At 36.5% G+C, this 57,671-nt stretch carries 56 protein-coding genes and 1 other annotated feature (2 of these 57 running past the window's edge); of the genes, 7 read left to right on the top strand and 49 right to left on the bottom strand.

The window, feature by feature from the left end; genetic code table 11:
* From ileS to ACIGHG_RS04750, 26 genes are all read right to left on the bottom strand, one after another.
* On the bottom strand, positions 1-2,125 hold the 5' portion of the coding sequence (gene ileS, locus ACIGHG_RS04875) for an isoleucine--tRNA ligase (RefSeq protein ID WP_396547399.1). 641 nt of this gene lie to the left of the window's left edge; only the first 2,125 of its 2,766 coding nucleotides appear in the window; the start codon lies at positions 2,123-2,125; its stop codon lies off the left edge, out of view.
* A 79-nt stretch (positions 2,126-2,204) separates the two neighbouring features.
* Positions 2,205-2,424: a binding site (T-box leader), on the bottom strand.
* Positions 2,425-2,475: 51 nt separating this feature from the next.
* Complete coding sequence (divIVA, locus tag ACIGHG_RS04870) at positions 2,476-2,982, bottom strand: septum site-determining protein DivIVA (protein ID WP_090914414.1); 507 nt, start codon at positions 2,980-2,982, stop codon at positions 2,476-2,478.
* A gap of 92 nt (positions 2,983-3,074) precedes the next feature.
* Entirely contained in the window at positions 3,075-3,848 is a 774-nt protein-coding gene (locus ACIGHG_RS04865; RefSeq protein ID WP_336473464.1) for a YlmH family RNA-binding protein, read from the bottom strand.
* Positions 3,849-3,858: 10 nt separating this feature from the next.
* A complete protein-coding gene (locus tag ACIGHG_RS04860; protein ID WP_336473465.1) occupies positions 3,859-4,125 on the bottom strand; it encodes a YggT family protein in 267 nt (88 codons plus the stop codon).
* Between the two features lie 6 nt (positions 4,126-4,131).
* Positions 4,132-4,593: a cell division protein SepF gene (locus tag ACIGHG_RS04855; RefSeq protein ID WP_090914409.1), complete on the bottom strand. Its 462-nt coding sequence runs from the start codon at positions 4,591-4,593 to the stop codon at positions 4,132-4,134.
* A gap of 19 nt (positions 4,594-4,612) precedes the next feature.
* Complete coding sequence (locus tag ACIGHG_RS04850) at positions 4,613-5,287, bottom strand: YggS family pyridoxal phosphate-dependent enzyme (RefSeq protein WP_336473466.1); 675 nt, start codon at positions 5,285-5,287, stop codon at positions 4,613-4,615.
* Positions 5,284-6,102, bottom strand: a complete 819-nt coding sequence (gene pgeF / locus ACIGHG_RS04845) for a peptidoglycan editing factor PgeF (RefSeq protein ID WP_336473467.1) — start codon at positions 6,100-6,102, stop codon at positions 5,284-5,286. The genes ACIGHG_RS04850 and pgeF overlap by 4 nt, the downstream gene beginning before the upstream one ends.
* A gap of 116 nt (positions 6,103-6,218) precedes the next feature.
* On the bottom strand, positions 6,219-6,497 hold the full coding sequence (locus tag ACIGHG_RS04840; protein WP_090914404.1) for a YlmC/YmxH family sporulation protein: 279 nt from the start codon (positions 6,495-6,497) through the stop codon (positions 6,219-6,221).
* Between the two features lie 304 nt (positions 6,498-6,801).
* Positions 6,802-7,581, bottom strand: coding sequence for an RNA polymerase sporulation sigma factor SigG (gene sigG, locus ACIGHG_RS04835; protein ID WP_090914402.1), 780 nt, complete (start codon positions 7,579-7,581; stop codon positions 6,802-6,804).
* 141 nt (positions 7,582-7,722) lie between these two features.
* The gene (sigE, locus tag ACIGHG_RS04830) at positions 7,723-8,439 is read right to left on the bottom strand and encodes an RNA polymerase sporulation sigma factor SigE (protein WP_020059244.1); all 717 of its coding nucleotides are present in this window, start codon (positions 8,437-8,439) and stop codon (positions 7,723-7,725) included.
* A 21-nt stretch (positions 8,440-8,460) separates the two neighbouring features.
* Complete coding sequence (spoIIGA, locus tag ACIGHG_RS04825) at positions 8,461-9,378, bottom strand: sigma-E processing peptidase SpoIIGA (protein ID WP_336473468.1); 918 nt, start codon at positions 9,376-9,378, stop codon at positions 8,461-8,463.
* Between the two features lie 419 nt (positions 9,379-9,797).
* The gene (gene ftsZ / locus ACIGHG_RS04820; protein WP_336473469.1) at positions 9,798-10,949 is read right to left on the bottom strand and encodes a cell division protein FtsZ; all 1,152 of its coding nucleotides are present in this window, start codon (positions 10,947-10,949) and stop codon (positions 9,798-9,800) included.
* A gap of 39 nt (positions 10,950-10,988) precedes the next feature.
* On the bottom strand, positions 10,989-12,308 hold the full coding sequence (gene ftsA / locus ACIGHG_RS04815; protein ID WP_396547393.1) for a cell division protein FtsA: 1,320 nt from the start codon (positions 12,306-12,308) through the stop codon (positions 10,989-10,991).
* 409 nt (positions 12,309-12,717) lie between these two features.
* On the bottom strand, positions 12,718-13,464 hold the full coding sequence (locus ACIGHG_RS04810; RefSeq protein WP_336473471.1) for a cell division protein FtsQ/DivIB: 747 nt from the start codon (positions 13,462-13,464) through the stop codon (positions 12,718-12,720).
* Positions 13,465-13,560: 96 nt separating this feature from the next.
* Complete coding sequence (murB, locus tag ACIGHG_RS04805; protein ID WP_090914394.1) at positions 13,561-14,466, bottom strand: UDP-N-acetylmuramate dehydrogenase; 906 nt, start codon at positions 14,464-14,466, stop codon at positions 13,561-13,563.
* A 50-nt stretch (positions 14,467-14,516) separates the two neighbouring features.
* Entirely contained in the window at positions 14,517-15,620 is a 1,104-nt protein-coding gene (gene murG, locus ACIGHG_RS04800) for an undecaprenyldiphospho-muramoylpentapeptide beta-N-acetylglucosaminyltransferase (RefSeq protein WP_336473472.1), read from the bottom strand.
* 167 nt (positions 15,621-15,787) lie between these two features.
* Positions 15,788-16,885: a stage V sporulation protein E gene (spoVE, locus tag ACIGHG_RS04795; protein WP_090914390.1), complete on the bottom strand. Its 1,098-nt coding sequence runs from the start codon at positions 16,883-16,885 to the stop codon at positions 15,788-15,790.
* 263 nt (positions 16,886-17,148) lie between these two features.
* On the bottom strand, positions 17,149-18,453 hold the full coding sequence (gene murD, locus ACIGHG_RS04790) for a UDP-N-acetylmuramoyl-L-alanine--D-glutamate ligase (RefSeq protein WP_396547506.1): 1,305 nt from the start codon (positions 18,451-18,453) through the stop codon (positions 17,149-17,151).
* A 48-nt stretch (positions 18,454-18,501) separates the two neighbouring features.
* Positions 18,502-19,473 carry a phospho-N-acetylmuramoyl-pentapeptide-transferase gene (gene mraY / locus ACIGHG_RS04785; RefSeq protein ID WP_090914386.1) on the bottom strand — a complete coding sequence of 324 codons (972 nt, stop codon included), beginning with the start codon at positions 19,471-19,473 and terminating at the stop codon, positions 18,502-18,504.
* Positions 19,474-19,495: 22 nt separating this feature from the next.
* Complete coding sequence (locus tag ACIGHG_RS04780) at positions 19,496-20,971, bottom strand: UDP-N-acetylmuramoyl-L-alanyl-D-glutamate--2,6-diaminopimelate ligase (protein ID WP_336473474.1); 1,476 nt, start codon at positions 20,969-20,971, stop codon at positions 19,496-19,498.
* Between the two features lie 364 nt (positions 20,972-21,335).
* Positions 21,336-23,252 carry a stage V sporulation protein D gene (locus tag ACIGHG_RS04775; RefSeq protein WP_090914382.1) on the bottom strand — a complete coding sequence of 639 codons (1,917 nt, stop codon included), beginning with the start codon at positions 23,250-23,252 and terminating at the stop codon, positions 21,336-21,338.
* A gap of 85 nt (positions 23,253-23,337) precedes the next feature.
* Positions 23,338-25,509, bottom strand: coding sequence for a penicillin-binding transpeptidase domain-containing protein (locus ACIGHG_RS04770; RefSeq protein ID WP_336473475.1), 2,172 nt, complete (start codon positions 25,507-25,509; stop codon positions 23,338-23,340).
* 21 nt (positions 25,510-25,530) lie between these two features.
* Positions 25,531-25,896: a cell division protein FtsL gene (gene ftsL / locus ACIGHG_RS04765; protein ID WP_336473476.1), complete on the bottom strand. Its 366-nt coding sequence runs from the start codon at positions 25,894-25,896 to the stop codon at positions 25,531-25,533.
* Positions 25,897-25,911: 15 nt separating this feature from the next.
* Entirely contained in the window at positions 25,912-26,844 is a 933-nt protein-coding gene (gene rsmH / locus ACIGHG_RS04760; protein WP_090914377.1) for a 16S rRNA (cytosine(1402)-N(4))-methyltransferase RsmH, read from the bottom strand.
* Positions 26,845-27,227: 383 nt separating this feature from the next.
* A complete protein-coding gene (gene bshC / locus ACIGHG_RS04755) occupies positions 27,228-28,844 on the bottom strand; it encodes a bacillithiol biosynthesis cysteine-adding enzyme BshC (RefSeq protein ID WP_336473477.1) in 1,617 nt (538 codons plus the stop codon).
* A 78-nt stretch (positions 28,845-28,922) separates the two neighbouring features.
* Positions 28,923-29,804, bottom strand: coding sequence for a 2-dehydropantoate 2-reductase (locus tag ACIGHG_RS04750; protein ID WP_336473478.1), 882 nt, complete (start codon positions 29,802-29,804; stop codon positions 28,923-28,925).
* A 580-nt stretch (positions 29,805-30,384) separates the two neighbouring features.
* On the opposite strand from ACIGHG_RS04750, the gene ACIGHG_RS04745 reads away from it, so the two are divergent.
* Positions 30,385-30,855 (top strand): N-acetyltransferase, encoded by a 471-nt coding sequence (locus ACIGHG_RS04745; protein ID WP_336473479.1) that lies wholly within the window; start codon positions 30,385-30,387, stop codon positions 30,853-30,855.
* 29 nt (positions 30,856-30,884) lie between these two features.
* Here the strand turns inward: ACIGHG_RS04745 and ACIGHG_RS04740 are convergent, their stop codons facing one another.
* The 3 genes from ACIGHG_RS04740 to ACIGHG_RS04730 form a co-directional block, all read right to left on the bottom strand.
* A complete protein-coding gene (locus tag ACIGHG_RS04740; RefSeq protein WP_336473480.1) occupies positions 30,885-31,406 on the bottom strand; it encodes an RsfA family transcriptional regulator in 522 nt (173 codons plus the stop codon).
* A 127-nt stretch (positions 31,407-31,533) separates the two neighbouring features.
* Positions 31,534-31,707 carry a 50S ribosomal protein L32 gene (gene rpmF, locus ACIGHG_RS04735; RefSeq protein WP_001984764.1) on the bottom strand — a complete coding sequence of 58 codons (174 nt, stop codon included), beginning with the start codon at positions 31,705-31,707 and terminating at the stop codon, positions 31,534-31,536.
* A gap of 61 nt (positions 31,708-31,768) precedes the next feature.
* The gene (locus tag ACIGHG_RS04730) at positions 31,769-32,269 is read right to left on the bottom strand and encodes a YceD family protein (RefSeq protein WP_336473481.1); all 501 of its coding nucleotides are present in this window, start codon (positions 32,267-32,269) and stop codon (positions 31,769-31,771) included.
* A gap of 154 nt (positions 32,270-32,423) precedes the next feature.
* Here ACIGHG_RS04730 and ACIGHG_RS04725 point away from each other — a divergent pair, with 154 nt between their 5' ends.
* Positions 32,424-33,665 (top strand): nucleotidyltransferase, encoded by a 1,242-nt coding sequence (locus tag ACIGHG_RS04725; protein WP_396547504.1) that lies wholly within the window; start codon positions 32,424-32,426, stop codon positions 33,663-33,665.
* A 246-nt stretch (positions 33,666-33,911) separates the two neighbouring features.
* Here the strand turns inward: ACIGHG_RS04725 and ACIGHG_RS04720 are convergent, their stop codons facing one another.
* Together ACIGHG_RS04720 and ACIGHG_RS04715 are read right to left on the bottom strand one after the other, a co-directional pair.
* Positions 33,912-34,883, bottom strand: coding sequence for a SepM family pheromone-processing serine protease (locus tag ACIGHG_RS04720; protein WP_396547502.1), 972 nt, complete (start codon positions 34,881-34,883; stop codon positions 33,912-33,914).
* 46 nt (positions 34,884-34,929) lie between these two features.
* Positions 34,930-35,721, bottom strand: a complete 792-nt coding sequence (locus ACIGHG_RS04715) for a patatin-like phospholipase family protein (RefSeq protein WP_336473483.1) — start codon at positions 35,719-35,721, stop codon at positions 34,930-34,932.
* A gap of 107 nt (positions 35,722-35,828) precedes the next feature.
* Here ACIGHG_RS04715 and ylbJ point away from each other — a divergent pair, with 107 nt between their 5' ends.
* Complete coding sequence (gene ylbJ, locus ACIGHG_RS04710) at positions 35,829-37,061, top strand: sporulation integral membrane protein YlbJ (RefSeq protein ID WP_336473484.1); 1,233 nt, start codon at positions 35,829-35,831, stop codon at positions 37,059-37,061.
* Here ylbJ and coaD read toward each other — a convergent pair.
* Together coaD and rsmD are read right to left on the bottom strand one after the other, a co-directional pair.
* On the bottom strand, positions 37,056-37,544 hold the full coding sequence (coaD, locus tag ACIGHG_RS04705; protein ID WP_020059268.1) for a pantetheine-phosphate adenylyltransferase: 489 nt from the start codon (positions 37,542-37,544) through the stop codon (positions 37,056-37,058). The genes ylbJ and coaD overlap by 6 nt on opposite strands.
* Entirely contained in the window at positions 37,532-38,107 is a 576-nt protein-coding gene (gene rsmD, locus ACIGHG_RS04700; RefSeq protein WP_336473485.1) for a 16S rRNA (guanine(966)-N(2))-methyltransferase RsmD, read from the bottom strand. The genes coaD and rsmD overlap by 13 nt, the downstream gene beginning before the upstream one ends.
* 631 nt (positions 38,108-38,738) lie before the next feature.
* On the opposite strand from rsmD, the gene ACIGHG_RS04695 reads away from it, so the two are divergent.
* Positions 38,739-39,128 carry a DUF7147 family protein gene (locus ACIGHG_RS04695; protein WP_090914354.1) on the top strand — a complete coding sequence of 130 codons (390 nt, stop codon included), beginning with the start codon at positions 38,739-38,741 and terminating at the stop codon, positions 39,126-39,128.
* Positions 39,129-39,171: 43 nt separating this feature from the next.
* Here ACIGHG_RS04695 and ACIGHG_RS04690 read toward each other — a convergent pair whose 3' ends face one another.
* From ACIGHG_RS04690 to ACIGHG_RS04665, 6 genes are all read right to left on the bottom strand, one after another.
* Complete coding sequence (locus ACIGHG_RS04690; protein ID WP_090914352.1) at positions 39,172-39,447, bottom strand: YlbG family protein; 276 nt, start codon at positions 39,445-39,447, stop codon at positions 39,172-39,174.
* Between the two features lie 176 nt (positions 39,448-39,623).
* Entirely contained in the window at positions 39,624-40,076 is a 453-nt protein-coding gene (locus tag ACIGHG_RS04685) for a YlbF/YmcA family competence regulator (RefSeq protein WP_336473486.1), read from the bottom strand.
* A 76-nt stretch (positions 40,077-40,152) separates the two neighbouring features.
* Positions 40,153-40,725 (bottom strand): histidine phosphatase family protein, encoded by a 573-nt coding sequence (locus ACIGHG_RS04680; RefSeq protein ID WP_090914349.1) that lies wholly within the window; start codon positions 40,723-40,725, stop codon positions 40,153-40,155.
* A 76-nt stretch (positions 40,726-40,801) separates the two neighbouring features.
* Positions 40,802-41,047: a YlbE-like family protein gene (locus ACIGHG_RS04675; RefSeq protein WP_090914347.1), complete on the bottom strand. Its 246-nt coding sequence runs from the start codon at positions 41,045-41,047 to the stop codon at positions 40,802-40,804.
* 11 nt (positions 41,048-41,058) lie between these two features.
* Positions 41,059-41,472 (bottom strand): YlbD family protein, encoded by a 414-nt coding sequence (gene ylbD, locus ACIGHG_RS04670; RefSeq protein WP_336473487.1) that lies wholly within the window; start codon positions 41,470-41,472, stop codon positions 41,059-41,061.
* Between the two features lie 87 nt (positions 41,473-41,559).
* Complete coding sequence (locus tag ACIGHG_RS04665) at positions 41,560-42,597, bottom strand: CAP domain-containing protein (protein ID WP_336473488.1); 1,038 nt, start codon at positions 42,595-42,597, stop codon at positions 41,560-41,562.
* Positions 42,598-42,808: 211 nt separating this feature from the next.
* Here ACIGHG_RS04665 and ACIGHG_RS04660 point away from each other — a divergent pair, with 211 nt between their 5' ends.
* Positions 42,809-43,174, top strand: coding sequence for a YugN family protein (locus ACIGHG_RS04660; RefSeq protein ID WP_090914342.1), 366 nt, complete (start codon positions 42,809-42,811; stop codon positions 43,172-43,174).
* 537 nt (positions 43,175-43,711) lie between these two features.
* Here the strand turns inward: ACIGHG_RS04660 and ctaG are convergent.
* From ctaG to cyoE, 6 genes are all read right to left on the bottom strand, one after another.
* Positions 43,712-44,650 (bottom strand): cytochrome c oxidase assembly factor CtaG, encoded by a 939-nt coding sequence (gene ctaG, locus ACIGHG_RS04655; RefSeq protein WP_090914483.1) that lies wholly within the window; start codon positions 44,648-44,650, stop codon positions 43,712-43,714.
* A gap of 66 nt (positions 44,651-44,716) precedes the next feature.
* Positions 44,717-45,055, bottom strand: coding sequence for a cytochrome c oxidase subunit IVB (gene ctaF, locus ACIGHG_RS04650; protein ID WP_090914341.1), 339 nt, complete (start codon positions 45,053-45,055; stop codon positions 44,717-44,719).
* A gap of 3 nt (positions 45,056-45,058) precedes the next feature.
* The gene (locus ACIGHG_RS04645; RefSeq protein WP_090914340.1) at positions 45,059-45,682 is read right to left on the bottom strand and encodes a cytochrome (ubi)quinol oxidase subunit III; all 624 of its coding nucleotides are present in this window, start codon (positions 45,680-45,682) and stop codon (positions 45,059-45,061) included.
* Positions 45,682-47,544 (bottom strand): cytochrome c oxidase subunit I, encoded by a 1,863-nt coding sequence (gene ctaD / locus ACIGHG_RS04640; protein WP_336473489.1) that lies wholly within the window; start codon positions 47,542-47,544, stop codon positions 45,682-45,684. The genes ACIGHG_RS04645 and ctaD overlap by 1 nt, the downstream gene beginning before the upstream one ends.
* A gap of 33 nt (positions 47,545-47,577) precedes the next feature.
* On the bottom strand, positions 47,578-48,627 hold the full coding sequence (gene coxB, locus ACIGHG_RS04635; RefSeq protein WP_090914336.1) for a cytochrome c oxidase subunit II: 1,050 nt from the start codon (positions 48,625-48,627) through the stop codon (positions 47,578-47,580).
* A 92-nt stretch (positions 48,628-48,719) separates the two neighbouring features.
* Complete coding sequence (cyoE, locus tag ACIGHG_RS04630; protein ID WP_090914334.1) at positions 48,720-49,643, bottom strand: heme o synthase; 924 nt, start codon at positions 49,641-49,643, stop codon at positions 48,720-48,722.
* A gap of 627 nt (positions 49,644-50,270) precedes the next feature.
* Here cyoE and ACIGHG_RS04625 point away from each other — a divergent pair.
* The gene (locus ACIGHG_RS04625) at positions 50,271-51,218 is read left to right on the top strand and encodes a COX15/CtaA family protein (protein ID WP_336473491.1); all 948 of its coding nucleotides are present in this window, start codon (positions 50,271-50,273) and stop codon (positions 51,216-51,218) included.
* Positions 51,219-51,316: 98 nt separating this feature from the next.
* Here the strand turns inward: ACIGHG_RS04625 and pyc are convergent, their stop codons facing one another.
* From pyc to ACIGHG_RS04610, 3 genes are all read right to left on the bottom strand, one after another.
* Positions 51,317-54,763 carry a pyruvate carboxylase gene (pyc, locus tag ACIGHG_RS04620; protein WP_396547380.1) on the bottom strand — a complete coding sequence of 1,149 codons (3,447 nt, stop codon included), beginning with the start codon at positions 54,761-54,763 and terminating at the stop codon, positions 51,317-51,319.
* Between the two features lie 335 nt (positions 54,764-55,098).
* Positions 55,099-56,292, bottom strand: a complete 1,194-nt coding sequence (locus tag ACIGHG_RS04615; RefSeq protein WP_336473493.1) for an FtsW/RodA/SpoVE family cell cycle protein — start codon at positions 56,290-56,292, stop codon at positions 55,099-55,101.
* Positions 56,293-56,432: 140 nt separating this feature from the next.
* Complete coding sequence (locus ACIGHG_RS04610) at positions 56,433-56,717, bottom strand: Fpa/YlaN family protein (RefSeq protein ID WP_020059288.1); 285 nt, start codon at positions 56,715-56,717, stop codon at positions 56,433-56,435.
* A gap of 153 nt (positions 56,718-56,870) precedes the next feature.
* Between ACIGHG_RS04610 and ACIGHG_RS04605 the strand changes: the two genes are divergently transcribed.
* A complete protein-coding gene (locus ACIGHG_RS04605; RefSeq protein ID WP_090914326.1) occupies positions 56,871-57,368 on the top strand; it encodes a molybdopterin-binding protein in 498 nt (165 codons plus the stop codon).
* 81 nt (positions 57,369-57,449) lie between these two features.
* On the opposite strand, the gene ACIGHG_RS04600 is transcribed toward ACIGHG_RS04605, so the two are convergent.
* Positions 57,450-57,671, bottom strand: partial view of a PhoH family protein gene (locus ACIGHG_RS04600; RefSeq protein WP_090914323.1) — the 3' end only. Its footprint extends 1,107 nt past the window's final position; the window shows 222 of its 1,329 coding nt (coding positions 1,108-1,329); its start codon lies beyond the right edge, outside the window — the gene reads right to left on this strand; the stop codon is at positions 57,450-57,452.

Below are 57,671 nucleotides of genomic sequence, written 5' to 3'. Positions count from 1 at the left end.
AGTTATGAATCGCATGATATACAGCAGCGAATTCATACGTCTCATAAGCATCTTTTACTTTTGTAATTAAGTCATTTAATTTCACTAACATGTAGCGGTCAACTTCACGAAGTTCTGCAGCAGATACCGCATCTTTACTTGGTTCAAAATCAGCTAGGTTTCCTAATAAGAAACGGAATGTATTACGAATTTTACGATATACTTCTGCTACTTGTTTTAAGATATCATCAGAAATACGTACATCAGATTGATAATCAACTGAGGATACCCATAAACGTAAAATATCGCCGCCTAATTGGTCCATAATCTTCTTCGGTACAACAATGTTTCCAATAGACTTACTCATTTTACGCCCTTCACCATCTAGTACAAAGCCGTGACTTAAAACGCCTTTATATGGTGCTTTACCTGTTACCGCAACTGCTGTTGATAATGAAGAGTTAAACCAACCACGATATTGGTCAGATCCTTCTAAATATAAATCAGCCGGACGTTGCAAATCATCACGCTCTTCTAATACAGCTTGATGAGAAGAACCAGAATCAAACCATACATCCATAATGTCTGTTTCTTTTCGGAATTCGCCATTTGGGCTAGATGGATGTGTAAACCCTTCTGGTAATAAGTCTTTCGCTTCACGTTCAAACCATATGTTTGAACCATGTTCACGGAATAGCGCTGCTACATGGTTAATTGTTTCGTCTGTAATAATCGGATCACCATTTTCTGCATAGAATACAGGAATCGGCACACCCCATGCACGTTGACGAGAAATACACCAGTCACCGCGGTCACGAACCATGTTGTGAAGACGTGTTTCACCCCAAGCTGGCACCCATTTTGTTTCCTCTACTGCTTGTAATAATTCTGTGCGGAACGCTTCAATAGATGCAAACCACTGTGCTGTTGCACGGAAAATAATTGGTTGTTTCGTTCTCCAATCATGTGGATAAGAATGCGTAATAAATGTTAATTTTAATAACGCACCAACCTCTTCTAATTTTTCTGTAATTGGTTTATTTGCTTTATCGTAGAATAATCCTTCAAATCCAGGTGCTTCGCTTGTTAATACACCTTTATCATCAACTGGGCAAAGAACCTCTAAACCGTATTGCTTTCCAACAAGGAAGTCATCTTCCCCGTGTCCAGGTGCTGTATGTACACAGCCTGTACCAGCATCTGTTGTAACATGCTCACCAAGCATAACAAGAGAATCACGATCATAGAATGGATGTTTCGCCGTTGTATACTCAAGTTCGCTACCTTTTACTGTTTTCACAACTTCAGTATTTTCCCACTCTAATGTTTTGGCAACTGTTTCAAATAACTCAGAAGCAATGATATACTTCGCATCTGCTACTTTTACAATGCTGTATTCAAGTTCTGGATGAACAGAAATACCTAAGTTAGCTGGCAACGTCCAAGGTGTCGTCGTCCAAATAATGAATTTTTCGTCGCCTTCTAAAACATTCTTTCCATCTTTTACAGGGAATGCTACATAAATAGATGCAGATTTTTTATCTTTATATTCAATTTCTGCTTCTGCTAATGCAGATTCACTCGTTGGAGACCAGTACACCGGTTTTTGTCCTTTATAGATATAACCCTTTTTCGCCATTTCACCAAATACTTTAATTTGCTGTGCTTCATATGCTGGCTTTAATGTAATGTATGGATTATCCCAATCACCGCGTACACCTAAACGTTTAAATTGCTCGCGCTGACGGCTTACTTGTTCATATGCGTATTCTTCACAAAGTTTACGGAATTCAGCAACTGTCATTTCTTTACGTTTAACACCTTTATTTGTTAAAGCTTGCTCAATTGGTAATCCATGTGTATCCCAACCTGGTACATATGGCGCGCAGTATCCCGTCATCGATTTGTAACGGACAATAAAATCTTTTAATACTTTATTTAACGCATGTCCCATATGAATGTCGCCGTTCGCATATGGCGGTCCATCATGTAGTACAAATAGCGGACGTCCTTTTGTACGTTCTTGTACTTTTTCATAAATGTTCATTTCAGCCCATTTTTCTTGCATTACAGGCTCACGCTTCGGTAAATTTCCACGCATTGGAAATTCTGTTTTTGGCATTAATAATGTATCCTTGTACTCCATACTTAATTCCTCCTTGAATATATAACAGAAAGACATTTTTCTAAATAAATGGAATAAAAAAGAGACCTTCTCATCCCAAAAAAGGGACGAGAAGGTCTCCCGCGGTACCACCCTAGTAGACTGCTATATGTAGCAATCCTCTTTATATTCTTAACGCGAATACACGCCTCTGCTTACTTTGTTGTTCAGCGAGGAACTCCAGGGTGATATTCCCATTCTCTCCTTATCCTGAGCTTCCACCGTCCTCAGTTCGCTATATAAGGTATGAAAAAAGTACTTATCCCTATCTTCGTTTTTCTAAAAAATTATGTTGTATAGAATTATATGTAATAATGAGAAAAACGTCAAGCTTACACTGTCTCTTCTTTCTTAAGAAGCTCATCTACTTCTTCTTCTAACTCAATTAGCTTGTCCCAATCATCATTGTTTAACATCTCAAGCTGCGCTTCTAATAGCATGCGGAAACGTGTACGGAACACCTTTGCTTGCTTTTTCAATTCTTCAATATCAAATGCAACTTTTCTTGATTTTACTAACGCTTCGTTAACAATACGGTCCGCATTTTTTTCTGCTTCACGCACAATTAACTTTGCTTCTTTTTGTGCATTACGCTTTACTTCTTCTGCCGCTTCTTGTGCTACAACGATAGATTTATTTAATGTATCTTCAATATTGGAGAAATGTTCTAATTTCCCTTCTAGTTGTGCAACCTTTTCTTCTAATGCTTTTTTCTCACGAATTACTAATTCATAATCTTTAATGACTTGATCAAGAAATTCATTTACTTGATCCTCATCATAGCCACGAAAGCCGCGACTAAATTCTTTATTATGAATATCTAACGGTGTTAACGGCACAAACGCCACCTCCAAGTAGGTTATCTAAATTTTCCTTTTTAATTATATCTTTTCTTCGACAAAATGGGAGATTTTCCTTCTAAAAAAAGAAATCATTTTAAAATACCATACAAAATTCTCCATTTATCGCGCTTTGTTTTTCCCTCAACAGTGAGTAATTTACTTCTACCATGACCTCTTATAGAAAATACATCTCCCGGAAAACATTCATAAGCAGATTGCTCAACTACTTTCCAGTTCACTTTCACAAGACCATTTTTAATGAACGGCTGTATCTTTTGCCGAGATAGATGGAACATTTCTGCTAGTAGTACATCTAATCGAAGCGACGAGACAGTCCCTGACTTTTCATCCCACTGATCTTGTATATGTAATGCATGATCAATTGACACAGGTGATAAAGATACTTTTGTTTTTCCAATCGATTGTAAATTCATTTCTATATACGATACAACTTCTTTTGCAACTACAATTTGGGCACGATCGTTCTGGGGCCAAATATCTCCGCATTTCTCTCGCTTTAAACCAAGAGACATAAATGCTCCTAATATTTGACGATGCTCCAGCGTATAAAATTTAGAAGGATAGTCAATTTCTAATATTTCTATTTGAAACTCTTCTGCATTCGGCATAAGATAATTGGGATAAATTAACGCTCGTTTTCTTTCTGCACTCGGAGCAGCCCCGTATAACTGAAAGGCAGCATCTCCTTGATGTCCAACAATCATAGAAACAATCTGTTGTTCTCGCGGGTCAAGAAAATCAGTAAGTTTCACTTGATGGTATTCTTCTGCTGCATGCTTCCATTCTAATACTTTATCAACGAAAACTGTTTCTTCAGGTCTAAAATGTTCATAAATGCTCATCTATACTTGATTACCTTAAAAATAATTCGAATATACGTACTAATCCTGAACTTGCAAAACGTAGTACAAGAATCGCCACGATTGGAGAAATATCAATTACACCAAGTGGTGGAATAAACCTCCGGAACGGTTCTAAATACGGCTCACAAATACGGGCAAGAAAATCACCAAATGTCGACTCTCTTGCTCCTGGAACCCAAGTCAAAAGGATATAAATAATAAGCGCATATGAATATAACTCGAATAGATAAAGCAAAATTTGTAAAACCAGCGTCATAGCGCACTACCACCTTTTTATATTTGTCTCTTCTTCTTCACCAAACAATTCAGAAATTGCTCCAACAATATCTACATTATCCGGCGTACATATAAATGTTTTGGGACTTAATTTTTGAATATCTCCGCCTATCGCATATACAGTTCCACTTAAAAAGTCAACAATACGCAGCGCTTGATCTGTAGACATACGTTGTAAATTAATTACAACTGCACGACGACCTTTCAAATGATCAGCAATCCCCTGTGCTTCTGAGTACGTACGAGGCTCTAATAAAACAACTTTCGAAGGTTGTTTCGCTGTTTCAATGCTTACTACGTTTTGTTTCGGTTGTACCTTTGCAAGAGGAATATCTGACTCTGGTTCCTGTTGTTTTTTCATTTCATTTTGCTCCTTTTCGTAAGCATAGTGTGCTTCTCGCTCTTCTGGTGTGTCAAAAAAGAAATACTTTACTTTTGACCAACTCATAATCAAACTCTCCTTCCCTCTATTCTTTTCCCACTAAAATCGTTCCCAAACGAATAAATGTAGCGCCCTCTTCAATTGCAATTGTATAATCATTCGACATTCCCATTGATAACTCCGTACACGGAGCATGCGATAGGTTTAAATCTTGTACTTGTTTTTGCAGTTTACGCAACATTTGAAAACAGCTACGAATTTGCATTTCATCGTCTGTGTAAGGTGCCATTGTCATCAGTCCGACAACTTCAATTTTATCAAATTGTTGTAAGCTGCAAATAAACTCAACCGTTTCCTCTATGTTTAGCCCTTGTTTAGACTCTTCTTCTGAGGTTTTTATCTGAACAAAGCAACGAATCGGTTTCATTGCTCGTTTTTGAATTTCTTTTGCAAGTGAAAGACGATCAAGTGAATGCAAATAATCAATCTCATTTACAATCTCTTTTACTTTTCTAGATTGCAAGGAACCGATAAAGTGCCACGTCGCTTTGTTTCCAAAATACTCATACTTCTGTAAAAGACCTTCATTGCGATTTTCTCCAAGATGTACAAGCCCCGCTTGTAGCACTTTATTTGTTTTTTCAATCCCTACTGTTTTTGTAACAGCAACAAGTGTAATTTCGTCTATAGATCTATTCACTCGCCTACATGCTCTTTCAACTTCTTGCCTAACATATGTTAAATTCCCTTGTACTGTCACTGCTTTTCATCCTCCTTAAAACCAATAAAACTAAGCATTCTTCCCGTCTTCCCATGGTCGCGTCGATGTGAGAAAAATAATTGCGTTTCACAGCTTGTACAAAGAGATGACATGGCAATCTGCTCTTCTTTAATCCCGGCTTGTAAACATAGCAACCGATTTATTTCTTTTAAATCTATTGCATATTGTCCATCAGAAACCATGTCATATGGAACGGAACCATGAAGCACTTGTTTAGCGGCAGATAATACACGTTCATCCACAACATAACAACACGCGCCAATAGACGGACCGATAGCAACATGTATATCACCAAGCGGTATACCTTCATCTTTCCACTTACCGATCATTTCACTCGCAATTCCTTTTACAGTTCCTTTCCAGCCAGCATGTGCAAGTCCAATCATTCTATAAGATGGCGCATAAAAATAGAGTGGTACACAATCCGCATAGCAAGATGTTAATAGCACATCTGTGTCTTTCGTATATATGCCATCAGTATTCGGGATACCGTCTTCATAGGAAAAGACACCTTTTCCTCTCTCTTGTTTGCCCACTTTTGCAACATGATGATCATGAACCTGTTCAGAACAAATCCAGGTCTCTAATGGAACGTGTAATTTTTCTGCTAAAAGACGTCGATTTTCATGAACATCTTCCACTTTGTCATGGACATGTAGCCCCAGATTCATTGTATAAAACGGCCCAGTACTCACTCCACCTTCTTTTGTGGTAAATCCAGCTATAATGGGTCCAAGTTCTTCCCACATATGTAAATGTAACATACCGTCCTTATATGTAAATGGTTCTCTCATAAAAAGGCTCCTTATAATAAAATAACATAAAAAGTATGGTACTTCCTGTCTATTTTACCATACTTTTATTTTTCCATAATGACAACATTAAAAAAAAGAGAAACTTGTAATATTTTTCAAAAAGTTGTTGGTGTTTGTAATGTTTCTGTAACTGTAGGAACATGATCTGCTCGAACTAAAATAACATCCTCCCCTATTTTTACAATTTGTTTCCAAGGAATTACAGATTCTTCTTCTTTTCCAAATAACCCCAACATTTTCCCTTGTTTCGTAATAATAACTGCCTGAATTTTCCCTGTCCTCATATCAATATCAATATCTCCAATGTTTCCAAGTTTCTTTCCATCTGACACATTGACAACATCTTTCATTTGAAATTCTGAAATGCGTATCATTGCAACCCTCTCCTTTTCCTCATACTTAACTGACAATCGCAATTTCACCTCAAGTAAAAAATAAAGTGAAACTTCCATCATTGGGGGTTTTTTTCATCCCCCACTGATGGAAAGCCCTCACCTATCTTCTTCGCTTCTCTCTGCATCTTGAGGTGCGGACCGTTAATGCGCCTTCATTAGTAGAGAATATGTCCCTTCACGTACAAAACTTTTTCTTTATAGCCATTATATGAATACGCCATCTTTCCTATGAACAGAATTTCCCCTCAAAACTATAAAAGGTCTCATCATAAATGATGAGACCTTAGCCTTGAATTGTTTTATTCATTTGTTTAATTGCTGATTTTTCAAGACGTGACACTTGCGCTTGAGAAATCCCAATTTCCTCAGCCACTTCCATTTGTGTTTTCCCTTGAAAGAAACGCTTGCGAATAATCATCTTTTCTCGTTCATTTAATCGCTTCATTCCTTCTTTTAATGCTAGCTCTTCGACCCATTGTTCGTCCCTTTGTTTATCATCACTTAACTGATCCATAACAAAAATTGGATCCCCACCATCATTGTATATTGGCTCGAATAATGAAACTGGATCTTGAATTGCATCGAGGGCAAATACAATTTCTTCGTGCGTCACATCAAGTACTTTTGCTATATCCATTGCTGTTGGCTCCTTCGAATTTTCAGCAATAAGTTTTTCGCGTACTTGCAATGCTTTATAAGCAATATCTCGCAAGGAACGCGATACTCGTATTGGATTATTATCACGTAAATATCTTCGAATCTCTCCGATAATCATCGGTACAGCATATGTTGAAAATTTAACATTTTGGCTTAAGTCAAAATTATCAATGGATTTCATAAGTCCAATGCAGCCAACTTGAAATAAATCATCAACAAACTCCCCTCTGTTGTTAAATCTTTGGATGACGCTTAGTACAAGACGTAAGTTTCCGTTTACTAGTTTCTCCCTTGCGCTTATATCACCGCTTTGCATTTCTCGAAATAGCCGTCGCATCTCTTCGTTTTTTAGTACTGGAAGTTTAGATGTATCAACACCGCAAATTTCTACTTTGTTTCTCGTCAAAGTGTTCCCTCCTATCGGGAGTTGCTGTACAGTGTAAAGTATCTCCTTTGGAGGGAATTTTATGCATATATTTATTTATCTCACTTTATCAAATGAAACTTACATTCTTTATAACGAGACAATCGGCCGTTTAGCCTCATCTCATACCATTTTATTAAATTCTTTACGAAGCCTTTTAATAATCCGTTTTTCTAAACGTGAAATATAAGACTGGGAAATCCCAAGCATATCTGCAACGTCCTTTTGTGTTTTTTCTTCTCCACCATCTAACCCAAAACGAAGTTCCATAATCTGCTTCTCTCGATCATTTAATTGATGCAATGCCTTCATAAGTAAATGGCGGTCAACAGTTGCTTCCAAATCCTTTGTAATAATGTCCTCATCTGTTCCTAAAACATCTGATAACAATAGTTCATTTCCATCCCAGTCAATATTAAGAGGCTCATCAAATGACACTTCTGAACGATTTTTATTATTTCTCCGCAAATGCATCAATATTTCATTCTCAATACACCTTGAAGCATACGTTGCAAGTTTAATCTTTTTTTCTGGATTAAATGTATTAACCGCTTTAATTAAACCAATGGTTCCAATACTAATAAGATCCTCAATATTAATTCCTGTATTTTCAAACTTTCTGGCAATGTATACAACAAGACGTAAATTGCGTTCTATTAAAAGTGACCTTGCTGTTTCATCCCCTTTTGGTAGTTTTTGCAACAAAATTTCTTCTTCTTCTTTTGTTAATGGCGGTGGCAACGCTTCACTTCCACCAATATAGTAAATTTCATCGGTCTTTATTCCAAGTTTTAGTAATAACTTATACCAAAGATAAGTTAACCGAAATTTCAGTTTCAATCTAATCCCTCCGTTTCTGTATTAAGCAATTGTTATTTTTTGTGACAATAACATTTTTGGATGTAAAATACATTGATACTCACCATTCGCTGATAACTGCTGTGCATTCAAACCAATTAATACTTTATTTACAGTAACCTTTGTACCTTCATGATAAATTTGTACAAAGTCAGGCTTAAACGCCCATAAAAATTGTTGGTTAACCCCTACAGCTCGGTAGGGAATTAAGCGCAAACGTGTTGCCCACTTTGATTCTTCATCTGGTATATGAGGAATTGCTGTTTTCATTTGAACTTGTTCTATTAGCCACTTGGGTAGCACATGTTCCAAAGAAGAAACATGTATAATCATAACTGGTGTTTTTGTAAGCGGGTCATACAATTGATTTCCACTATCAATCAATCCCTCCAGTTGAATATCATTTATATCAATTTTGATATCTACTTTCACAATTTGCTCATAATGAATTTTTGTTACTTCTACATCTGCAATTCTCTTTTTAGAAAAATAGTAGATAATAGGAAACCCGATTATTACAAACAACCAACTTACAGGATCACCATACGAAATGGATTTTATCGAAATGAGTCCATTCATCATGTCATTCGTTTGAAGAAAAAAATGTGTGCCAACAAGGCCTCCTCCTACCATAAACGTCACAAAATAAAACATTAAAACGCTCTGTAAAAATGTCCGAAAACGAATAAAGCCAAATGTAGCATAAACAATAAAAAATGAATATATTAATTTCATTACAGGATGTGTCATCAACGATGCTAACGGCGTGAATGCAAAAATAACAATTGTTGAACCGATACATGCGCCAAGCACAAGTCTCCATCTTTTCACTTTCCGTTTTAAAACAATTGCTGTTAATAGAAGTAAAAGAAAATCAATGCAGACATTTAATAACCATATAATGTCGGCGTAAACGATCAAACGGTTCACCTCTTTTTTATAAAGTTGAGACTAGTATAATGCATATCCAATGGAAAAGTGTGTCAATTCACGGAAGGGATTTTTTGTTATTTTGAAACTTTGAGGAATAATTTGTCATGTAGAAAAAGAAGACTCTTTAAAAATAAGCTACTGGAAAAGCGCTTTCTTTGAGTAAGTAACGGAATTGGCATCAATATAAAGTGATTCCTCCATCAGTGGGGATTTTACTGCCTGTGAATAGCGGGATAAAGGAAATAAAAAAGACAACCATCTATTCATAATAGAGGATTGTCTTTTTTATGTTTCCATGAAATACGAAAATTCATCTCGATACTTATGGACAGTAAGAACTTGATTGATTCAACTAATAAGCAGTGGGGGCTCCCCACTGCTTAAAGTTTCACTTTACAAACGCTCCCTTAGCGTCTGCGACGATTACGTAAAAATGCTGGAATATCAATATCATCTACATCTGTATGACGATCATTTCCAACCGGCTCTTCACGCTTTATTTCACGCTTTACTTCACGTTGTTTAACTGGTTGTACTGGTTGCTGCACACTTTTAGTAGCAGTTACTGTAGAACGAGTAATTGGCTTAGGTGGTTGCATTGAGATGCTATCATCAAAACCTGTTGCAATCACTGTTACAACAATTTCATCCTTTAAGTTTTCATTAATAACAGAGCCAAAAATCATATTTACTTCTGGATCTGAAGCTGAAGCTACAATATCTGCCGCTTCTTGTACTTCATATAAACTTAAATTCGTGCCACCTGTAATGTTCATAATAACACCTTGTGCACCATCAATAGATGTTTCTAGCAACGGACTAGAAATCGCACGTTTCGCTGCTTCTGTCGCACGGTTTTCACCAGTTCCAATACCAATACCCATTAAAGCAGAACCTTTGTTAGACATAATTGTTTTTACGTCTGCAAAGTCTAAGTTAATAAGACCAGGCGTTGCAATTAAGTCAGAAATACCTTGAACACCTTGACGTAATACGTTATCTGCTTCACGGAATGCTTCAAGCATTGGTGTATTTTTATCCACAATTTCTAAAATACGATCATTCGGGATAACAATGATCGTATCTACATTTTCTTTAAACGCAGCAATTCCAGATGTAGCTTGCGTTGCACGCTTACGACCCTCAAATGTAAATGGGCGCGTTACAACCCCAACTGTTAATGCCCCTAGCTCCTTTGCAATTTGTGCAATAACTGGAGCTGCCCCGGTCCCAGTTCCACCGCCCATACCAGCTGTGACAAAGACCATATCCGCACCGCGAAGTGCTTCTTGAATCTGCTCTTTACTTTCTTCAGCAGCTTTTTTTCCTACTTCTGGGTTTGCTCCAGCACCAAGTCCACGCGTTAATTTACCACCGATTTGCATTCTTGTTTCAGCTTTTGATAAATTCAGTGCTTGTGCATCTGTGTTTACAGCGATAAAATCTACGCCCTGTACGCCATTTTCAATCATACGATTGACAGCATTGTTTCCTCCGCCGCCAACACCAATAACTTTTATATTTGCTAATTGATCTTGTGTAGTATCAAACTCTAACATGTCGAAATCCCCCTAGAACCTCATTTTTCGCGTTTAAATCTAATCCCATAAATATCGGAATACGCGCTTCACTTTTGACATCATTCGTTCATTGTTATCATTGTTATCATTGTTATCATTGTTATTACGAGGCTTTTGCTTTACCGGTTGTTGCACTGCAGCAGGTACTGGTGCATGTGTATGCTGTAACTCATAGTTTTCCTGCTTTTCCTGCACACTCTTTCCTCGTAACTTAGCTTTTTGGTATGCATTTTTAATAAGTCCAACACCAATTGTATATTGTGGTTCACGTACACCAATATAATCTGGCGTTGCAATACGAACATTTTGATGTAGAATGTCATTTGCAAGGTCAAGAATACCAGACATAGAAACAACACCACCAGTAAGTACATAACCAGCTGGTAACTGTTTCAGGCCAAGTTTTTGTACCTCATCTTGTACAAGCATAAGAATTTCCTCTACACGAGCTTCAATGATATCAGCTAACTCTAATTGAGAATATTGCTCTGTTTGATCACTGCCCATCATTGAAACAGTAAATATTTCTTCCTCAGATGCTGTATCATAAAAAGCATGTCCATATTTTAGTTTAATTTGGTCGGCATTTTCAGTTGATGTTTTCAATCCGATGGCGATATCTTTTGTAATATGATCTCCGCCAATCGGTAATATACTTGTTGTTTGTAATTCTCCATCTTGGAAAATTGATAATGTCGTCGAGCCTCCACCAATGTCAACAAGAGCGACTCCACGATTTTTTTCATCGATTGATAAAGCAACTGCTGATGCTGCTAATGGCTGAAGGCAAATATCAATTATTTCAAGACCCGCTTTTTCTACACATCGAAGTAAATTATGTAACAATGTTCTCGAGCCTGTAATTAATGTACCTTCCATTTCTAAACGTACGCCAATCATTCCACGCGGATCATTAATTTCATCGAGACCATCTACGATAAACTGTCGAGGTACCACGTCAATAAACTCACGCTCTGGTGCAATTGACACAACTTGTGCTGCATCAAGTACCCGAAGCACATCTTCGTTTCCAATTTCACGGTCTTCATTTGAAACAGCGACTACTCCATGACAAGGAAGAAGCTGTACTTGATTTGCATTTACACCTACAACAACGCGTTCAATGTGTATTCCTACCATGCGTTCAGCTTGTTCAATCGCCTTTTTAATCGATTGCACAGTCTCATCTATGTCAACAATGGAGCCCTTCTTCAAACCATTTGACTTTACATTTCCAACACCAATAATGTTTAAAGCGTCATTGACCATCTCGCCAATGATGACTTTAACATTGGATGTACCGATGTCAAGACTCACATATATTTCATTGCTGTTCATTCTTTGGCACCTCCTTCTTTATTTATACCATAAAATTCAATATCCGGAACAACAATCATTGTTTTACTATGCTATAAGAAAAATATTCAACGTATTTATGCGTTTCCCTTTTTTAACACTATATTTTTCTTATTTTCATTTGGCATTTATTCACTTTTATAATAACTACATGCGAATCACTGTTATATTTTGAAACAATCTTATCTAACTACAAAGATTACCGCCAAATATAAGTCTACACTAAGATGTACTTCTAGAAAAGTGAAACTTGCACCTAAGATTATATTAAAAAAGAAAATAAGGGAAAATATGACTTAATTACATAATTTTTAAGAATACGTTTCTATTTTCCTTAACCAAGCACCCTTTACAGTTAAAATATCCACTCTACCCCGATTTTATCAATCAATTAATTAACATATTCAGTATAAGCTCCTACCTCTAAATGGATAATTGCTTTTTTATCTGGCAACAAGTTCTTAACAATAAGAGGATAAGCTTCCATGCGTTTTGCAAAATCTTGAATAACTGTACTTACTTCGTATCCCTCATTCATATACAGTGTAAGATGATCTGCATACAAGTCTGTTGGCTTGTAATGAATTTCAGAAATGGACCGAAGAACAGCTGGTGTTAACTTTTCTAGTTCAGCAATCAATTCTTTCATTTTCTTTTCTTCAAAAGGAACAAAAATCGGCGCAGCAACTGGTAATTTCCCATTTGGAAGAGCATCTAATGATTTCCCATTTTGTAAAAGGGGATATAATTTTCCTTCTTTATTAATGTAGCCAATTGTTACATATTCCTCAACATTGATGACTATTTTATTTGGAAATTCTTTCTTCACATGGACATTTTTAATTTCCTTTTTCTTCTTTAATTTCGCTTCCGCTTGATGTCCTATAACACTAAAATAGCTTGTTTTATATGCAATCCCTGATTGCTCCATTATTTGTTCATCCGTCATATAATGATTACCATGAACCGTAATCCCCTTTATGTTGCTAAGCGGAGATCGAAAATAAATTAAAAAAAGCACCAATAAAAATAAAATCGATACATATAAAATTAATCGTTTATTTACTTGTTTTTTCTTCTTTTGATTTTTTAATTTTGGTACACGATCTTGTAACTTAATAACTTTACTATTCTTCATGTACGCTCCCCCTATGTAACATAAAGAACGGCATGTTATGCATGCCGTTCTTCTTCTTATTATATCATAAATGATACAAAGCGGGACAGACAACTATTATCTTCCAATGATTTCTACTTCAGTATGCATATCTACCCCAAACTGTTCTTTTATTGTCTTCTTTACAAAAGCAATTAAATCAAGAACATCTTGCGCTGATGCTGTCCCCGTATTTACAATGAAATTTCCATGCATTTCTGAAATTTTCGCACCACCAACTTGATAACCGCGTAGCCCAGCCTTTTCCACTAGGTTTCCAGCATAGTTTGGTAGTGGGTTTCTAAAAATGCTTCCTGCACAAGGATGATTCCAAGGTTGTGTATCACGACGATAATCTTTATTTTTTTGCATGATCCCAATAATTTCGTCACGATTTCCTTCTTTCAACTGCAATTCTGCTTCTAGTACAATACCAGGGCGTTTCTTTTGTAAAACAGATGTACGATAAGAAAATTCTAGTTCTTCTTTCGTTAACCATTCAATCTTTCCATCTTCAAACATCACACGAGCGCTCTTCAAAATTTCAGACATATCCGATTTATGAGCACCTGCATTCATATAAACGGCTCCGCCTACACTTCCTGGAATTCCACTAGCAAACTCTAATCCTGCAAGTCCTTGACGGCTTAGTAAAGTTGAAAGCTTGATAAGAGGATATCCTCCCCCTACACGAACGTTCATTCCGATCACTTCTAAATGATCCAGACCCTCTCCTAATCGAATGACAACACCTTCAATTCCTTTATCTGATACAAGCAGATTTGAACCACGACCAATTGCGGTCCATTTTGTTCCATGCTTTTTCACAAGCTCTAGCGATTTTTCTATACCTTCCACGCTACTTGGAATTACTAAAATATCTGCTGGACCACCGATTTTCATTGTTGTATAACGAGCTAACGGTTCATTTTCTAATACTTTTCCTACCTGTGCTTCCATAAGTTCTTTTACTAATTGTTTCATGATGATCTCCCCCGTATTAAATCTCCGTACTACAGTAGTATGCAGGGCATTCACCTAACGTTATTTTCTACAAGTTTTTTCATAACCTCAAATAATTTGTTTGCTGCATCCGGAATTCCTAATTGTTTTGCAGCTAGTTTCATATTTTGTAATTTTTGTGTATCCAATAAAATTTCATCAATATCACCAAGAAGCGTTTCACCTGTTAAATCTTTTTCAAGAAGCATTTTCGCTGCCCCTTTCTCAACGACAGAAAGAGCATTTTTCTCTTGATGATTGTTTGTTACATATGGACTCGGAATTAAAATACTTGGTTTTCCTAAAGCTGTCAACTCAGCTAACGTTGTGGCACCTGCACGCGAAACAACAAGATCCACCCCAGTAAGTACTTCTGGCATATTATCAATGAACGGCTTAATGATAACATTGTGTGGATTCCCTTTTTGTTTCACCAATTCCATTACTTTATCATAATGCACTTCACCTGTAACGTACAATACTTCATAAGCTTTATTACCAAATTGTTCAATTGCTTCTAAAAACGCATCATTAATTGGTCTAGCGCCTCGGCTTCCGCCAAAAATTAACACTGATTTTTTTGAGAGAGATAAACTGACAGAACGCTTGCCTTTCATACCATTTTGATTCATCACTTCTGAAGCACGAGGATTCCCTGTCATCACAACTTTATTTTGCGGAAAATGTTCTACTGCCGCTTCAAAACAAACTGCTACTTTATTTACGTAGCGACTCAAAAATTTATTTGTTACACCAGGTACACTATTTTGTTCGTGTACAATTGTTGGAATACCCAGTTTAGCTGCTGCGTATACAACTGGACCACATACATAACCACCTGTTCCAATGACAACATCTGGATTAAAACGACGTATGTACCGTTTACTATCCTGTACACCTTTCACAAAACGCATCACCGTTTTCACATTATCAATTGATACCTTTCGCTTGAACCCACTAATAACAATGGATTGAAACGATATGCCAGCTTTGCGAACAATTTTACTCTCCAAACCATTTTCTGTACCAATATATAAAAATCTTGCTTGAGGATGAATTTTTTTGATTTCTCGAATTAACGCGAGAGCTGGATAAATGTGCCCACCTGTTCCGCCACCACTGACTAATACTCGCACTGCCTATTCCTCCACTTCTTTTTCTATTATCCCGCTACTGCCGGGCAATAAAAGTCCGATTTATTTAACTAACCTTACTGATAGTAAATTTCACTGTATGCTATTCATATGTCAATCACTTAGTTTCCATTTTTACATACGAAAAACCCTGTCATAAAAAACAGGGTTTAGTAGCGAGAATGACGACTTATGTTTAGTAACACACCAACCGCCATTAACATAAGGGTCAAGCTAGACCCACCATAGCTTAAAAATGGTAAGGTAATTCCTGTAACTGGCATTAATCCAGTTACAACGCCGATGTTAATCATCACTTGAATCGCAATCATCGCCACAATCCCAACTGCTAAAAAAGTACCGTATAAGTCTGGCGCTCCTAACGCTACACGAATCCCACGCCATAACAACAGACTAAATAATAATAACACAAACGAACCACCAATAAAACCTAATTCTTCAGAGAGAATCGCAAAAATAAAATCTGTTTGCGGCTCTGGTAAGTAAAGAAATTTTTGTCTACTTTGTCCAAGGCCAAGACCAAATAATCCCCCCGGTCCGATTGCAAGTAACGATTGAATAATTTGAAATCCACTTCCAAGCGGATCTGACCATGGATCTAAATAAGATGTAATACGTTTTATTCGATATGGTGCTGATGCAATCAACCCAACAAATCCTGCAATTCCTATTAATCCTAACATGGCAAAATGAAAAATACGTGCTCCCGAAACAAAAATCATAACAATACAAGTTCCCACCATTACAGTTCCCGTTCCCAAATCTGGTTGCAACATAATCATGCCAAATGCAACAAACACAAAACTAAGCGAAGGAAGTAATCCTTGTTTAAAAGACGTAATCATTTTTTGTTTTTCCGATAAAAATTTCGCTAAGAAAATAATCATCGCAAACTTCATAAACTCCGAAGGCTGAATAGAGAATGCTCCTACCCCAATCCAACTTCGAGCCCCGCCGCGCACCAGTCCAATACCCGGAATTAAAACTAAAATAAGGAGAACAAAACAGATGAGTAAAATCACTTTGGAATATGTACGCCACACCCAATAATCAATCTTCATAATAAAAAACATAGCAACGACACCAATTCCAGCAAATAACAATTGACGCTTTGCAAAAAAGAATGAATCTCCCATTTTATACGAAGCCCATACAGCACTAGCGCTGTATACCATCACCATTCCTACTGTCAAAAGTAACAAAGTTACAATAATAAGAATAAAGTCAGGCGTCTTCTTTGCCCGCAATGAGTATCACCTCTTTGAATGCAGCTTTTCGTTAACCATACTTTTTTCACAACCGAAGTCTCATTTATTCAGGCAAGCAGTCTGATTCCATCGCAAAATTGTGCAATATCAAAGAAGAGATGTATGAAAAACTGCCTGTAAGAACCCATTTGGTGAAGGCTTTCTATTAGTGGATGGTAAATCCTCTCACTAATAGAAATTTCACATTATTCTACCTATAAAAGAATCATCAGTAGGAATAATCCCCTGATGATTCTTTCACTTTATACTAGCTTATGCACAGCTTGTATAAACATGTCTCCTCTTTCTTCAAATGTTTTAAATTGATCCCAGCTCGCACATGCAGGAGATAAGAGAATTACATCTCCTTCTTCAGACAAAACAAACGCTTGTTGTACTGCTTGTTCTACATTATCAACACATGTAATTACTTTCATTCCAGCCTTTTCCGCAGCTTTGACAAGCTTCGGTGCAGTTTGTCCAAATGTAAATAGCGCCTTCACATGCTCAAAGTATGGAATTAAATCATCAAATTCATTCCCACGATCTAGTCCACCAGCCAATAAAATGACTGGTTGCGTAAATGCAGACAACGCTTTTTCTGTCGCCAGCATATTTGTTGCTTTCGAATCATTATAAAACTTGCGATTTTGAATCGTCGTTACATATTCTAAACGATGCTTTACACCTGTAAATCGCTTTAAAACTGCTTCAATTGCTTCATTTGCAACTCCCATAAGCTTTGCAATACTCATAGCAGCTAGTATATTTTCTAAATTATGTTTACCCGGCAATACGATATCTTGAATATCAATCACTTTTTCGCCTTTGAAGTAAAGAGCACCATCTTTTACACAAGCGCCGTCTTCAATCATTTTCGTCGTAGAAAAGTATACTTTTTGTCCTTTACTTTGCTCAGATAACACCATTACATCTTCATCGTCAGCATTAATGATGCTAAAATCATTTTCAGTTTGGTTTCTAAAGATATTCGCTTTTGCTAAGCCGTACTCTTCCTTCGTACCATGATAATCTAAGTGTGCTTCAAATAAGTTTAACAGTACCGCAATCTTCGGTTGAAACGTTTCAATGCCCATTAATTGAAAGGAAGAAAGTTCTGTTACAACCACTTCTTGTTCTGTTACATCTTGTGCAACTTCACATGCTACCGTACCGATGTTTCCAGCAATAACAGGATGTTTTTCTCCTTCTTTTAACATTTCAAATGTTAATGTTGTTGTGGTTGTTTTCCCATTAGATCCTGTAATCCCAATAAAGGGCGCTTCAGAAATACGATATGCTAATTCTACTTCTGTTACAATCGGAATATTTTTTTCTTTTGCCGCTACAAGTAACGGATTAGAGTATGGAATCCCTGGATTTTTTACAACAACAGAAATATTTTTTTCTAATAATTCTAAAGGATGACCACCACATACAACTTCTATGCCTTGCCCTTGCAACTCTGTCGCTAACGGATTTTCAGCGAGCGGCTTGCTATCATTTACAATCACATTTGCTCCAAGTTTCTTTAATAAGACAGCTGCAGCATAGCCGCTTTTTGCCATACCTAATACAAGAATATTTTTATTTTGATAGTCAATTATCGTTTTCAATTACATCCACACCCCGATATAAATTCCTAACACTGCAAATAAAAGTCCTACTGACCAGAATGTCACAACCACTCGCCATTCTGACCAACCACATAATTCATAGTGGTGATGAAGCGGACTCATTTTAAATACACGCTTTCCTCGCGTTTTAAACGAGACAACTTGAATAATAACAGAGAGTGTCTCAATAACAAACATCCCACCAATGATAACTAACAACAATTCTGTTTTTGTTAAAATAGAAACAGCAGCTAAAGCACCACCAAGAGCTAAAGATCCTGTATCTCCCATAAATACTTTTGCAGGGTGAGCATTAAATACTAAAAATCCTAATACAGCTCCCACAACAGCCATACAAAAAATAGCAATTGTGTACTGTCCCTCAGCAAACGCAATAATACTATACGCCCCAAATGCAATGGCAGCCGTTCCTGCTAATAATCCATCTAGACCATCTGTTAAGTTAACTGCGTTTGAAGCTCCGATCAGCATAAAGAGCACGAGAATAAAGTATGCCCACTGCAAGTCAAACTTAATTTCCGTCCCTGGAATATTTAAATGTGTATCAAATCCTTGTCCTTTTGCAATGATAAAGAAAGCTACTGCAATAATAAATTGTCCTACTAATTTTTGTTTTGATGTTAAACCAAGATTTCTTTTTTTAACAACTTTAATATAATCATCTAAAAATCCAATTAAACCATAGCCAAATGTAACAAGAAGCAATAAGTACATCTCAGCACCCTTTTGAAATTTAAACATCATAATAATAGACGTAATCATAATTGAAATAAAAATAACAATTCCGCCCATAGTCGGTGTTCCCGATTTCTTTTGATGTGATTTTGGTCCTTCATCACGAATGCTCTGGCCAAATTTTAAACGACGTAAAAATGGAATGAAAATTGGTGACAACGCAACAGAAATTAAAAATGCCACCCCAACTGTAATTAATAATCCTTGTTCAAGCACTTTTAGTCCCCCTCTCTTGTTGTTATTCTTTCATGCTTAAACGTTGTGCAATTGCCTCCCCGGCAACCTCACGATCGTCAAAATGATGTACTTCTGTACCGATAATTTGATATGTCTCATGCCCTTTACCTGCAATTACAATAATATCTCCAGCTTTTGCTTCGGCAACAGCGTGAGATATCGCTTCTTTTCGATCAACAATTACTTCATAGTTATTCCCTTTTACACCTTCTATCATATCATCAAGAATTGCTTTGGGATGTTCGCTGCGCGGGTTATCTGATGTATAGATCGCATGCGTTGCGTATTTAGTGGCAACACTGGCCATAATTGGTCGTTTTGTACGATCTCGGTCTCCACCGCAACCAACAATACAATATACATTTCCTTTTGCAAATTGTTTCGTTGTCAACAATACATTTTCTAAACTATCTGGTGTATGTGCATAATCAACAATGACAGTAAAATCTTGACCTCTATCAACAACTTCAAAGCGTCCAGGTACACCTTTTAATTCTTTTACAGCATCAATAATTGTTTGCAGCGCTACACCCGAAACAAGACACGCAGCTGTTGCAGCTAACACATTATATACATTAAACTTCCCAATTAATTTCATCGTGATATCGATACTTTCGCTCGGAGTTACGAGTGTAAATTTCGTACCAGCACTTGTCATCTCAATGTTTTTCGCCATTATATCACTTTTTGTATCAATACCATACGTAATCACTGTTGCTGCTGTACTTTTCATATAGTCTGTTGCTGCAGCATCGTCATTATTTAATACAGCATACTTGATACGATTATGGTGATAGCTATTACCAAGTTGTGCAAATAGCAAGGCTTTTGCATATTTATACTCTTCCATCGTTTTATGATAATCTAAATGATCTTGCGTTAAGTTTGTAAACACCGCTACATCATAATCACATCCATGCACTCTTCCAAGATGCAAAGCATGTGAAGATACTTCCATAATAGCACTGTTTACATTTTGTTCGACCATTTTATAAAACGTCTTTTGTAACGTTAATGCATCAGGTGTTGTGTTTTTCACTTCAAACGTTTCATCACCTATTTTCATATTAATTGTTCCAATTAAGCCTGTTTTATGTCCATGTGCGCGCATAATTTCGTTCATTATATGCGATGTTGTTGTCTTTCCATTTGTACCTGTAATCCCCGTTAAATGTAACTTTTGCGTTGGCTGTCCATAAAAATAATCCGCTAACATCGCTAAAGAACGTACTGTATCTTTAACAAGTACAACTGGAACGTCAACATCAATAGGCCTTTCCGCAACAATAGCAGCCGCACCTTGCGCGGCTGCCTGCATAGCAAATTCATGACTATCAACCGTGAAACCTTTTATACATACAAATAAACTTCCAGTTGTCACTTTACGTGAATCCGCTTCAATAGATGTAATTTCCGGATTTTCTTTTGGAATAACCGGAAAATCATGCAAACTTGATACGAGTGTATGCAACTTCATTTCTTTAAACCCTCTCTACTCTTTATTTACCCCTTATAAATGGAGCCGTTAAAATACTCCATACATAAGAACGTCATACATTTCATCAACAGGCAATGTGAATCAAACATCTCACTACTATATATAAATCCATTTTGATTTTTCAACATATAAGTCACTGCTCTGCAAAACAAAAAATGACCGCTACTCGCTTTCTCTTTTTGTTTTAAACCTAGCATGTGGCCAAAAATAGGCCCTGATCGCTTCTATGCATGGCCAGATGCTCTCGTCCCTCTAAAAAAAGGGCGGTTTTTATGTCGTTTTTTCAATTTGTATTTATATAGTTAGTTGAATGTTATTATATCGTACACACATGCCTTCATACTTACTTATTAAAATATATTCGAACCTTGGAGCCTGCTTTTACTTTCGTGCCTGGTCTTGGAGACTGTTCAACCACTTTGTTTCCATCACCGCTGGCATCAATTTGTAAGTCGACAAGTTGACTTTGTAGTTCCTTTCGATCCATACCTACTATATCAGGGACCTCTACTAAAGGCGTCTCATCCCAAGTTAATTTCTTTTCAATTTGCTCTTTTCTAGGCTCTACTCCCATAACCGGTAAGACATCACGAAGAATATTCCCAACGATTGGCGCAGCAACAACCCCGCCAAATTGTGTAATTCCCTTTGGATTATCTACAGCGACGTATACAACAATTTGCGGATCATCTGCTGGTGCAAATCCAATAAATGATACGATATAGTTGTTATCCAAATATTTTCCATCTTTTACTTTTTGTGCTGTACCAGTTTTCCCTCCAACACGATATCCATCAATATAAGCTTTGTTACCTGAACCTTTTGCAACAACATTCTCAAGTGCATAACGCACCTTTTCAGACGTTTCCTTGGAAATAACTTGTTTCTTTGTGACAGGCGTTTTTTTACTAATCACTTTGTTCGTAGTTGGGTCTATAAATTCCTTCGCAATGTAAGGCTGATATAACGTACCTCCATTTACAGCAGCCGCTACTGCTGCTACTTGTTGAATCGGGGTAACGGAGACTCCTTGACCAAATGCTGTAGTCGCTTGTTCCACAGGTCCTACTTTTTTTAAATCAAATAAAATCCCTTTGCCTTCTCCCTGTAAATCAATACCTGTTTTTTGTCCAAATCCAAAATCACGGATATATTGAAACAGCTTTTCTTTCCCTAAACGGTCTCCAAGTTCTATAAAACCTGGGTTACAAGAGTTTTGAACAACCTCTAAAAACGTTTGGCTGCCATGCCCCCCTGCTTTCCAGCAACGCAATCTTGCACCGCCAACTTCTGCTGCTCCATCATCATAAAACGTATCTTTCTCCAAGTCTACTAATTTTTCATTTAAAGCAGCTGCAAGTGTAATAATTTTAAATGTGGATCCTGGTTCATATGTACTCCATACTGGAAGGTTTCGGTTAAACACTTCTGGTGAAACACTCCTGAAATCTGCTGGATCAAAACTCGGGCGACTGGACATTCCTAAAATTTCACCATTATTTGGGTTCATAGCAATCGCGATTATTCCATCTGGATGATACGTAGACTCTGCAATATTTAATTCTCTCTCCATAATTGTCTGAACACGTGAATCAATTGTCAACTTTAAATTCAAGCCATCTCCAGGTTCTTTATAATCATCACCAATGTTCGGCATGCGTTGTCCTTTCGCATCAGCAAAAAAACGGACATATCCTTTGTCACCATTTAATTCTTTGTCATAATATGACTCCAGTCCCATAAGCCCTTGATTATCACTCCCAGCAAATCCAAGCACATGTGATAAATATTTCCCAAACGGATAGTATCGAATTGAATCTTCAGCAATATATACACCTTTTAAACTTAAAGCTCTCACTTCTTTCGCCTTATCATGGGAAATTTTCCGCCCGCCTTTGTCTAATCTGACTATGGACTCTTTTTTTGTAAGGCGTTGATAAATCTCTTCTTTCGACACACCTAAAACTGCAGCTAATTTCTCTGCAGTCTCTGCTGGTTTTTCAATTTGCCGTGGTACCACAAAGACAGTTGGTGCACTTTTATTTGTTGCAAGTTCCACACCATTTCGATCTACAATTTTCCCCCGTTCAGGTTCAAATGTAATATTTCGACTCCATGAATCTTTCGCACGATCCGATAACATATTTCCAAGAAAAAACTGCACATATCCAAGACGAATATCAATAATTGTAAAAATAAGTATACCAAAAATAAGCACAAAAATAAGTCGTTTTCTCACTGTTACATTCGATACACGCATATTGGAACAAGCCCCTCCTTCACACCTAGCTTGTTCCAATATATGCTTGTACTTGTTTGATTAGAACACGTACACCTCTTCTATGTTACGTGCTCTCTTTCTGTTCCTTCTTATTTGGCTCCTGCTCTGCTTCTTGCTGCGGTTCAAGAGGTGGTTCAAGTTTTATTTCTACCTGCGTTTTTTCTTTTAACGGAGTGCCTTCAGCAACACTTTGCTCTGTTACATATCCTGTACCTGAAAGCTTCAAATCAAGATTTAATATTTTAGCTAAATTCATCACATCACGAAGTGCCCAACCATTAATATTCGGCATTTTCGGTTGATTCCCTACTAAAAATACGCGATCACCCGTTAACGTTTTTTCATTCGCTTTTGGCACTTGCTGTCCGACTTTTTCCTCTCCTAATATAACAGGTCGAAACTTCGCCTTTTCCAATATTCCCTTTGCTTCTTCCATTGTTTTACCTGTTACATTTGGAACAGTAGCTTGCTGCTGTTGTACTTGCTTTTTCACATCTTTTATTTCATTCGGTTTGATTTTTAAATACTCCAAACTATTTTTCGTTACAGATTTAAACATTTCAGATAACGGCTGTGCACCATTTTCAGTGTCTTTCAATTTAGGCTGTTTAATTGCTAAATATACGACAAGCTGCGGGTCATCCATTGGTGCCATACCAAGGAAGGAGAAAATATAATTTTCTCGCCCTGTCATATAACCGCCTTTTCCATTTGGAACTTGTGCTGTTCCTGTTTTACCACCAACGGAATATCCATCAAGTTTATACATCGTTCCAGTCCCTTTTGGTGATGTTACAACCCGTTCTAGCAGTTGCCTTACTTGCGTTGCAGTCTCTTTTGTAACTGGTTTCCCTACTTCCTCTGGACGGTGTTGCAAGACAACTTTATCATCCATCGGATCTACAACCTGATCAATCACATAGGGCTTCATCATTTTCCCATCGTTAGCAATTGCAGTAGCTGCTTGTACAAGTTGAATCGGAGTTACAGTAGAACCTTGTCCAAATGCTGTTGTTACTTGTTGGATTTTTTTATCAAATAAAATTGTATTTTCGCCTTCTCTAGGTAAATCAATACCTGTTTTTTCGTCTAGACCAAACTTATGAATATATTGACGAAAACGATCAGGTCCTAACTTTTCATTTCCTAAAATAGCAAAAGCAACGTTCGATGAGCGCTCAACTCCTTCATCAAACGTAATAGAACCCCATCCTGCACCGCTATTATGGTCTCCAATTTCCTCATTCCCTACTTTGTATTTACCAGATTGATAGTAATCTTGTCCTTTGTATACTCCCTCATTAATAGCAGCTGCTAACGTGAAGATTTTCATTGTTGAACCTGGTTCATAAGCATTTGCAATCGGATCATTTAAAAAATACTGGATATCTTGTTTATTCGGATCATAACTTGGTCTGCTAGACATCGCTAAAATCTTTCCTGTTTTCGGATCTGCTACGATCCCAATTAACATAGACGGATTATAACGTTTATCCGCTTCTACCATCGCATCTTCTAGAAAACTTTGAATATGTTGGTCGATTGTTAAATATACATTATCTCCGTTTTTAGGCGGCTTCACAGACTGTTTTCCACTTTCTAATGCGATACCTTTCGTATCTCCTGTATACTTCATGCTTCCATTAGAAGCTCGTAAATATTTATCCAAGCTTTGTTCAAGTCCAAACTTTCCTTCTGCAATTCCTTCATCATTTGGTTTTGCAAATCCAAGTATATAAGAAGCAAAATCCCCATTCGGATATATTCTTGCTTTTTCTGTAACAAAAGAAATTCCTTTTATATGCATATTGACAATTTGTTCTTTCTTTTCTTTCGTTAAGTTTTTTCCAATCGATCCGAATTCTACTTGCGCAGCATCTTTATTTAAATACTCTAAAATCTTTTCTTTATCTACCTCAAGTACTTTCGATATTTTCTCTGCAGCATCTTCTTTGTCTTCCACATGCTCTTGGCCTTTAAGTGCAGCAACCATCTTATATGAATTTGCATCTTGGGCAAGCACGTAACCATTTTGATCGTAAATCGTTCCTCGATTCGCTTCAAGTACTCCATTTTTATTATGTTTTCGCTCTGCAATTGGTTTTAAATCTACTCCATGCACTGTTTTCATTGTCTGAATATAAAGAAAGCGGGCTAACAACAGAAAAAAGAGCAGGAGAAACACCTTAATGAAGAATCCTGCTCCTTTATTGGTATGAAATTTACGTATATTCATCTCTTCTTCACACCTATTATATTAATTTAAGCCTTTTACATGATTGGCATTAATTTCAAGCCCATGTTTTTTTGCAATTTCTGCAATGCGATCATAACGTGTTAGCTTTTCCTTTTCAGCTTGTAATTCTTGATTTTCTTTTTGTTGTTTTATGCGCGTGCTTTCTATTTCTGTTACTTTAGCATCAGCTTCATATAATGCCGCTTTATTACCAATAAAGGCTACGCATGCATATAGTAAAAAACCAATAAATGCAACATACAATAATTTTTCAATTCTTGTAATTCGCTTAACTTTTGTTTTTACAGCTGGCTGTACTACTTGCTGCGGAGCTTGAGATTGTACTTCTATTTGTTGCTTTTTATACTTAACAGCTAAATTCGACATACCTCTCTCTCCTTTTTATAGTTTTTCAGCAATTCGTAACTTCGAAGAACGCGCTCGGTTATTTTCTTCTAACTCTACATCAGAAGGCAAAATCGGCTTTCTTGTAATTAGTTTCAACTTCGGCTTGTATTCGTCAGGAATAATTGGCAATCCTGGTGGAAGCTGTGGTGTTGTACTATATCTTTTGAATGTCGTTTTACAAATCCGATCTTCTAACGAGTGGAATGTAATCACACTAATTCGGCCACCTGTTTTTGTCATGTCAATTGCCGCTTCCAACGCTTCCTCAAATACTTTCAATTCATCATTAACTGCAATACGAATTGCCTGGAATACTCGCTTCGCAGGATGTCCTCCCGTTCGCCTTGCTGGAGCTGGAATCCCTTCTTTAATTAACTCCACTAGTTCTCCAGTTGTTTCAATTGGTTGTTTTTCACGGTACGCTTCAATTTTCCTTGCAATTTGCTTTGAAAACTTTTCTTCACCATATTGAAAAAAGATTCTTACAAGTTGTTCATATGACCAACTATTTACAACGTCATATGCTGTTAGCGGGGCATTTTGATCCATGCGCATATCAAGCGGAGCATCGTGGTGATAACTAAATCCACGTTCTGGCGTATCTAATTGTGGGGAAGAAACACCTAAATCAAATAAAATACCGTCTACTTCTGTTATTCCTAATTCATATAACCTTTCCTTTAAATAACGAAAGTTACTTTTTACAGTTATAAATTGACCATTGTAAGAAGAGAATTTTTCTTTTGCATTTTGAATTGCAACCTCATCTTGATCAAATGCAATTAGTCTTCCTTCTTCAGAAAGTTGAGATAGTAAATAAGCACTATGTCCTCCACCTCCTAGCGTACAATCTACATATGTACCATTTGGTTTAATTTCTAACCCATCTACTGTTTCTTTTAAAAGCACTGTTACATGTTTAAACATTGTTGCACCTACTTTTTTACAAAATAATCTTTTTGAGTCATCTTTTTATCCAAACTTCAAAAACGAAGAGAAATCAGGATAATTGTCCATAAAATTCCGATTGGAAAGGTTAGTAATTAGTAAGAATTCCACTCCCTACTAAATAATAGTCTTATCTTATTATATACTAAATCTTATCATCTTTTTCGGGAAATTACATAAAAACATGCCGAAAAAGATAATAATTCACCTTCTTTTTGTTTCATTTTATCAAAAAAGAACCGTTCTTCAAAAACAGAGTGCTTTCACCCCATATACTTTACGATACACATAATCAATAAATAAATTTATTTTACAGGTAATTCCACAAAATAAAATAAAATCCTGCTCTTAAGAGCAAGATTTTATAATTTTATAATATGATGTTTTCCATTCCAACGAAAAGTTTGTTTCATAACTCGCTCTACAAAATCAAGCCCATAGCCATTTAAATAATAACAAATGTTCCATATTCGTTCTTGCGGCGCACCTAGCGGTTGTAATGAGTGCTCGATTCTTCGGAATTTATTAAGCTGCACTTCATACTTTCTTTCTAAATCAGATTGAAGTGTCCGCTCTAACAATTCAAGTTGTTGCATAATTTTCAACTCATTTTTCTTCGCAAAATCTCGAAGGCCCGGACTCACTTTTTGAACAAATTGCTGCAAAGATGTATGAATTGCTCCAATCTGCTCCACTGCATTCGTAAATTGATTATCTATCGGCTCTTCAACTTGCATAGATAACCACTTTTCTCGTAATGTAACAATACCTTCACAGAACACTTCGCTCTCTTGAATCTGCAAATCCCGTAAATCAGTTTCAATATCACGCGCTAAATAACTAATTGTCAAACGAGGTACAACCGGCGGCATTTGGAAGTCCATTGCATGAAACACTTGTTGTAGTTCACTCCAATACGCAATTTCTCCTGGTCCACCAATAAATGCAAGTGTAGGAAAAATATATTCTTGCATAAGTGGTCTTGTAACAACATTGTTACTGAATCGTTCCGGATGATCTTCCATACTTTCTATAAGCTCCTCGTAGGAAAACGAATACATCCCTTCTTTACAAATAAAACACCCTTCTTCTTCCTCTAACAAAAGACGTTCCCCATTCATTTCCATAAAGATATGAACTACATTCTGTTTTGTTTCAATAATCGGTTTATACCCCAAATCACGTAATACACGTTGTTGATCATTAAGTGCTACTTGCACATTTTTGTAGCGCGCTAATAATTCTTTTAAAAAAGGAACTTCAATATTCCGAAGGATAGGATGATGAGAATCTACAAGAATTAAACCTGAATGCGCAAATAGCTTTGTAATAAAGTGTGCAAAAAAATCAACATATGTGCGTGATTGCTGTAAACATTCTTCTACAAAACGAAAGACATCCTTTGTATGCTTTGTTTCTGGATATGTTTTAAATATTTCTTCAATCCATTGTTTACAATCCTCGATGGAAATCTCCGTTTCAGAAGCACTTGCTTTATTTAGATGACGTTCATGAAAAATTGTTTTTTTCACTTTTCCGTTTTTCGTAACGAACGCATGGTTAATTTCATCAATGTCATGATCTTCCCCAGCAATCCAAAAAACAGGAACAACTCGTACTCCAAGTGAAGCTTCTTTTTCCTTTGCAAGTTGTAAAATAGATATAATTTTATGAATTGTATAAAGAGGACCTGTTAGCAATCCAGCTTGTTGTCCCCCTACAACAACGTATGTATCTTCTTCCAACAAAGCATGAATATTTTGAAGCGTTTTTTCTCCTGCATTTAATTCTTGATTATATTGTAATAAATGTGATACTAACTCTTGTCTTGGATACTGTCTATTTCGTAAATCTTGTATACGTCTTACAAAGCTCTCTTCTGTTATTTGATAATCAAAGCATTCTTGAATATCTTTTTCATGGTTTAAATAGTCCGCAACAACTCCTTGAAGCGGGACAGAGATTTCTTTTATCTCCATATACTTCTTCCTTTCATCTCCTGATCTCTCACCAACCAAATTGTAGTCAATGTTCGTTGTAAAAGCAAAGAATATCTCTTATCTTTCTAATCCTTTTATAGAATGATACAAAAAAGACAGCGTCGGAACTGATTTTTGTTGCTTCTCTGCTTCTTGAATTAAATAACCGACAATTGCATCAACTTCTGTTTTTCTATTATTGCGTATATCCGTTAACATAGAGGAAATATTATGAGCTGTATTTTCACATACTGTACATACACGCTCCCAATACTCTCCACATTGTAAATCGCCGACAATTCCCATTACTTCTGAAAACACTTGCTTCATCACTTTGTGAAACGAGGGATTTGTCAATAACTCTCCATTTTGCACACCAAACAGCGCAGTTAATGGGTTGATACACGCATTAACGACAAGCTTATTTATCATTATTCGCTTCCAATCATTTTCAAGCGCTACTGGGAATAGACCCGAAGAAAATGCAGGTAACAGAGGTTCAAATTGTTTCTTTTCTCCGTGTATGAGTCCAAATTTCGTACTACCTACCCCAGTATGATGAACGATACTCGCATTTTCCTTTTTCGCTCCGTGTTCTACAATTCCTATCGCAACACTAGCGCCTTGAATTTGCTGTAATAAATGAAGATGTCCCATTCCATTTTGCAAGAAAATAAGTCGTTTTTCCGCTTGCAAATACGGTAATATCTCTTCTAAATGATATTGTTTTACCGCAATAAACGTATAATCATGTGTTTCATTTTTTATATTCTCTAAAGGGCTAACACGAGGAAATACAGTTTCCCTCATACCATTTTGCACGCATGTAATCCCGCACTTATTCAAGTGCTCAGATTGCTCTACTGTTCGTGTATACAGTGTGACATCCTGCTCATTTTTTTGTAAATAAAACGCAAAAAGAAGTCCGATTGCTCCTGGCCCAACAATTCCAATTTCCATTTTTAAAAAGACCCCCATTTTCATCACGCTATACATCAAAATTTAAAAGATACATCATGATTAACTTTCTACAAAAACCAATTGTTAAAAGCTTCCCACTAATAAAAAATTCCTACTAACGAAAGCTTTACTATATATATAAATCCATTTTAATTTTCGACATCTTTGTCTAGCTCTGCCTCCTAAGCTATGAGGGCTTAAACAGTCGGCGCCGCTTTTCTTTATGATCCAGCTCCAGCGGCTAGAACAGTCGGTGGCTTCGCGTCTTCCGCCGAGGCAAAAAGCGCCTCTATGTCAGAAGCTCCATCCCCCTCTTGTTCTGAGCGAGCCGCTTCCGCTTTTCTTTACATGACCGCTACTATGCATGGCCAGATGCTCTCGCCCCCTAAAAAGAAAGAGGGTTTATATGTCGATTTTTTAATTTGTATTTATATAGTTTATAAAATTAGTTTAGCAAACTTCTAAAAAAAATACTGAAAGAATGATCTCTTTTCTTCATAAAATTAAAAAAATGCGTTATAATATTATTGTAAATATTTATACTTTTCTTTATTTTACAACAAGAAAAGGATGTGATTCTATGCATTTCCCGAAAGTTGAGCGCTTGCTCATCAATTATAAAACGTTAGAAGAGTTTAAAAAATTCAAAGGATGCGGCGCTGAAGAATTATCTATGCTGGAAGATTTACAAGCAAATATCATCGAAAACGATAGCGAATCCCCCTTTTATGGAATTTATTACGGCGGTTCTCTTATCGCACGCATGAGCTTGTATACGAAACAACAGTCCAGCAACAATTTGTTTTCTGGCCCTTATGTAGAACTTTTTAAACTCGAAGTGTTACCAATATTCCAAAAACAAGGATTCGGTAAGATGCTTGTCGATTATGCAAAACAATTGCATCTTCCTATCAAAACGATTGCTCGTGTCCAATCTGCTGATTTTTGGGAGAAATTACACTTCGAAAAAGTAACCATTGATGATGGTGATTTCTATATTTGGTATCCAAACGCAAATTTGAATGCGGTTACAAAAAGTGAATCCGCTTAAAAATAAAAACAGCTGCGTGACAGCTGTTTTTATTTTGATGTTTTTTCAAGTATTCCTTTTTCTCGTTTCCTTTCTCTTTCAGAAGGCTCTAATACCATCGAGTTTCTTTTTCGGTCGATATAATCAAATAAAGTACGATATTCTTCTTCATACAAAGACAATTGCTGCAGCAGCCCTTCTTTTTCCTTTTGCAACGTCTCAATTTTTTTATATAACTCCATTTCTTCTTCTTCTTTTTTATAACTTTGTAAAAAAACAATTACATCTTCTAACGTTATTGAAAGAGAGCTCACTTTCTCCTTCTTTTGTTCTTGCACTTCATAATTTTCAGCTTTCCGTATTTGCTTTGCTTCTTCAATGCGTTCTTTATATTGTTTACGCACGTAAGAATTCCAACGAAATCCACAAGCAGCAGGTGTCCGCGATAAATGTCTTCCTACTTCTTTGAAGGCAGAAAGCTGCGTTCCCCCTTCGCGAATATGCCGGAGCACTACTTCTGCCAGAAGTAAATCTTCGTCATCAGTCCATGCATCTTGTCTTGTTGTTGCCATCTCTCTAGTCCTCCTTATGCATTTTTTATTAAACATATGCAGTTACTAGAAAAGATAGAAGAATAACATGTAAAGAAAAGCAAAAAAATAAACGCAGAAGGTTTCCCTCCTGCGTTTATTTTTGCAATTACTTGCTGATTACTTCTTTACCTTTGTAAGTACCGCATGCTTTACATACACGGTGAGCTAATTTCGCTTCACCACAGCTTGGGCACTCTACCATACCAGGTACTGATAATTTGAAATGCGTACGACGCTTTCTTTTTACTGTTTTAGAAGTTCTTCTAAAAGGTACAGCCATTCTTCCCACCTCCTTAAAAGAGAAAGTTATTTTCATACGAAGGCCCGAAACGGTCTTCTGATTATTTGTCAAAAAACTTCGCAAGTCCTGCTAATCTTGGATCAACAGGCTTTTCTTCGCTTTTTTCCGAAATCACTTGCCAATCTCGACCTTGCATCGGTGTTCCCTCTGAAACATCCTCACTGAAAATTTGCATTGGAATCTCCAATAGTATATTTTCCTTAATTACAGGGAGTAAGTCAAGTACTTCTCCTTCTAAGTAATGAAAATCTGCTTCAGGTTCATAATCTTCTTTCGAAACTAAGAACACCTCAGTTGTTTCAATGTCAAATGGTAATGTTACATCTACTAACGTTCTAGAGCATGGTAATACCATACTTCCTGTTATATGTAGATGAAACGTAAATTTGTTAGAGCCAAAATCAACTCTACCTGTCACATGAACAGGAGTAACGTCTCGAACATCTTTCTCAACATTATTCAGATCACTAACATCTACCATCTCATCTAACGTTAGTCCTTTTTGTCGATATTTGTTCAATTGATGAATCGACCATTTCATACTCATATCACCTCAAGGCAACAAACAAAATTATAGCTAGCCATTGTATATTTGTCAATATTTTTTCTTTACACTATAATGAAGTCATTATAGGAAATAATATATAGATTATCATGTTTTAGAAAAAGATGCTACACTGAAAGGGGAGATTCTTATAAAAGCTAGCGGCATTGTTGTTGAATATAATCCATTTCACAATGGTCATGCTTATCATATGCAACAAACTAAAAAGTTAACAAAGGCAGATATTATTATTGCTGTTATGAGCGGACCCTTTTTACAGCGCGGAGAACCGGCTCTCGTTTCAAAATGGGCGCGAACACAAATGGCATTAGCAAATGGTGTGGACATTGTCGTCGAACTCCCATATGCCTTCGCAACGCAAAAAGCTGAAACATTTGCAAACGGTGCTATTTCAATATTAGATGCTCTTCGTGTCTCTGAGATTTGTTTTGGGAGTGAAAGTGGTAATATCGAACATTTCTACAATACAGTTACTTTGCGTCAAACTGAGCAAGAGGCATTCCATTCCCTTGTGCAGCGATACTTAAAAACAGGCATGAGTTATGCGAAAGCAACTTCTGAGGCATTTTCATCCTTACAAAAAAACATAGCTACTATCGACATTTCAGAGCCTAATAATATTTTAGGAATGCATTACATAGAAGCCATTATCCAACAAAAAAGTTTAATGAAGGCAAGTACAATTAAGCGTTTTGCTTCTCACTATCATGACGAAACATTTCAAAATGAACGAATTGCTAGTGCAACGAGTATTCGCAAACAATTATTTAATGATTCGGAAACTTTTTCAACAATTATTCCCTTTGTTCCAAAAATAACAAACCTACTTTTAGAGCAATATAAACATTCCTATCACCTATTACATAATTGGGAGCATTATTTTCACTTACTAAAATATAAACTCCTAACCATGTCACCATCGCAATTACAAAATATATATGAAGTAGAGGAAGGGTTGGAACATCGGATTTTATCTTCTATCCAAGAAGCAACTTCATTTACAAAATTTATGGAAGTATTAAAAACAAAACGTTACACATGGACACGACTACAGCGCATTTGCACACACATTTTAACCAACACAACAAAAGAAGAGATGCACAAAGCCCATGTAGAACAACACGCACAATATATTCGTTTACTCGGCATGTCCCAAAAAGGACAAGCGTATATATCAGCAAAAAAAAAGCAAATAACACTTCCATTGCTTTCTCATACAAAAACGTTACAACATCCTCTTCTAGATATAGACCGAAAAGCAAGCGCTGCTTATTTCTCTATTTTACAAGGAACCCTTTGTGGTGAAATGATAAAGCGAGATATAACGCAGCACCCTATTCGATATAACGAAGTGCAACATGTATTTTTGTAAAGTGAAACTTCCAGCAGTGAGGGGGATGGAGCTTCTGACGTAGAGGCGTTTTTTACCTCGTAAGAAGAAGCGAAGCAACCGAACATTCTAGCCATTGGGACTAGACAACGCCCCTCTCTCAGCCTTAAGATGGGGGTCTTACTGCCCACGAATAGCGGGATAAAGTGAATCTTCCAGCTTTCCCTTCTTCATCTTTCGCTGTCTGAAAATAGAATGATAAAAAAATCCTCTCTTAAACGAGAGGATTTACTTTTTTTCTGACATTTTATTCAAATACGTTAACGCATCATCTATCGTATCTACAGGTATAATTTTCATTTTGGTGTTTATATCTTTAGCTGTTTTCACTGCCTCTTTATAATTTGAATTCTCTTTTCCATTCTCATTTGGAGCAAAGAATACTTCTGCACCTGCATTATGAGCTGCAACTACTTTTTGAGAAATACCTCCAATTGGACCGACTTCTCCTTTTTCATTTATCGTTCCAGTTCCAGCTATTTCGTGACCTTTCGTTATATCTTCTTTCACGAGCTGATTATAAATTTCTAACGTAAACATAAGACCAGCAGAAGGTCCCCCAATCTTATGCGCATCAATTTTCACATTAGGACTTACTGTAAGCTTCTTATCTGTAATAATAGAAACCCCAATACCAGCGCGACTTTTATCTTCTGGAATTGGCTTCAGTACAAATTTTTCTTCCTTTTCTTTATTTTCATGGACATATTTAACACTTACTTTATCATTTTGTTTTTTTGTTTTCATATATGCAATAAACTGCTCTGCCGTTTGCAATGATTGCCCATCAACAGCAAGAATACGATCTCCAAGCTTTAATTTTTCAGCAGCTGGCATATCATTTGCAATACCAACTACAAGCACACCTTGATTTTCAAACGTAACAGGAGCATTTGCTCGTTTATACGCATTATAAATAGCCGCATCTTGTGACTCTTTCATTGCATATACTTGGCGAAATTGATACTCTTCATCACTTTCACCTTTTCTTAAAATTTCTTCCTTCTTAAAAATTTCTTCATATTTGTTAAATTTAGCAGAAAGAAAATTCACAACATTCGCTCGTCCCATCGAAACTGTAACGAGCATAAAATCCCCTTTCTCTTTATTCCCTCCTTCAACCTTTACATATGGCTCTAATTTCTCTGCCATACCTGGCTTTGTAATATAGTATGGCAGAGGGACAAATACAATTAGCATTGCAATAATTACTCCAATAAGTAGTGCATATAAATACCGAAACTTTTTAAACATCCTTTTTCTCCTTCCACTGCTCAATCAATGTGTAAATTGTTTGAATATGCTGCTTTGCTTCTTCTTCACCAACACGAATAATATCTTCTATATTCGTAAAGGCTCGCGAACTAAATTGTTCTACAGCTGGATGCATCATTAAATCTGATGCAATTTGTCTATTTACTACAAGTTCGTGTTGCATAATTTCAATGCTTTGCATAATGACATCATAAATGGATGTAACTTCTCCATTAACCTTAATAGGAGATACATCAACAGCAATCACAATATCAGCTCCTAATTTTTTTACTACCGATACTGGAATACGATCAATCACTCCTCCATCAACGAGCAGTCTTCCATTTATTTTCTCTGGAACAAATATACCGGGCACAGAAATACTCGCCCTAACAGCATCTGCAATAGAACCTTGTGTAAAGACAACCTTTTCACCATTTAGAATATCAGTTGCTACAACCGCTGTTGGAATATCTAGCTCTTCTAATTTTTTATTATATGTAAACATTTTAATCATATCTTTTACACGTTTTCCAGTAATAAATCCCATTTTAGGTACAGTAAAGTCCAAATAGTACTTCCGCTTAAATACTGTCGCTAAACGATACAAACGATCCACATTACATCCCGCTGCATAAAACGTACCTATTAGTGCCCCCATACTGCTCCCTGCGATCATATGAATAGGTACACCAGCGTCTCGCAACACTTTAATAACACCAACATGCGCAAATCCCTTTGCTCCGCCTGATCCAAGCGCTAATCCAATTTTCGGTTCTCTCATCTTCTTCACCCTCAAAAATTTTTCACTCTCTTTTTATACTTATGGTCTAATTTCACCATGTATCCTCGTATACTGAAATGAACATTTGGGACAAAGGGGGATACAAAATGTACGAAAAATGGAAAACAAGCTTTCTCACCATATCGGTTTCTTTTATTACAATTTCTCTCGTACTCCATCCCCAAGCAGCACTACAATCATCTATTCGAGGCTTAAATATATGGTGGGAAGTTGTATTTCCTTCATTGCTACCTTTTTTTATTATTGCAGAACTTCTAATCGGGCTAGGAGTTGTAAAGTTTATCGGTGTGCTATTAGAGCCCTTGATGCGTCCACTCTTTCGTGTACCTGGTATCGGAGGCTTTGTATGGGCAATGGGGATGGCCTCGGGTTTCCCTGCAGGCGCAAAATTAAGTGCTCGGTTACGCCAAGAAAACCAACTTACACAAATTGAAGCAGAACGTCTAGTATCTTTCACAAACTCTTCTAATCCATTATTTATTTTTGGTGCTGTAGCGATCGGTTTCTTTGACAACCCAAAACTAGGACTTATTTTAGCAGCCTCCCATTATGTTAGTAATTTCACAGTTGGACTACTCATGCGCTTTTACCAAGATAATCGCGAGCAACCAAAAGCAAAGAGGCATGCACCGCCAATCCCATTGCGGCAAGCTTTTTCTGTTCTTCATAAAACTCGCTTACAAGAAAAACGTCCCATTGGCAAATTAATTGGTGATGCGATTAATTCTTCTGTTCAAACATTACTTATGATTGGCGGGTTTATTATTTTATTCTCTGTTTTAAATAAAATGTTAACTGTGTTTCATATTACAACTTTCCTTGCTTTTATTATGAAACAAATATTAGTTGCATTTCAACTTTCGCCTTATTTTAGTTTCCCTATTTTGTCAGGCCTTTTTGAAATGACACTCGGGAGTCAAATGATTAGCCAAACAGAACACACTTCTCTTTTACAACAAGCCATGATGACAAGTTTTGTTTTAGCATTTAGCGGTCTTTCCATCCAAGCTCAAGTTGCCAGCATTTTAGCAGAAACAGATATTCGCTTTAAACCATACTTTATTGCACGTATTATTCAAAGTTTCCTTGCCCCAATCTATACATACATATTTTGGGGACCACTTTATGAAAAATTACATTCTTTTTCACCTACTCAATACGACATTCCAGTCTTTTTATCTGAACAATCTACCGTGTTTGCAAAAGGATGGACCTCACTTATTATGTACGGTCCGACTTTCACACTATTTTGTTTATATTTATATGTTACGTTACTCTTTTTACGTCTCATTCATAACAAAAAACCCCGTTCATCATAACGGGGTTTGAAACTTCTCTTTTAAAGCACGTTCTACAATTGGTGGAACAAGCCCAGAAACATTACCACCATAACGAGCTACCTCTTTTACAATACTTGAACTTAAAAAGGAATATTGGTTATTCGTCATAATAAAAAACGTTTCTACATTCTCTTCCAATTTACGATTCATGGATGTAATTTGCATTTCATATTCAAAGTCAGATACCGCACGTAAACCGCGTAAAATCGCATTCGCATTACGCATCCTCGCATATTCAACTAATAACCCACTATGCGAATCAACCTTTACATTCGGAATGTCTTTTGTCGCCTCACGAATTAATTCTAAACGCTCCTCTACCGTAAAAAGCGGTTTTTTTGATGAATTATTTAAAACCACAACATATACTTCATCAAAAACTTTTGCACCCCTTTTAATAATATCTAAATGTCCAAGCGTAATCGGATCAAAACTTCCCGAAGAAATTGCTATGCTTGCCATTCGGTCCCCTCACCTTCATACTTATAAATCGAAATCGCTATAATACCATAGTTTTCAGCTCTTACCTTCACAAGTCTACCAATAGTTTCAGGTAGTTCTACATCTACCCCATGTTCAGCCATAACGATTCCATCTTCTTTCAATAGACCATGTTGATCCATTATACTTATTAAAGAAACAATCTTTTGATCTTTATACGGCGGATCTAATAGTACAAGATCGAACAATAACTCACGTTTCATAAGCGCTTTTACAGCACGTTCTGCATCATTTCTATATACTTCAGCTTGCGCTTCTAACTTGCAACTTTCTAAATTTTGATGGATAACCTTTATCGCTTTTCCATCACGATCAACAAAAATAGCCTTATCTATCCCTCTACTAAGAGCCTCAATACCAAGCCCACCGCTCCCGCCAAACAAATCAAGAGCTAAACCACCGTCAAAATAAGGACCGATAATATTAAAAATCGCTTCTTTCACCTTATCTGTTGTCGGCCGTGTTGTATTACCTGGTACAGCTTTTAAAGGATGACCTTTACACTTTCCCGAAACTACTCTCATAATTTTTCACTACCTTTATCTCTTTCTATATAAATCCAAATTAAAAAACGACATAAAACCATTCTTATTAGGTGGGCGAGGGCATCTGGCTATGCATAGAAGCGGTCAGATCCTTTTTCTGCCACATGCGAAGTTCAAACAAAGGAAGAAGGCAAGTGCAGGCTCCTTTGTTTTTACATAACAGCAATCTATATGTCGAAAAATCAAAATGGATTCATATAACAAATGTTCATATAAATCATTCTTGTATAAGCTCAACTTCATCCCGCTATTCGTGGGCAATAATACCTCCACTGATGAAAGTTTCACTTTATGTATATTCACCTTTTTTATCCTATCATAAAACATGCGAAAGAAAAATAAAAAGGAAAAGAGAAAATTTAATTTTATAATGTATATCTTCATACAGTTTGGGGATAAATAAGTATAACAACATCACCTTCGATGTTGTTGCCAACCGCGGAGAAGACTTACGTTTCCCCATAAGTTCTTCCTCCGGTTTCTCCTCTCCCTTTGCCTTCTTGCTAGTCATGCTAGTATAAGAAGGGCCCTGCTTCGGCAGGGTTTTTTCTTTGTCTCCTTTTCATTTTGAAACTGAAATGATACAGTAAAAGAAAGAGGAGGAAAAGACATGATTCAACGTTTTATTGAACTAGGAGAAGGATACTCCGATTTATACGAATTACTCGAAATTGCAAAAGCAAACAAACATCGAGTATCGCATATGCTTCAATTTAATACTTCGAAAAACGACAAAGCTGTATGCTCTCTTGTCGTTGTTCTTCACCCCACGACAGTAGGCGATTTTCAGCCTTTATACATATGTCGAGAAGGGATCCCTGTATTAACAGATAAAAAAAGCAAACGAATTACTTTATTTGAAGAAACAGCTGAACAAATCGGAAAAAAAGTGGTTTCTTTTACTGTAAAACCATCTACTACATTTCCAGAAAATGAACTATACTTCAACCATCTCATCGGTATTTTACGAATGAATCATTTTATTCCACCGATGCAATAAGGTGAAGAATACAAGAAAGCCCCACCAGAATTTAGGTGGGGTTTTAATCTATCTTATTATAATCATATTCTTTTGCGCGATCTGGTCTGGAATTTTCGAACTCCGTTTTTAAAAACGGCCGATAAGATGGCTCTATTTTTTTTACAAACGGAAGCTTATTTAATTTTTGCATCATATGTTCTAATTGCTCCATATCACAATACACAACAGCATATTTAAACCGTTTCGATATGTAATGAATGTTTCCATATTTCCTTAAAATTTTAGCATGTTTTAAGGAATGTAGATAGACAATCATACTTTGTCGTTGCCCAAACATAATGTTCTCCTTTTATTTAATATCATTCATTTATTTCATAATAAGCCACAGAAATTTATCCTGTATTAATGGGTACCCTACTGATGAAGGCTTCATCATCGATTTTCAAATATTAAAAATACCGGAAGCCATTTCTTACATTCTTTTTTCTTCTATATTCTAAAAAACGGGGCAGATTACCCCGTTTTTTTGCACCCGCAACTACCTCCAGAACCACAACCGCCTCCACAACCACCTGCATCAAAAAACGGGTTGCCTGTCGGAACTTTAATAGCAGGAGAGATCTCAGCACCCATAATTACACTAATCTCATCCAATAACTTTTGTAAATCATTTTCCGCCTTTTTAAAAGCAGCAATTTTTTCATGTAAATCTACTGCTCGTTTTAACTCCCGCATTTGTTTCGATACAGATGTATAGTCCGGATGATATTTTCCAAAGCGCTGCACTTCTTCATAACGCTCTTTCATTTCTGTAAATTGTCGAATTAGCGTTTGTACTTCCGAATCTTGCTGCAATGCATAGTAGCACTTGCGGTATTGCTCTGCTATATCTGAAAGAACAACTGCCTTTGCAAGTTGTTCAGCCTTGTCTAAAATCATTACGCTCTCTAGCGTCGCTGCAATCATGAGAGACACCTCCGAATATTAATCATATCACATTTACAGCAGAACTACTAATTCCATGACTTTATTCAGATATAGATTACAGACAAATATGTTCGGCGATATTGTACTTCAAAATTTCCCATGTTCCCTCTATTTCTCTCACATAACTGATACAAGCATTTTGTAGTGGTGTTTGAAACGTAATTTCTTCCGGAGAAATAGCATGTAACATCGCTTTAATTGCATGGGAATGTGCAACAATAATAATACGTTTTCCCATATATTTTTGAGCAACATCTTTTAATGCTACAAAACACCGCTCAACAATTTCTTGATCCGTTTCCATTCCTTCCACGTTACCATCTGCAATAAACTGTCTAACTTCAGCAACTGGCTTTCCGGATGCTACTCCAAAATTTCGTTCCATAAAACGTTCATCAAGATGAATTGTGTCTATTTTCACCGCATTAGCAATAGCTTGCGCTGTTTCATATGCTCTTACTAGTGGACTACTAACGATGATATCCCATGATTCAGCTTTTAAAGCTACTGCACTTTGACTTGCTTGCTTTTTTCCAATTTCATTTAAAGGAATATCTTCTCTTCCTTGAATAATCTCTTGAAAATTCCAATCAGTTTGTCCATGTCGTACTAAACAAATTTCCGTCATGCTATAACTCCTTTTTCTATAATCCATTTTTATTGTAACAAAAGTTTCGCATGACGGACACATTTTTTACTTCTAATTAATTAACGTTTTGCTGTTTCATATATTGAAACATGTCTATCATAAGAGAAGCAACGGATAATTGATTTTGAAACTTAGCTACCTTGTCTGGGATTGTCTTTTTAAAATATTGCATGGCTGCTAATTCAAATGCTTCTTTTTCACTTGGATTTCTAGAAAGTTTCCGATACCAATATGGTTGCTCTCGAATATATTTCTGTAAATCTTCATTCGACCTTACAAATTCGATGAGTTCAGTTCTCATCACCTTTCCTCCTAATCTTTTTGAAAGAAAAACGGATTATTTTCGGAATTACGCTGTTGCTTTGTTGTCTGATCCCCTTGAAACTGTTGAATAACCTGCTGCACACTTCCAATGGCAGTCGTCATATTCGCTAAATGTTGCTGCACCTGTTCTACATCTATTTTTTTAAAAAACGATACCATTTGTCCCATAAAATCACCAAGCTTTTCTTCGCTCTCTTCTTGTACAGGTGGAGGAACTATCTCTCCATTTACTTTGTAGCGATTCCATACACCATCTTGTTCTCCAAGTAAATACCATTCTTCGTAAAACTGTTGCCATGATTTCTTTCCATTTCGAACGTCATGAACCATCTTTGGATGCTGACGTACAAACTCTTTGAACTTTTGAATAGAAGGATGTAAATCTCCTTTCACCGTCGTCATTACAATCACCCCACCAGATGTATCTTTTACTATATTGTAAGAAAAAAAAGGCGCATGGTTCGCCTATTTTTAGGCAATCCATACACCTTACTTTTGAATAAAATTTTGCGTATAAAATTTATCATACACTCCAATTCCTAAACCAGTGAATTGTTCATTTAGCAAATTCTTTCGATGTCCTTCACTATTTAACCATCCTTGAACCGCTGCAATTCCATCACTATGCTGCGCTGCAATGTTTTCCCCCGCTAGCTGAAATGATACATTCCCTTTTTGTAAACGATCTCCTAATGTTCCAAACGAAGGTGAATCATGTGAAAAATAGTTGTTATCTTTCATATCTTTACTATGTTCATATGCTACTGCTGCTGCTTGCTGATCCCATACTAATAATGGAAGATGGTTACGACTTCGAATTACATTTGTCAAATCTAAAATTTGCTGTGCATTCCCTTGTTCAACTTGTTTTATTTGTTCTTGTGATAATGGCTGTGGATTCGTTAATTCTCCAGAAAAAACAATCTGATACGGTCTTTGGCTGATTAACGTTTCATCATCCATATAACGAACACCAACAAGTTTATGTGTAAAATGATCAAAATATAATTGCGCCCATCCATCTTCTATAGCAACGAGTGGTTGTTCTGTTAGTTCAACATCAGATAATTCGAATTGATAGCTATTTTTTCCCATTTTAAGTGAAATTTCATGTGAAAACGGATTTTTCTTATAAATATCTTCATATGTTTCCCCAATATGAAATGGCGAAATATTTACTTTCTCTCCACCAACATAAATCGTAACAATTTTATGCTCTTTAATCCCAAACTGCACATATTGTGTTAAGTTTTTATTATATATCCACCATTCATAACCATATGCAGATGGTTCAATTCGCGCTGGTTCATCCCAATTTGCTAATAAAATTTCAGAATCACTACCAAGTAACTCTGGAATGGTTTCGGGTACTCCTTTAATCTCTTTTTCTTTTTTGGTTTTCACAATTTTATGCTCTTTTTTTAAATGAGGAGATTGAAATATATATTGAGAAACGAGTAATTTCCCGTATAGATCAATTGCTAAAATAAGAATAGTAATTACTATAATGCGGAACAACTTTTTCAAATTATATACCTCCTGAATAACCATGAAATTGAGGTATACACAAACAAAACTGTTTTCTCCATTTTGTGTGTACCACACTATGTTCACTATATCATATTTCTTTCATAAAATCAGACATTCTCCCTTTTCTCTCTATATGAATTGCGTTTTCTCACTATTCGTACTATTATAAATTCAAGTGGTTTTACGTTTATAATAAGGAGGCTATTTCATGCAATTTACAAATACGAAACTTGAAGGCGTAGTTGTTGACTTCACACTTCTTACTGAGGTAATGGACAATCATCACTTTGTACTAGCTGGGCAATGGGATTACGAGCGAGTTACATACGACTATAAATTTGAAATGCTGAAAGATGTGTATTATTTACGTATACAAGGTTTTGCGCTAGAAGGAGATATTGGCCGGCGACATGCCCATATTAAATTATTACAACCTCTTCTTGGTAAACATTATTATCCACACGGTGTGGAGTATGGAGAGAACGAAAAATTCCCAAAAAATGTTCTTCAAAAAAGCGAACAGTTACTTCAAAATATCGAAAAAGAGTTGCAAGATTTAGCGATTATAGAATAAAGAAAACTTTCTACGAGTTTCGCTATATACAAGTTAAAAAACGACATAAAACCTCTGTCCTTTTAGAGGGACGAGAGCATCTGGCCGTGCATAGAAGCGGTCAGAGCCTTTTCCTACCACATGCGAGGTTTAAAGCAAGCAAGTAGCGGTCATATTGTATTCTGCATAGCAGCTACTTATAAAGAAAGGCGGAAGCGGCTCGCTCAGAACAAGAGGGGGATGGATCTTCTGATATAGAGGCGCTTTTTGCCTCCGTGGAAGACGCGAAGCCACCGACTGTTCTAGCCGCTGGAGCTGGATCATAAAGAAAGGCGGAAGCGGCTCGCTCAGAACAAGAGGGGGATGGATCTTCTGACATAGAGGCGCTTTTTGCCTCGGCGGAAGACGCGAAGCCACTGACTGTTCTAGCCGCTGGAGCTAGACAAAGATGTCGAAAAATCAAAAGAAGGTGTACACGATGGTACACCTTCTTTTGATTTAGTAAATTTACCTCGCTATTCATGGATAGTAGGCCTTCCTACTGAGAGAAGTTTCACTTTATCTTGGTGAGAGCTTGCTATCAGTGACAGATGATTGAGATTGCAAATACGGGGGTAATGCATGTATCTGTTCCGCATCCTTTTTCCGTTCTTTACGCACCCACGAGAAGAAAACATACCCAATGACTGTGCCATATACAATTTCTTGTATAATCTTCATTACAATACCTCCTGTTTTCTGATCCTCTAAAACAGGAATCCAATGTAAGAAATCCGGACCTGTAATATTTAAATTAGATAATGTTCCAGCTGGTACACAAAGCTCCATCGCCTTCATCCATGAATTTGGATCTGTATATGTCACAAACAACGGCTCATTCGCAAAAATAATAAGTGCACAAGCCGGTGTTAATAGCATCCCATTAGCAAACATATAACCAATCTTTTTAATATCACTTAATGTTTGATATTGTGCTAACGGATTAAATATCGGCCACCATAGCATAATTGCCATAAAAAACAAGATAGCAAGAACAATTGGATGTCCAATTTGGCTTTGCTTTACCGTATCAAACACAAATGGTAAATGATACATCGAAAATAACCCGTTAAAAACAAATAATGCGATAATAGGATTTGCCCATATGCGTAACATTATACGAATAAATCGAAATGATGTTATATACTCAAAAAAACAGATTGGTAGCCCCAGTAGTAATAATGGCGGTACAGCAATGTACATGATTGCCATTTCTAACATATGCGCACTAAACACAATATGTCCAAGTAAATCGATAGGACCCCCTTTAACTAAATATAAAAGGAACATCCCACTTGTAAAATAAAAGATTTTTCGTTTACTTACTTCTTCCCCATTCGGAAAGCGATGTCTATACTTTCCAATAATTAAAAAATAACCAATCACAATAGCTAATATAAAAAGAAAAAAGATTGGGCTCCACAGTGCTTCAAAACCAAATATCCATAAGTTGTTCACTTTTCTTTCACCCACCCTTTCATAAGTAAAAGGGGATTGATGAAACATTCAATCCCCCTTTCTATTTTAAACCCAAACGATTGTCGTAAAAGTTAAAATCGTTACTAATCCAACTAGCAAACCAGCATACAAGAAAAATGCTGGAGCCTCATGCCCTTTATGGCTCATATGCATAAAATAATACAATTGAAAAATAACTTGTATGGCAGCTAACAATAAAATAAATGGTACCGAAAAAAGCGGACTAAATGTTTTCGGATATGCGACTGCTACAAATGCAATCATTGTTAAAAAAATCATTAATCCGAACGTAATGACTTGATGTTTCATTTCTTCCGCACTTTTTTTTCTGCGATAAGCAAGATCCACTTTAGGATTGTTTATATTTGTTTGTTTTATCGCCATTGTTTATCCCACCATTCCCATTAAGTATACTACAGTGAAAATAAACACCCAAACTACGTCAATAAAATGCCAGTAAATTGATGCAACGTAAAACTTCGGAGCATTATATAAATTTAAACCACGCTTCGCATTACGGAGCACTAGAGTTAAAATCCAAAGTAATCCAAATAAAACGTGTAACCCATGCGTACCAACTAACGCATAAAATGCAGAACCAAATGCACTACTTTTCATCGTATGCTTAAATTCATGAGTATAATGATTAAACTCATAAATCTCAAAGCCTAAAAAGCCAATCCCAAGCAAGATCGTAATAATAAGCCAAAACTGCATTTGTTTAAAATTAAAATTCTTCATATGATACATTGCATATACACTCGTTAAACTACTTGTTAAAAGAAGCATTGTCATAATAAACACAAGCGGCATTTGAAACATTTCTTGTGACGTCGGCCCACCGTTTGTTGAATTTTTCAATGCCAAGTATGTTCCAAACAAGGAAGCAAACAGTACAGTTTCCCCTCCTAAAAATAACCAAAATCCAATGAATTTATTCTTTCCTTCGAGGGTTGCTTTTTCAGGCTCTGCTGGAAAGGTTTCATTTGTTAATTTTTCCTCTACATGCATTACGCCTTACCCCCTTTATCATCTAAATCTTCTTTATGAATGTGGTATCCATGATCATCAATTACAGATCGGAAGAACATTGCTCCAAACGTAATAATAAGACCAACGATCGCTATCACTAACCACATTTTCTCTTTCCCACCATGCATATACATCGCTCCAAATGCCGCGATAAATAAGCCTAAAGAGATAACAAACGGTAAGAAAGATGAGTTTGGCATATGAATATCACCAATCGGCTCTGCTGGCGTCATCTCATTTTTCCCTTCACGTTTTTCAATCCATAGTGGATCTAATCCACGCACAAACGGTAATTGCTTGAAGTTATATTCAGGTGTCGGCGCAGGAATTGCCCATTCTAAAGTACGACCATCCCACGGATCGCGACCAGCTTGTTTTTTTGAAAAAGATGTTTTTACAACATTAACCAAAAGCACAATTGTTCCAAGTGCCATAAATACTGCGCCTATTGAACTAATTAAATTACCAGTTTCTAATCCTTGTCCTGGCAAATACGTAAAATATCGGCGCGGCATACCGATTAAACCAAGGAAGTGCTGAATAAAGAACGTTAAATGGAAACCAATAAAGAACAACCAAAACGTAATTTTACCAAGTGTCTCATCTAAGATTTTATTAAACATAAGCGGCCAATAATAATGAGCCCCCGCAAATAATCCAAATACAACTCCACCAACAATTACGTAATGGAAGTGAGCTACAACGAAGTAATTATCATGAAATTGATAATCAGCAGGAGCAGATGCAAGCATAACCCCTGTCACACCACCCATAACAAATGATGGAATGAAACCAACGGCCCACATCATTGGCGTTGTAAAACGAATACTACCGCCCCACATTGTAAAGAGCCAGTTAAAAATTTTAATACCTGTCGGAACAGCAATTGCCATTGTAGCTACAGAAAAAATGGCATTTGCTACTGGTCCAAGACCCACTGTGAACATATGATGTGCCCATACCATGAATCCTAAAAATCCAATTAATACCGTTGCAAATACCATAGATGAATATCCGAATAATCGTTTTTTAGAGAATGTCGCGAATATTTCTGAGAATATTCCGAAAACTGGGAGTATAAGAATGTACACTTCTGGATGACCGAAAATCCAAAATAAATGCTCCCATATAATCGTATTTCCTCCTAAAGCAGGGTTAAAAAAACTTGTTCCAAATAAACGGTCTAACATTAATAAAGCTAAACCTACTGTAAGCGGCGGAAATGCAAATAAAATAAGTGCAGATGTTACAAACGTCGTCCATGTAAACATCGGCATACGCATATATGTCATTCCAGGTGCACGCATATTAATAATGGTAACGAGGAAGTTAATTCCACCTATTAATGTTCCAATACCTGAAATTTGCAATCCGAGAACATAAAAATCGATGCCGTGTCCTTTTGATGCGAGTGATAACGATGCATATGATGTCCATCCTGCATCAGGTGCTCCTCCCAAAAACCAACTTAAATTTAAAAATACGCCTCCAAAGAAAAATAGCCAAAATCCAAGCGAGTTTAAAAATGGAAACGCAACATCTCGTGCACCAATTTGAAGTGGTACAGCTGCATTCATCATGGCAAACACAAGCGGCATTGCTGCTAAGAAAATCATTGTTGTTCCGTGCATTGTTAATACTTGGTTGTATGCATCCCCAACCAGAAAATCATTGTTTGGAAACGCTAGCTGATATCGAATAAATAACGCTTCTATTCCACCGATGATAAAAAACAACCCACCTGCAATTAAATAGAGAATGGCTATTTTTTTATGGTCTACTGTCGTTAAATAATCCCAAATCACAGAGCCCACTCCCTGTTTTTTTGCTACAGAACTCACGTTTTCAACCTCCCCTTCGCAAATAGTTTCTCGTTACTTTTCAACTTTTAATGTTTTCAAGTAAGCATTTAATGCCTCTACTTGATCTTCAGTAAGATTACCGTATTTTCCAGTCATTTTGTTTCCTGGTTTCATGCTTTCAGGGTCTTTTAACCATTTTTCTACATTTTCATCATTATTTTTAGCAATTCCCGCAACCATGTCACGGTCTGCAAAGTTTGCTAAGTTTGGTGCAATACGTGCAGAAGGTGGTCTGCTATCATTTGATCCAGTAGCATGACAACCGATACAGCTCTTTTCAAAGATTTGTTTACCTTCTTGTTCTTTCGAAGAAGCAACAGCCTTTTTACCATCTAATTCTTTCATACTAGCAATCCACTTTTTGTACTCGCTTTCATTAACCGCTTTCACTTTAAACTGCATTAAAGAATGAGACGGTCCGCAAAATTCTGTACAAAATCCATTATATGTGTCGGCCTTATCTGCTTTAATCCACATCTTGTTCACATTATCTGTATTTGTATCCATTTTTCCAGCTAAAGAGGGAACCCAAAATGAGTGTTTAATATCGGCACCCTTTAAATTTAAATACACTTTTTTACCTGTAGGGATGACTAAATCTTGCGAAGTTACTATTTTTTCATTTTTATAAGAAAATTCCCACCAATAAAGATTCGCTGTTACATCAACAACGATTGTATCTTTATCAATATTCTTTTTCTCCATTGCACTAACGTCAGCAAGTTTAAACGTATATGTAACAGTAGGGACAGCCAATACCAATAAAAGTAAAATCGGAATGACTGTCCATATAATTTCTAGCTTGTGATTTCCTTCAACTTGCTTCGGAATATAGTTTTCCTGTCCCTTCCTTTGACGGAAACGTACAATTACATACAAGAAAATAATCGTAACAACAAGAACAACACCAATCATGATTGCACTGGCTAATAACAATAAATCATATTGCATTTTTGCTACTTCACCTTGTGGAATCAAAGTAGATTGAAAGGCTTTACCGCATCCCCCTAACAGTAAAGCCACTAGTGAAACGAGCGAAAGCAATCGCCACTGTTTCTTCATGCAAACAACCCCCACTTTCTTTGTTAATTAGATTGTACTTTATAGTAAGTAAAGTAAACCTCAACGTAAAGAAATCCCCTCATGTCGTTGTCTTAGAAGAAAGTTACAACAATCATTAAAATAAATAAGATTGTTAAGTAATTTAAGGAGTATACAAACATTTGCACGGACCATTTGATGTCGTCTTTCTTGCGGAAGCCATAAAACCCTAACACGATCCAACCGATGTTAAGCAATGTTGCAATTACCATAAATGTTACTCCAAGTGCACTCATATAAAATGGCAGTGGTAATAAACATACTGTCCAAATCATAATTTGACGTTTTGTAATATCAAATCCATGCGCTACAGGAAGCATCGGAATGCCTGCATTGCGATATTCTTCAACACGTTTCATCGCAAGTGCGAGGAAATGTGGAATTTGCCAAATAAACATAATTAAGAATAGCATCCAAGCAATAGGGTGATTCAAGCTTGGATCAATAGCTGCCCAACCGATTAAAGGCGGAACTGCACCTGATACACTCCCTACTACTGTATTTAACGTATATTTTCGCTTTGTCCATAATGAATACAGAACAACATACGTAAAGAAACCAATAAAACCAATAAATGCTGCCATCGGTGTTGTAAATAGCAAAAATACAAAGCCTAAAAGCGTAATTGTAATACCTAATGTTAATGCGAATCCAGGTTTATATTTTCCTGTTACTGTTGGACGATTTTTTGTTCGTTCCATTAAATGATCAATATCTCGGTCAATATAATTATTTAAGCTACATGCTCCCGCCATAATTAATGCAGAGCCGATGATTGTAAAAAACATTTTATCTAGATGGTCCAAAACATTCAATCCATTGAAATGTAGAGCTAACCAAAATCCTGTAAATACAGTAAGTGTATTTGAATTTACAATCCCCATCTTAACGAGCGCTAATAAATCTTGTACACGTGTTGTTTCCGGTACATTTGCTATAGCTGACTCATCATGCAGTTCACTTGTTGCATGGTTCATCACTTTAACCCCCTCTTAAAACTTCCATCTTTCTTTTGCCCATTTACTTAAAATAAAATATCGCTTTTATATAGCAATATTATTACAGTAGAAATGTTGTTTTTTGGTTTTGTTATTAATATACACTTCTCGCTCGAATATATTAAAACATATTTCATGAAAAAATTGTGAAGAAAACATGAACTTTTTGTGTCTATGACTTAAAAAGTTTTCCTATTACTTCATCAATTATAGAACGTAATTATCTTTTATAATAAACTATTTTGTCAAATTCCGCATGCATTTCCGTATATTTCTTTATAAAACTCACTATTTTTTGTTAAAAATCAGCAATTTATTTTCCTTATCTTCTTCCGCTCTCTCCCCTTTGCTATTTTATCAGATTTTATATATCATAGGACTGTAGTGCATTTCTGTTTCTATAACCTTTCCGGCTATTTACAAGTAGTAAAACCTCCACCTCAAGATTCTGAAGACGTAGAGAATATAGGTTAGGTAACTGCTAGTATGCGCCGAAGTCGTTTAACTAACCCTTAGTGAGGATTAAAAACAACACCGAGGGAAGTTCTACTTTATTTTATTAAAATATTGCACAATAACTTTGAAATTGAAAGCTGGTGAAAAGGATTGCAACGCTTTATAAAATGGTTAGCAGTCATTACAAGTCTTGATTTATTATTTGTTCTACTTGGTGGAGCGTTAGTTACTAAAACTGGATCTGGACAAGGCTGTGGTAAATCTTGGCCGCTGTGTAATGGAGAACTTGTTCCTTCGAATTTATCAATGGAAACAATTATCGAACTGAGTCATCGTCTTACTTCAGGTTCTGCAGGAATTCTAGTTACACTACTATGTATCTTATCTTGGAAATACTATGGACAAGTTCGTGAAACAAAAGCACTTGCCATCCTATCTTTCGCGTTTTTAATAGCGCAAGCACTCATGGGCGCTGCTGCGGTTGTATGGGGGCAAGTTCCGGCTGTATTAGCAATTCATTTCGGTATTTCCCTTATTTCGTTTGCTGCTGTTATTTTATTAACACTTCTTATCTTTGAAATTGATAAGAAATTTGATGCTCATTCACTTGTTATTGATAAGAAGATGAAATTTCACATTTATGGTGTAACAATTTACAGTTACCTTGTTGTCTATACAGGAGCGTTAGTGCGTCATGAGCATGCGAGTTTAGCATGTCCGAGTTTCCCTTTATGCAGTAAAAACAGCCCTCTTCCAATACAGTTTCATGAATGGGTACAGATGGGACACCGAATTGCTGCTCTATTAATTTTCGCTTGGATTTTATATGCAATGCTTATAGCTATCAAGCACTATAAGCAACAACCTGTTATATGTTATGGATGGATTACAGCTTTCATTCTTGTCACATGTCAAGCAATCGCTGGTATTTTAGTTGTATATACAGAAGCAAGTTTAACAATGTCACTTCTGCATTCACTCTTTATATCATGCTTATTTGCCGTATTATGCTATTTAGTTATGCTAGGAACACGCAGTAAAACAAACATGAAAAAAACAGAAATAAATCATACTACTAAGCAAACGAAACTATCATAATAACATGTCTCTTCTGACAAGTTATTATTTTTTAAAAACAAAAGAGCTGCACAAAAGCAGCTCTTTTTTATTTTCAAAATTCGAGTGATAACCTTGTTTTATTGCTCTAACTCAATCAGCAAATCACCTGTTTGAATTGCCTCGCCGTCTTTCACATACACTTTTTTCACCGTTCCAGTAAATGGAGCTTGTACAGTTGTTTCCATTTTCATCGCTTCTGTAATTGCCATGGAATCACCTTTTTTCACTTGCTCTCCTTCTTTTACCACTACTTTAATTACAGTACCCGGCATTGTTGCATTAATATGATTTGGATTTTCACGATTCCCTTTCACTCGTTGCGAAACTGTTGCTTTCACACTTTCATCTTTTACAACAATTTCACGAGGCTGTCCATTAAATTCAAAGTAGATAACACGTGTACCATCTAATTGTGGTTCTCCAATCGAAATTAATTTCACAATTAACGTTTTACCACGTTCGATTTCCACACCAATTTCCTCACCAAGTCTCATTCCATAGAAGAATGTCGGTGTGTCAAGGACAGAAATATTTCCATATTGTCCTGCAACTTTTTGATAATCCATAAATACTTTCGGATATAATGCATACGCTACAATATCAAACATCGTTACTTCACGACCAAGCTTATGGAATAACTCTTTTTTTAATGCTTCAAAATCGATCGGTTCTAGCAATTCACCTGGTCTTACTGTTAAAGGCTCTTTTCCTTTTAGAATAATCTCTTGTAGCTTTTTAGGAAAACCACCATACGGTTGTCCAAGGTCACCAGAGAACATTTCGACAACTGATCCTGGGAAATCTAATGCATGACCACGTTCATAAATATCTTTCTCTGTTAAATGATTTTGTACCATAAATAGAGCCATATCACCGACTACTTTTGATGATGGAGTTACTTTCACGATATCGCCGAACATATCATTAACGCGACGATACATCACTTTTACTTCATCAAATCGATCTCCTAATCCGACAGCTTTTGCTTGTTGCTGTAGGTTACTGTATTGGCCGCCTGGCATTTCATGCATGTACACTTCTGTATGCGGTGCATTCATTCCACTTTCAAAAGAAGAATAATATTTACGAACATCTTCCCAATAATGTGAGAGCTTCTCTAAAGAATTCACATCCACATTCGGCTGTCTTTCATTTCCTTCTAATGCATAGAACAATGTATTAGCGCTCGGCTGAGATGTTAAACCTGCCATAGAGCTTACCGCAACGTCTACAATATCAACTCCAGCCTCAATTGCTTTTGCATATGTTAATACACCGTTTCCACTCGTATCATGCGTATGAAGATGCACCGGAATCGATACCGTCTCTTTTAATGCGGATACTAAATCGTAAGCTGCGTTTGGTTTTAATAAGCCTGCCATATCTTTAATCCCTAAAATATGAGCACCAGATGCTTCTAACTCTTTTGCCAAGTTTTTGTAGTAATTTAAATCATATTTACTGCGCATTGGATCATGGATATCACCTGTGTAACACATTGTTGCCTCTGCAATTTTACCGCTTTGACGCACAGCATCAATTGCAACGCGCATACCTTCTATCCAGTTTAAACTATCAAAAATACGGAATACATCAATGCCAGCCTGCGCAGAACACTCTACAAACTGTTGAATTAAGTTATCTGGATAGTTTTTATATCCTACTGCATTCGATGCACGAAGAAGCATTTGGAATAATACATTTGGCATACTCTCACGTAATTGTAATAAGCGTTCCCATGGATCTTCTTTTAAGAAACGATACGCGACATCGAATGTTGCTCCGCCCCACATTTCTGCCGAAAATAAATTCGGTAACATTCTTGCTGTTGGTTCAGCAATTTGTTTCAACTCTTTTGTACGAATACGCGTTGCTAATAACGACTGATGTGCATCACGGAATGTAGTATCGGTTAATAAAACTTGTTTTTGTTCCTGAACCCATTTTACTAATCCATCAGCTCCGCGCTTATCTAAAATTTGCTTCGTACCAGCTTTGATTGGTTCAGAATATTTTATATTCGGAATGCGTGCTTCTGCAAAAATCGGTTTTTCTTGTTTTCCTACTCCTGGGAATCCATTTACCGTTACCGTACTAATGTATGATAGCATTTTTGTACCACGGTCTTTTCGTTTTGGAAATACGAATAGTTCCGGCGAGGAATCGATAAAAGATGTATCATATTCTCCTGATAAAAAGTTTTGGTGCTTTACAACATTTCCCAAAAACGGAATATTTGTTTTAATGCCGCGAATACGGAATTCTTTTAAGTTACGTTCCATTTTAGCTGCTGCTTGTTCAAATGTTAATGCCCAAGTTGTTACTTTTACAAGTAATGAGTCATAATATGGTGTAATAACTGCACCTTGGAAGCTATTTCCTGTATCTAAACGCACCCCAAAGCCACCACCAGAACGATACGTCATAATTTTTCCGGTATCTGGCATGAAATTATTTAGCGGATCTTCTGTCGTCACACGAGATTGAATTGCAAATCCATGTGTAATGATATCTTCTTGTTTTGGAATACTTACTTTTTCACTATGTAAAGCATATCCATCAGCAATTAAAATTTGTGATTGAACGATATCAATGCCTGTAATCATTTCTGTAATTGTGTGTTCCACTTGGACACGCGGATTCACTTCAATGAAATAGAATTCATTTCCTTTTACAAGAAACTCAACTGTCCCTGCATTTACATAATTAACATTTTTCGTTAATTGAACTGCAGCCTCACAAATACGATTGCGCAGTTCAGCTGGAAGAGACACACTTGGTGCTACTTCTACAACTTTTTGATGCCTGCGCTGTACAGAACAATCACGCTCATATAGATGAACAGTATTTCCATGTTCATCTGCTAATATTTGTACTTCTATATGTTTTGGATTTTCAACAAATTTTTCTACATAAACTTCATCGTTCCCAAATGCAGCTTTCGCCTCGGATTTCGCACGGTCATACGCTTCCTTTAGTTCTTCTGCACTGCGTACAATCCGCATCCCGCGGCCGCCACCACCAAGAGCTGCTTTAATGATAATTGGGTAATCATACTTTTTTGCAAAATTGGCTACTTCGTCAATCTCTTGTACAGGGCCATCACTACCAGGAATAACCGGGATATTTGCCAATTGAGCTTGCGTTCTTGCCTTTACTTTATCCCCAAACATGTCTAAATGCTTACTCTTTGGACCAATAAAAATAATCCCCTCGTCTTCGCAACGTTTTGCGAATTGGATATTTTCTGACAAGAATCCGTATCCTGGATGAATTGCATCAACATGATTACTTTTGGCAATTTCAATAATACCTTCAATATCGAGATATGCCTCAATTGGTTTTTTTCCTTCTCCTACCAAATACGCTTCATCTGCTTTATAGCGATGATATGAACCGCTATCTTCTTTCGAGTAAATCGCAACTGTGCGTAGTCCTAATTCTGTACAAGCACGAAACACACGAATCGCAATTTCTCCGCGGTTAGCTACTAATACTTTTTGAATACGTTGCAGCTTTTTCATGATTTTCCCCCTCTATTTTCCTACCATTCATAACACCATAAATTTGTCCCGCTTTAGTGGGAGTAAGTATTTCACTTCCAGCAGTATTTTTTCACTGTGTGCAAGCTTCACCTTATTTTTATTCATCATACCTTATTTTTTGACAAATGATAAGCATTCTGTCCAATTCATCTCACAAAATTAGTATAGCATAAAACGAAGGAAGCAACCATCCTTTTTGTAGAACACATTTGATAAAAGTGACATACTGTTTGTTGCGAGATCATAAAATAATCATCTTTTTTTCTGAAGATATGCAAATAAAAGAAGCTTCGTACACGTGTACAAAGCTTCTTTTATTTTACAACAACAAGATGTCTCTCTTGTTTAGGTTGTTGTTGTTCCTGCTCTTTCTGTTCTCTTTTTTCTTGCTGTTTCACAAAACTAGCTACATTTAATAAAATTCCCATAGCTGCTAAGGTTACCACTAAAGAAGTACCGCCATAACTAACAAATGGTAAAGGCACACCAGTAAGTGGCATAACCCCTGTAATTCCGCCTAGGTTTACAATAGATTGCACTCCAATCATACTGCCAATTCCAATTGCAAGTAAACTCCCAAAAGGATCTTTACATTTTTGCGCAATTCGAAAAGCACGAACGACAATGACTAGTAAACCTATTAAGATAATTGCCACCCCAACAAACCCTAGTTCCTCAGATATAATTGCCATAATGAAGTCTGTATGTGGCTCTGGTAAATACCCATACTTTTGAATACTATTTCCTAGTCCTCTACCACCTACACCACCAGAAGCAATTCCAACAAACGAATTGATCAATTGAAATCCCTTCCCTTGCGCATCTCCAAACGGATTCCAAAACGTAGTGAACCGCGCAATTTGAACAGGTGTTAAAACATTTTTTCCTATAAAATATCCGAGCGGAATCCATATAATAGATGTAAGAGCAATTCGTTTTAGCCAAACTTGAAGGGGTATCCCTGAACAGAACGTCATAATCCCAATCGTTGACACAATTAATAATGTTGTTCCTAAATCAGGCTGTTTTAAAATTAAACAAATTGTAGTGAATAAAAAAATAAACACTCGGCCGGCACCATGCCAAATCGGTCCATCTGTCGCGTGCTTTTTTGCATAAAAACGCGCTAATACAATGATAATCCCTAATTTAACAAACTCCGACGGCTGTACACCAAACACCCAAGATTTCGCATTATTCACAACAGTTCCCCATTTTAAAACAATTAGCAGCATTCCAATGCTAACAACAACGATTAAAACAGTAATAATACGCTTTCGCCATACTTGAAAGGGAACAAACATGGCAATAAACAATCCAATCGTTCCAACGAACAACGCTTTTAACTGTGATAGAAAAAAGTGATCGCTCGTCCATCCGTATTTCGGATAATATTTTGTAATTGCAACAATAGAACTGGCACTATATACCATAATAACGCCGAGCACACATACGATAACAAGAGGAAGCACTAAAGAATAATCTATGGACTTCCAGACTCTTTTCATTCAAAATCCTCTTTCTCTCTTCTTTTTTACAGTTGTATTCCATATGTATTTGCTTTCTTCCTGCTTTTCAGGAAAAATCGTTTTTTTTCATAAAAAAAGCTCAAACTGATTCAGTTTGAGCATCTTATTTGAACCAGCTATTATTGTTTGTTTGTAAAAGCATCATGCAACGCCGATAGCTCGCGTTCTAATTCTCCTAAAATTTCTTTACCTTGCTCTTCCGCAATGAGACCAAGACGAACCGCAAAATCAACTTCACGGGATAAGCCAAACATTTGTGTATCAAGTACCTCTTCGTATAATGGACACTGCGGCATCGTAAGGTGGTCCATTTGCACCTTAATAAGTTTTAATATTTTCTCTGCATCAGCTTGTAGAAGGGCAAGTGCCTTTTCCTGATGATTTGTTACTGTCTCAGACGCCAAATTGGTTCCCTCCGTTTCCGTCCTACTCCTCTATCCTATCTATTAATATTAGCGATAGTTTTCATAAATTGCAATAGAAACATTTTCTGTGACAATTGTTCCTAGTCCTATTATACTGAAAAGTGGGAGTATAAGACAAATGGGGGAACAACAATGACTGAAATCTTATTTATTAATGGAAATGTCCGCTTTCCAATTACAATCGATCCAAGTGTTTGGATTTTTGATGATCGAAAAGTCGACTTAACAACATACTTTACAACTCCAAAAGAAATAACAAGTGAATTAGCACAGTATACTGAAGAAGCATCTAAACATTGGGATCGCGAAATTAGAGAAGGAGCTATTTTTCCACCTGTCAATAAAAGCGTTGCAAGATTTGAAAAAGAGAAAATTATTACAGGAACATTCGGCATACCATTTTTACCTTTTTTAGAAAACGCAGAGATTTCTAGCGACGCTGCACATGTAGAAATTCATACTGAATTCGGTATTACAACGATTTCAATAAAGGAAGCAAAGGATGCTATTCTCGGTTTTTCTATTAAAGGAAAACCACTAAAAGAAGACGGTCCTGTTCACCTTTATTTCGGAGATGGCTCTAATGTCAATAATCCTGTTCGATATATTCGAAAGTTTACTATCGTGTAAAGTGAAACTTTCGGTAGCGAAAAAGTTTACTTTACATTCACAGAGGACAAGCAAATAAGAGTGGCTTTTCGCCACTCTTTCCTACAATAAATCCGCTGCTAGTTGCGCTAAATTAGATCGCTCACCTTTTACAAACTTCACATGTCCACTAATTTTTTGTTCTTTAAACTTCTCTACAACATATGTTAAGCCATTATTATATTCATCTAAATATGGATGATCAATTTGCTGTGGATCTCCCATTAAAACAATTTTGCTCCTCTCTCCAACACGCGTTAAAATTGTCTTCACTTCATGTTTTGT

Origin of the sequence: Bacillus sp. NPDC077411 (genome assembly GCF_044543425.1) — a bacterium.
In the GTDB taxonomy this organism is placed as follows: domain Bacteria; phylum Bacillota; class Bacilli; order Bacillales; family Bacillaceae_G; genus Bacillus_A; species Bacillus_A bruguierae.
Note: the sequence above shows the minus strand (reverse complement) of the source record. Positions and strands in the feature narration are given on the sequence as shown.

Bases quoted from the DNA above. Each gene is read 5' to 3' on its own strand.
- ACIGHG_RS04865 (WP_336473464.1), bottom strand. From the start codon at position 3,848: ATGAGCATTTATGAACATTTTAGACCTGAAGAAACAGTTTTCGTTGAT.
- ACIGHG_RS04860 (WP_336473465.1), bottom strand. From the start codon at position 4,125: ATGACGCTGGTTTTACAAATTTTGCTTTATCTATTCGAGTTATATTCA.
- ACIGHG_RS04855 (WP_090914409.1), bottom strand. From the start codon at position 4,593: ATGAGTTGGTCAAAAGTAAAGTATTTCTTTTTTGACACACCAGAAGAG.
- pgeF (WP_336473467.1), bottom strand. From the start codon at position 6,102: ATGAGAGAACCATTTACATATAAGGACGGTATGTTACATTTACATATG.
- ACIGHG_RS04840 (WP_090914404.1), bottom strand. From the start codon at position 6,497: ATGATACGCATTTCAGAATTTCAAATGAAAGATGTTGTCAATGTGTCA.
- ftsZ (WP_336473469.1), bottom strand. From the start codon at position 10,949: ATGTTAGAGTTTGATACTACACAAGATCAATTAGCAAATATAAAAGTT.
- ftsA (WP_396547393.1), bottom strand. From the start codon at position 12,308: ATGAACAGCAATGAAATATATGTGAGTCTTGACATCGGTACATCCAAT.
- ACIGHG_RS04810 (WP_336473471.1), bottom strand. From the start codon at position 13,464: ATGAAGAATAGTAAAGTTATTAAGTTACAAGATCGTGTACCAAAATTA.
- murB (WP_090914394.1), bottom strand. From the start codon at position 14,466: ATGAAACAATTAGTAAAAGAACTTATGGAAGCACAGGTAGGAAAAGTA.
- murD (WP_396547506.1), bottom strand. From the start codon at position 18,453: ATGGCAAAAAGCGGCTATGCTGCAGCTGTCTTATTAAAGAAACTTGGA.
- ACIGHG_RS04780 (WP_336473474.1), bottom strand. From the start codon at position 20,971: ATGAAGTTGCATACACTCGTATCAAGTTTGCATGATTTTCCGGTTATT.
- ACIGHG_RS04775 (WP_090914382.1), bottom strand. From the start codon at position 23,252: ATGCGTGTATCGAATGTAACAGTGAGAAAACGACTTATTTTTGTGCTT.
- ACIGHG_RS04770 (WP_336473475.1), bottom strand. From the start codon at position 25,509: ATGAATATACGTAAATTTCATACCAATAAAGGAGCAGGATTCTTCATT.
- ftsL (WP_336473476.1), bottom strand. From the start codon at position 25,896: ATGTCGAATTTAGCTGTTAAGTATAAAAAGCAACAAATAGAAGTACAA.
- rsmH (WP_090914377.1), bottom strand. From the start codon at position 26,844: ATGTTTAAACATGTAACAGTGCTTTTAAAAGAAACAGTAGATGGGTTA.
- bshC (WP_336473477.1), bottom strand. From the start codon at position 28,844: ATGGAGATAAAAGAAATCTCTGTCCCGCTTCAAGGAGTTGTTGCGGAC.
- ACIGHG_RS04750 (WP_336473478.1), bottom strand. From the start codon at position 29,804: ATGGAAATTGGAATTGTTGGGCCAGGAGCAATCGGACTTCTTTTTGCG.
- ACIGHG_RS04745 (WP_336473479.1), top strand. From the start codon at position 30,385: ATGCATTTCCCGAAAGTTGAGCGCTTGCTCATCAATTATAAAACGTTA.
- ACIGHG_RS04740 (WP_336473480.1), bottom strand. From the start codon at position 31,406: ATGGCAACAACAAGACAAGATGCATGGACTGATGACGAAGATTTACTT.
- rpmF (WP_001984764.1), bottom strand. From the start codon at position 31,707: ATGGCTGTACCTTTTAGAAGAACTTCTAAAACAGTAAAAAGAAAGCGT.
- ACIGHG_RS04730 (WP_336473481.1), bottom strand. From the start codon at position 32,269: ATGAAATGGTCGATTCATCAATTGAACAAATATCGACAAAAAGGACTA.
- ACIGHG_RS04720 (WP_396547502.1), bottom strand. From the start codon at position 34,883: ATGCTAATTGTATTTGTCCCTCTGCCATACTATATTACAAAGCCAGGT.
- ACIGHG_RS04715 (WP_336473483.1), bottom strand. From the start codon at position 35,721: ATGAGAGAACCGAAAATTGGATTAGCGCTTGGATCAGGCGGAGCAAAG.
- ylbJ (WP_336473484.1), top strand. From the start codon at position 35,829: ATGTACGAAAAATGGAAAACAAGCTTTCTCACCATATCGGTTTCTTTT.
- coaD (WP_020059268.1), bottom strand. From the start codon at position 37,544: ATGGCAAGCATAGCAATTTCTTCGGGAAGTTTTGATCCGATTACGCTT.
- rsmD (WP_336473485.1), bottom strand. From the start codon at position 38,107: ATGAGAGTAGTTTCGGGAAAGTGTAAAGGTCATCCTTTAAAAGCTGTA.
- ACIGHG_RS04695 (WP_090914354.1), top strand. From the start codon at position 38,739: ATGATTCAACGTTTTATTGAACTAGGAGAAGGATACTCCGATTTATAC.
- ACIGHG_RS04690 (WP_090914352.1), bottom strand. From the start codon at position 39,447: ATGTTTGGGCAACGACAAAGTATGATTGTCTATCTACATTCCTTAAAA.
- ACIGHG_RS04685 (WP_336473486.1), bottom strand. From the start codon at position 40,076: ATGATTGCAGCGACGCTAGAGAGCGTAATGATTTTAGACAAGGCTGAA.
- ACIGHG_RS04680 (WP_090914349.1), bottom strand. From the start codon at position 40,725: ATGACGGAAATTTGTTTAGTACGACATGGACAAACTGATTGGAATTTT.
- ACIGHG_RS04675 (WP_090914347.1), bottom strand. From the start codon at position 41,047: ATGAGAACTGAACTCATCGAATTTGTAAGGTCGAATGAAGATTTACAG.
- ylbD (WP_336473487.1), bottom strand. From the start codon at position 41,472: ATGACGACGGTGAAAGGAGATTTACATCCTTCTATTCAAAAGTTCAAA.
- ACIGHG_RS04660 (WP_090914342.1), top strand. From the start codon at position 42,809: ATGCAATTTACAAATACGAAACTTGAAGGCGTAGTTGTTGACTTCACA.
- ctaF (WP_090914341.1), bottom strand. From the start codon at position 45,055: ATGGCGATAAAACAAACAAATATAAACAATCCTAAAGTGGATCTTGCT.
- ACIGHG_RS04645 (WP_090914340.1), bottom strand. From the start codon at position 45,682: ATGCATGTAGAGGAAAAATTAACAAATGAAACCTTTCCAGCAGAGCCT.
- coxB (WP_090914336.1), bottom strand. From the start codon at position 48,627: ATGAAGAAACAGTGGCGATTGCTTTCGCTCGTTTCACTAGTGGCTTTA.
- cyoE (WP_090914334.1), bottom strand. From the start codon at position 49,643: ATGAACCATGCAACAAGTGAACTGCATGATGAGTCAGCTATAGCAAAT.
- pyc (WP_396547380.1), bottom strand. From the start codon at position 54,763: ATGAAAAAGCTGCAACGTATTCAAAAAGTATTAGTAGCTAACCGCGGA.
- ACIGHG_RS04615 (WP_336473493.1), bottom strand. From the start codon at position 56,292: ATGAAAAGAGTCTGGAAGTCCATAGATTATTCTTTAGTGCTTCCTCTT.
- ACIGHG_RS04605 (WP_090914326.1), top strand. From the start codon at position 56,871: ATGACTGAAATCTTATTTATTAATGGAAATGTCCGCTTTCCAATTACA.